This is a genomic window from Flavobacterium sp. LHD-85 (assembly GCF_030929595.1).
GTDB lineage: Bacteria > Bacteroidota > Bacteroidia > Flavobacteriales > Flavobacteriaceae > Flavobacterium.
In genome coordinates this window covers 115,344-172,694 of record NZ_JAVFVR010000009.1, presented here as the reverse complement: position 1 = coordinate 172,694, position 57,351 = coordinate 115,344, and the positions used below count along the sequence as shown (strand labels likewise).

The window sequence follows — 57,351 nt, the reverse complement described above, 5'->3', positions numbered from 1 at the left end:
CAATTCACAACCAATTGATCAAACTTGGTTTCTGGCCAGGGGGTGACCGTGACGGAAATCCTTTTGTTACTACAGACATTACACTTAAAGTTGCAGATCGCTTACGCACTTCAATTTTAAAGTGCTATTATGTTGAAATGAGAAATCTAAAGCGTAAGCTAACTTTCTCTGGTGTAGACGATTTAGTGGCTGAACTTGAACATAAACTTTATCGTTCTGTATTCTATTCTAAAGGAGATATTTTTATCACATTAGATGAATTATTAACGCAACTGAACAAAATTCGAACTATAATTATTGAGAAACATCAATCTTTATATTTGGATGAATTGGATGCGCTTTTAGTAAAAATTAATTTATTCGGATTCCATTTTGCGACTTTAGATATTCGTCAAAACAGCAAAATTCATAATGCGGTTTTCAAGGATGTTGTAAATTACTATTTGAATTCTGGTTCAGATGTTTTTCCTAAAAATTATTACGAATTGACGGAAGATCAAAAAATTGATGTTTTATCAAAAATTAAAGGAAATCTAAATCCAGCTGATTTTGAAAATGAAATAACTAGATATACTTTAGAATCTGTTCAAGCTATTAAAACGATTCAGCAAAACAATGGTGAAGAAGGAGCAAACCGTTATATTATTAGTAATAACGAAAGTGCACTAAATGTTATGGAAACTTTTGCTATGATTCGTTTGAATAATTGGGAAAAACCAACAGTAGATATTATTCCGCTATTTGAATCTGTAGACGATTTACAAAATGCACATACTATTATGGAGCAATTGTACACAAATCCAGAATATGCTAAACATTTGAAATCGAGAGGGAACAAGCAGACTATCATGCTTGGATTCTCTGATGGAACTAAAGATGGCGGTTATTTAATGGCAAACTGGAGTATTTATCAAGCTAAAATTTCGTTGACTAAGATTTCTAGAGAATACGGAATTAAAGCGATTTTCTTTGACGGACGTGGCGGACCTCCAGCTCGTGGCGGTGGAAAAACACATAAATTCTATGCGTCTCTTGGTCCAAAAATTGAAAACAACGAAATTCAGATTACGGTTCAAGGTCAAACGATCAGCTCTAATTTTGGAACTTTAGATTCTTGCCGTTATAATATTGAGAACTTATTAAGTGCAGGTGTTACTAATCAAGTTTTTAGTAAAGAGAAGAATGAACTGACTGCAGATGAAACTCAAATTTTGACTGATTTGGCTAATTTAGGTTATGACAAATATTTAAGCTTCAAAAATCATCCGAAGTTTATTCCGTACTTAGAAAAAATGAGTACGCTGAAATATTACTCAAAAACTAACATTGGAAGTCGTCCTTCAAAAAGAAGCAAATCTGAATCATTGGATTTTGCCGATTTAAGGGCTATTCCGTTTGTGGGTTCATGGAGCCAGTTAAAACAAAACGTTCCTGGATTCTTTGGAGTAGGTTCTGCTTTAAGACATTTTGAGGAATCAGGACAATGGGATAAAGTAAGCGATTTGTATCATAATTCACTATTTTTCAAAACATTGCTTGAAAATAGTATGATGTCATTAGCAAAATCTTTCTTGCCATTGACAGCTTACATGAAAAATGATCCTGAGTTTGGTGAATTCTGGCAGATTATCTACGATGAATTCTCAGAAACAAAACGTCTTTTATTGAAAATTGCTGGTCATAAAACATTAATGGAAAATTATCCTGATGGTATTGCCTCAATTCAGATTAGAGAGCGTATTGTTTTACCGTTGTTGACTATTCAGCAATATGCTTTATTGAGAATTAATGAGCTAAATAAAGCGGAAAAGCCAAATGAAGAATTAGTTAAAGTTTATGAGAAAATCGTAACGAGATCATTATTTGGAAATACTAACGCAAGTAGAAACTCAGCTTAAAATATAAAAATGAGAGCAGCAGAATTATTAGACAATGAATATTCAGGCCATTTTGGTACTTATATCAAAGCGGCTGGCGATGGAATTTTAATTGAAGAATTGGAAATTTCGCTTCACGAGTTTATCCGATTTGTACAAAATATTCCAATAGACAAATTTGATTATCGTTATGCCGAAGGAAAATGGACTATAAAAGACATTATTCAGCATGTTATCGATACAGAACGAATTTTTGCCTATCGTGCTTTACGTTTTTCAAGAAACGACAAAACGCCTTTGCCAAGTTTTGAAGAAAATGATTATGCAGATAATACCAATTCAAACAGCAGAAGCATTCAAGATTTATTAACTGAATTTTCGGCTGTGAGACATTCTAATTTGTTGTTTTATAAAAGCTTATCTGAGGAACAGCTTAAAAGAATTGGAACTGCATCAAATAATCCGATTTCTGTTCGCGCTTTAGGTTTTGTAATGATTGGACATCAAAAACATCACCAAAAAGTTTTTGAAGAAAGATATTTGTAAAAATTGAATACTTTAAAATTTAAAATCCCAAATTCCAATTTCGTTGGAGTTTGGGATTTTTTTTGATTTTACATTTAGTAAACCCGACAGGTTTTTAAAACCTGTCGGGTTTGGTGCTTAACTAATCTTAGTGGAGTTTCTAGTGTGATCTTTCTTTCGTCAAGATGACAAAACTCATTTAAGTTTTCTCTCCAAAAAGGCCAAACCAAACCGGATTTTATCATAAGACATTTTCTCTTCGAAAAAATCGTAATAAGGCCTTAATGCATTTGGATTCTCTAATTCTATCTGAGCTTTTTCTATTTGCAGAATTTCATCTTCAGAAACAAACTGGCTTAAATCTAAATCATGGCCATCAACATATAATTTCGCCAAATGTGAAATAATTGTAGTTGGACTCAAATCTCGCTGTTCTGCTATTTCTTCGACCGAAACTCCATTCTGAAATAACTGTAGCGTTTTTTTATAGGTGTTGTCTTTTTTCTCTTTTTTGACAACAGATTTATTTCTTTCAAACTCAATAATGGCCTTGATGAAATCTGCTCCATATTTTTCCAGTTTTGCTTTTCCAACACCTTCCACTGCAAGGAACTCTTCGTCGCTCATTGGCCTTAAGATTTCCATTTGACGCAAAGAAGCATCGCTAAAAATAACATAAGCTGGAACTTCTTCTTCCTGTGCAATTTCATAACGCAATTTGCGAAGTGTTTCAAACAAAGAGTTTTTAGCTGCTTTTGGTTTTGCTTCTTTAGCTTCACTTTTATCAATTATTTTCTTAACAACTGTCGTCAGCTTTACTTTTTCACCTTCAAACAAAACTTTCTTTGCAAAAGGAGTAAGCAAGATTTTATTATGCTGATGAAATGCAATTTCGCAATAACCTAAATTGATAAGCTGAATAAGGTATTGATTCCAATCGTACCAAGAAACATCAGCTCCAATTCCGTACGTTTTTAGCTCTTGATAATTTTTTTCGTAGATATACGCGTTTCTCGAGCCTCTCAAAAAATCGACAATTACAGCCAAAGGCTCAGATTCTTTCAAACGTACAATGGCAGACAAAGCTTTTTGTGCGAGAATCGTCCCATCGAAAAAAGTTGGCGGATTTTTGCAAATATCGCAGTTTCCGCAATTCTCAGTAACCAATTCGCCAAAATAAGATAGCAGAATTTTTCTTCGGCAGCTTACAGCATCAGCGTATTGTTTCATACGATCTAATTTTGCAAGCTGAATATCAGAGTTCAATCCTTCAGAAGCAAATTTCTGCAACTGAATCACATCTGCATAGCTTTCAAACAAAACCGTTTCGGCAGGAAGACCATCACGGCCAGCACGCCCAATTTCCTGATAGTATCCTTCTATATTTTTTGGAAGATTGTAATGAATTACCCAACGAACATTAGATTTGTCAATTCCCATCCCGAAAGCAATTGTTGCGCAAACCACCTGACAATCATCATTTATAAATTGATCCTGAGTTTTAGCACGAGTTTCATTGTCTAAACCAGCATGATAAGCTTTCGCTTCAATTCCGTTTTTCCCCAATTTTTCAGAAAGCTCTTCTGTTGCTTTACGGCTTAAACAATAAATAATTCCCGATTCATTTGGTTTGTTTTCAATAAAATCAATTATTTGTTTCACACGATCTAAAGCTGGTCGAACTTCAAGACTTAGGTTTTTACGATCAAAAGACGCAATAAATGTCTTTGGATTCTTGAGGTTTAATTGTTTGGATATGTCTGTTCGAGTCGCTTTATCAGCTGTAGCAGTTAATGCTAAGATTGGAGTAGAAGGGAAGCGGCTTTTTAGATATCCTAAATTAGTATATGCAGGTCTAAAATCATGTCCCCAAGACGAAATACAATGCGCTTCGTCAATTGCAATTAAACTAATATTCAATTCGCTGAAAGCCATATCCAGATAAGAAAGGCTTTCTGGTGCAACGTAGACTAACTTAAAATGATTTGATTTTAAATTGTCTATATAATATTGCTGTTCTTGTGATGATTGTGTGCTATTAATATAACAAGCAGAAATTCCGTTTGTTTTCAAACTATCAACCTGATCTTTCATTAAAGCAATCAGAGGTGATATTACAATGGTAATTCCTGGCAAGATTAAAGCAGGTAGCTGAAAACAGATCGATTTTCCTCCGCCTGTTGGCATAATTGCCAATGCGTCTTGTCCAGCTAATACAGTGTTGATTATGGTTTCTTGATTAGGTCTGAACTTTTCAAAACCAAAATTTTCTTTTAATGTAGCGTGTAGAATTTCTGAAGTCATAGGCATGTATTTTTTGCTTAAGATTTAAATGTAAAAATAATCCTATAAAAATAAAAATATAATTGGTTGAATTGTATTGTTTTGTTATAAAAAAAGGAACTCCAGATAGAGTTCCTTTTTTTTATTCAAAAGAAAATGAATTAATCTTCATCATCTTCGTCTTCTTCATCATAATCAGTGTCTGCTTTATCATCATCATCGTCATCATCGTCGCCACCATCAGTATCTGGCTTGTCGTGATTATCATCGTCATCATCGTCGTCACTAATATCATCATCAAGATCTATACCTTTAACTGGCGCAATTGCATCTACATCAACATCTAAATCGTCATCTTCATCGTAGTTTTCAATTCTGTCAGCAAGTTTAGTACTAATTTTTACTAAGTAAATAGTGTCTTCAGTACGAACTTCAACAGCTTCAACCAATTCGTTTTTAGCATTTCTAAAACGGATTACATCCGAATCATCATAACCATCAGGAAATTTTTCAACCAAAAGGTTTAAAATTTCGTTGGTAAGTTTGGCGTAGTCTACTATAACTCTTTTCATAAATTATCTTATAAATCTAATAAGTATGCAAAAATTAACGGAGCAACAATTGTAGCATCCGATTCAATAATAAATTTTGGTGTTTTGATGTCTAATTTGCCCCAAGTGATTTTTTCATTTGGAACTGCCCCAGAGTAAGAACCATAACTAGTTGTTGAATCTGAGATTTGGCAGAAATAACTCCAAAATGGAACATCGTGCATCTCCATATCTTGGTATAGCATAGGCACCACACAGATAGGGAAGTCACCCGCGATACCACCACCGATTTGGAAGAATCCAATTCCGTTTGAACTGTTTCTAGAATACCAATCCGCAAGGAAAGTCATGTATTCAATTCCAGATTTCATGGTAGACGCTTTTAATTCTCCTTTAATTACGTATGAAGCAAAGATGTTACCCATCGTACTATCTTCCCATCCTGGAACGATAATCGGTAAGTTTTTCTCTGCAGCTGCATACATCCAGCTATCTTTTAGATCAATTTCGTAATACTCTTCTAAAACGCCAGACAATAACATTTTATACATAAATTCGTGTGGGAAGTAACGTTCTCCTTTGTCGTCAGCATCTTTCCAAATTTTGTAAATATGTTTTTGTAAACGACGGAAAGCTTCATGCTCAGGAATACAAGTGTCTGTAACACGGTTTAATCCTCTTTCTAATAAAGCCCATTCGTCTTCTGGTGTCAAATCACGGTAGTTAGGAACTCTCTCGTAGTGAGAATGAGCTACTAAATTCATGATATCTTCTTCTAAGTTTGCTCCAGTACATGAAATAATATGCACTTTGTCTTGTCTGATTACTTCGGCAAAAATTTTACCAATTTCTGCTGTACTCATTGCGCCAGCCATACTTACCAGCATCTTTGCACCATCGGCTAATTGCTGTTCGTATGCCTTTGCAGCATCTACTAACGAAGCAGAGTTAAAATGCAAATAATGTTTTTCAATAAACTGACTGATTGGTCCTTTCATTTTTTTGTTTTTTTGAATTAAAAAGTTTAACCTTTTTGGATGTTAATGCAAATTAAGAATTTTTTAAGAAAAACTATAACTTAATCTGCCGTTTTTTTTACACCTTTTTTTTGTAGCCTAGAATCTTTAAAACATCGTCTGAAGTCTGTTGTTCTGAGAACACTTCGGTTGCCAGAATTCCATTTTCATCACGATCAATTAAGATATGTTTTGGCTGCGGAATCAAACAGTGGTGCAAACCGCCGTATCCTCCAATTGTTTCTTGATAAGCGCCAGTATTAAAGAAACCAATATACAAAGGCTTCTCTTTGTTGTACTTAGGCAGATAAATGGCGTTCATGTTTTGCTCAGAATTGTAATAGTCGTCACTATCACAAGTAAGACCTCCTAACAGAACCCGCTCGTATGTATCATTCCAGCGGTTGATAGCCAGCATGATAAAACGTTTATTTATAGCCCAAGTGTCTGGTAAAGTGGTAATGAAAGATGAGTCGATCATATTCCATTTTTCTCTATCATTTTGTTGTTTTTGATACAAAATCTGATAGATTGCACCACCGCTTTCACCTACAGTAAATGATCCAAATTCCGTAAAAATATTTGGAACATCAACTTCAGCTTCATCACAAGCAATTTTAATCTGATTGATAATTTCATCAATCATATATTGATAATCATATTCAAAGGCAAGTGAATTCTTAATTGGGAAACCACCACCGATGTTCAGACCGTCTAGAGTAGGGCACTCTTTCTTAAGAGCAATGTATACTTTAATACATTTTACAAGCTCATTCCAATAATATGATGTATCGTTAATTCCAGTATTGATAAAGAAGTGAAGCATTTTCAGCTCTAATTTATCATTCTCCTGAATTTGTTTTTTATAGAAAGAAACTATGTTCTTGTAACCAATACCTAATCTTGAAGTATAAAACTCAAATTTAGGTTCTTCTTCAGCAGCAATACGGATTCCGATTTTGAACTTTCCTTTAATTTCTGCTTGAAGCAAATCTAACTCTTCGTAGTTATCAATAATCGGAATAGTATTTTTATGTCCGTTGTTGATTAATCTACCAATGTTAGTAATGTATTCGTCTCTTTTAAAACCGTTACAGATTACATACGTACTTTTGTTGATTTTTCCATTTTCCAATAAATTCTCCACAATATTAACATCAAAAGCAGATGAAGTCTCAATGTGAATGTTATTCTTGAAAGCTTCGTTCATAATGTATTCAAAATGAGAGCTTTTTGTACAATAGCAATAGTAATATTTAGCGTCGTATTTATTCTTTTCCATTGATTTTCTGAACCATGCTTTTGCTTTATTGATGTTTTCAGAAATCTGAGGAAGGTAAGTAAACTTTAATGGCGTACCATATTGCTCAACCAATTTCATCAAATCGATATTATGAAACTGAAGGTTGTCTTTGTTTAGTTTAAATTCCTCTTGCGGAAAGTAGTATGTTTGGTTTATTAGATCAGAATATTTTGTATTCATTTATTTGTCAATGTTTAGAGATTGTAATTATAATTTAATTTAGGCTTTTGGGGACTTAATCTTAAATTCAAACTCTAATATTGGCAAATATAATAGGCAGTTTTTCATGCTCTGCTTTTGTACATTGGAAAACATCAAAACAGAAAGGGCTTTTACTATTATAGAAACGGTTCAACATTCTTAATAAAGAACTGTTGAGTCTGTTTCTGTAAGAGCTGAAGTGCCTTTGCTGATTCTTTGTTTTCATGGCGCAAATGTAAAAAATAATATATACCAAATGCAATGCTTTTGATTAAAAAAAGTTTAAGATTTATAATCCTCAAACGCTTCTAGAATCAATTTATTTTCAACGGATTGGTTAATTTTAATTTTTCCGATTCCTTCAATTAATGCAAATTGAATTAAACCGTATTCATTTTTTTTGTCGTGAATTAACAATTCTAAGATCGGATCAATGTCATTTTCTTCAAAAATCACATCATCATAAATATCTTTTATTACGGCTTTGATTTCTCTATATTCTTCTGCAGAAATTAATCCCTTTTGAAGCGAAATGTAGCTTTCTAAAATCATTCCAACCGCGATTGCTTCACCATGCAGCAAAGTGGTTTTTTCTTCGCTTTCCAAGAAATACCCTTCAATAGCATGTCCTAAAGTATGCCCAAAATTTAAGGCTTTACGAATGTTTTTCTCCGTTGGGTCCTGAATAACGATTTCATTCTTAATTTCAACAGAACGATAAATCAATTGATCTAATTCGTCAAAAACAATTGATTTTAAATCTGAAAATTGTCTCCAGTAAGGTGCGTCATATATTAAACCATGTTTTAGCATTTCTGCCAATCCAGAACGCATTTCGCTTTGAGGTAATGTTTCTAAGTATTGCGTATCAATTAATACCATTTGCGGTACATTAATAACACCAATCTGATTTTTAAGATTTCCTAAATCGACACCTGTTTTTCCTCCTACAGAAGCATCAACCATAGATAATAGAGTAGTAGGGATATTGATAAAATCTACACCTCTTTTAAACGTAGAAGCGACAAAACCTCCTAAGTCGGTTACAACGCCTCCTCCTAAATTAATGATAAGTGATTTTCTATCTGCCCCAAGTTCTGTCAAAATATTCCAGATCTCAATACAAGTTTCGATATTTTTATTTGCTTCTCCAGCTTCAAATTCAATGATTTCGATTGCTAAATCGGTTTCTAGAAGAGGAATAAATTTAGATAAACAATACTCATTGGTCTGATCATCAACAATTATAAATATATTAGAATATTTACTTTCTCTTAAATGTTTATTTAAAGCTTCGTAAGCATTCTCATTAAAATGTACGAGATAATTATTGGCTTGAATAGATTGCATAATTCTTTAGTTAATTGAAAGCACAAAATAAGGCATTTTAAACTAAAATATATTCAAACTTTATCGCTAATTTGTTTAAAATGTAGGTTTGCATCTTTAAATTTAAAATAAAACTCTTCAAGAAATAAATATTTACATCATAAATTAACAATTGCGATGTTCTTGTTAAGAATATTGAAAAATATGATACCGTTTAGTGAAAAATATTCAAAACACTCTCTATATTTGCATAAAAAATAAATTTTAATGGAAAAGATATTCGATAACACACAGGTTGCATTTTCACTAAAGAGTGACACGGAACTTGATAGAGCTTATTTTCTTTTCAAAATGATTGACAGCGAGCCTTTAGTAAGAATTGGGACTGCTGTAACTAATTTTGCAATTAAAGCTCATTTACCAGTAGAAGGATTAATTAGAGCAACTGTTTTTGACCATTTTTGCGGTGGTGTAAACGAGAATGACTGTCTTTCTGTAGTCGACAAAATGTTTACAAAAGGAGTTTCTTCTGTTTTAGACTATTCAGTTGAAGGAAAAGAAGAAGAGGAGCAATTTGACGCTGCTTTAGAAATGACTTTAAGAACAGTAGATTTTGCTAAGGAACGTTTAGCGATCCCGTTTGCTGTATTTAAACCAACAGGTTTAGGACGTTTTGAATTGTATGAAAAATTAGGAGAGAAACAAACTTTAAACCCAGCTGAACAAGCAGAATGGGATAGAGTAGTAGCCCGTTTTGATAAAATATGCAGTGAAGCGCATAAAAAAGATGTTGCTTTATTAATTGATGGTGAAGAAAGCTGGATGCAAGACGCTGCCGATGATCTGGTAACAGAAATGATGCGTAAATACAATAAAGAAAAAGCAATTGTATTTAACACTTTGCAAATGTACCGCTGGGATCGTTTAGATTATCTTAAAAAACTTCATGAAGTGGCTAAAACTGAAGGTTTTTATATCGGAATGAAATTAGTTCGCGGTGCTTATATGGAAAAAGAAAACAAAAGAGCCGAAGAAAAAGGGTATGTTTCTCCAATCTGTGTTTCTAAAGAAGCAACTGATGTAAATTATGATAATGCTGTACAATATATGTTAGAGCATATTGATAAAATGGCCATTTTTGCTGGAACTCACAACGAATTAAGTTCTTATAAATTAATGGAAATGATGGCTCAGAAAGGAATTGCTAAAAACGATTCTAGAATCTGGTTCGGCCAATTATATGGAATGAGTGATAATATTAGCTATAACTTAGCTCAAAACGGTTATAATGTTGCCAAATACTTGCCATTCGGACCTGTAAAAGATGTTATGCCATATTTGATTCGTCGTGCAGAAGAAAATACTTCTGTAGCAGGTCAAACAAGCCGTGAATTATCTATGATTAAAGCAGAACGTAAACGTAGAAAAGGGAAATAAATTAATTATAAATTCCAATTTTTTAAATTCCAAATTCCAAAACATTTATAAATCTGACTGGCTTTTAAAACCCGTCGGATTTACTTTAAATAATATAAAAAACTCCGTTTGCAATACAAACGGAGTTTTTTATTGGAATTTGGAATTTAAAATTAAGAGTTACTAAACTGCAAGTTGCTTAAATTCTTATAAATTCCGTTTTCTAAGTTTATCAATTCTTGATGCGTTCCTTCTTCAGAGATTTTTCCGTTATCTAAAACTAGGATTTTGTCTGCATTTCTAATTGTTGAAAGACGGTGCGCAATAATAATGCTTGTTCTTCCTTCCATTAAGACTTCTAGGGCTTCTTGAACTAATTTTTCGCTTTCGCTATCCAAAGACGATGTTGCTTCATCTAGAATTAAAATACTTGGATTTTTAAGCAACGCTCTCGCAATAGCAATACGCTGGCGCTGTCCTCCAGAAAGTTTAACACCTCGTTCTCCAACCAAAGTTTCAAATTTCTCAGGGAAACCATCAACAAAATTGAACGCATTGGCTTGTTTTGCAGCTGCTATAATTTCTTCTTCTGAAGCGTTTGGATTTCCATAGGCAATATTTTCTCTAATGGTTCCACCAAATAAAATTACGTCTTGAGGGACGATACTCATATTTCCGCGTAGATCTTCTAAATCGTAGTCGTGGATATTTTTCCCGTCAACTAAAATCTCTCCAGAAGTAATGTCGTAAAAACGTAATAGAAGAGAAGAAATAGTAGATTTTCCAGCGCCACTTGGTCCAACGATCGCTATTTTCTGACCGAATTCTGCATTGAAATTAACGTCTTTTAAAACTTGAACCTCTTTTCTCGAAGGATAGCTAAAAGCAACATTGTTGAAAACTACATTTCCTTTTATTTTCTCAACAGCAGTAAGCCTTGGTTTGGCATTGATTTCTTCAGGGGTTTCTTCTAATAATTCGAAAACACGTTCTGTTGCACCAACTGCTTTTTGAATCTGGGCATACATTTCGGCAATTCCACCAAAAGACGCGCCGATAAAAGTAGTGTATAAGACAAACGAAATTAAATCTCCAACACCTTCAACTTCTCCTTTAATTGTTAAGGTGATTCCGTACCAAACTACAGCAACAACACATCCGAAAAGACAAAGGATAATGAACGAAGCAAAATAACCTCTGTATTGACCACCTTTAATAGCAATCTTTACAATTTCTCTGATTTTATTTTTATAACGCTGAATTTCATACCATTCGTTAGCAAATGCCTTAACATTGCTAATTCCTTGTAAAGTTTCTTCAACGATAACTTGACTTTCGGCAACTTTATCTTGCGTTTTTTTTCCGTATTTCCGAATAAATCTTCCAAAGATTACAGCTGCAACCGCCACCACAGGCACAATTGCCAGCATCATTAAGGTTAATTTTGGACTAATGCTTCCTAAGATTACAAAACCTCCAATAATTAAAATAAACTGACGTAAAAACTCTGCAATTGTTGTACTGAAAGTATCTTGCAACTGCGAAATATCAGCACTGATTCTACTATTTAGTTCTCCAACACGTTTTTGAGAATAAAAAGACATTGGCAACTTTATCAGATTCTCGTATAAAGCAAAACGAATGTTCGATAGCGAGTTTTCTGTAAAATTCACAAATAATGAAATTCTGAAGAAAGAAAAAATTGCCTGAAGCCCAAGAATTGCTATTAAACCTAAAGCAATTTCATTTGCTCTAGAAAGGTTTTTATTGGTAACGCAATCTACAAGCATTCCCATTAGTTTAGGAAAAGCTAGGGCAGTGGCGCTTGTTAAAAAGAGAAAAATCAAACCTAGGAAGAATTTCCATTTGTGGTTTTTAGCGTATTTAAAAATTCGGAGAGCTTTTTGAAGGGAGTTAGAGTTTAATTTAGCTTTCGGTAAATCATTTTCTTGGAATCTTGCCATTTGAATATACAATTAAGGTATGCAAATGTATGACTAAGTCGAATTACTACAAAGGAATATTAAGAATTAGAGCTCTCAATTTGACTTTTTAACGAAATTATAAGAAAAGAGTAAAAGAGTCTTATTTTATCAGGTTCGAAAAGTATGCTTGTTTTTCTAAGGCTTACAGATGTAAAATCTAACCGCATGCTTTTGCCTGTGTTTATTAAAATCAAGTATATTTACGCATAGTTTTAGATTAAAAAAACGCTAGTTTTGAGTACTTTATAACTTTTCTTTTAAAACTTGTATTAGCCTAATCTCAAATATAATAGTTCGTAGACTATTTTGAACCGAATACAAAGCATTTCTATTTTACAAATTCTATAACTTTCATTCAGTCAACTGGAAAACTTTAAGCAGTAATCAGGATGGAAGCTTATTATTTAATCTATAAAACGAATCAAATTATGGGCAATTATCTGAAACCAAACTGGATTACATTTAAGGGAAGTATAAATAACTTTTATAATGATTATCGTCCAGCAATTGGTCCAGACGGAAATGCTATAGTGTTTGAACGAACCTCATACAATCCTGAAATGAGAACGTTGACCACTAAGCTATTTATTGTTGATGATTTAAATATGCCTTCTCCACATCTTTTTCTTAGCGATTGCGATTCTCTTCAACAAACTAGACCTGCTTGGACTGGTGATAATATAGCTTTAAATTTAGCATATGAAAACAAAATATCTGTTTGGACAGTTGATGCTAATGGAAATAACCTAAAACAGATTGAAAATACAAATGACTGTATTTATCCGCAATGGGACATTAATCTGCCATTTGAAGGTTTAGTTGTCATGAATCTAAAGCAGCCTACACAACCCATGAGTACATTATTTAGTCTTAACGGAACTATTATTATCGATAATATGAACGGTATAGATACCAATGGCAATAAAATGTTCGGTGGTATGCCTGCGGTTTCCCCAAACAATGTAACATCAATAGCATTTGCTGGACAGCCTCCATTTGTAGACGATCCCCATTATAATCAGAATAAAAACTATATTTTTATTAATATTGAAACAGAAGAAGGATTTGTATCTGTACCCATGGAAAGTTCAGCAAATTTAATTTCTTTCGATAAATCTTTTCAAGGACGAGCGCCTGCCGTTTCCCCAGACGGAAACTATATTGCTTTTGAGAGTAATCGAGATGGCTGTTACGCTCTCTATCTGTATAATTTTAATAAGCCTGAAAATGGTTCTATTTGTCTGACGGATCCAACAGGAAATCTCAATTCACAGCATCCTAAATTTTTTCCTGATGGCAGACGCCTCATTTTTAGTGCGGTACCTTCTGGATATACTCATAGCTGTATTGCTTGGATTGATATTTCTGAGTATCTATAATGTTTTTTCTTGAATTCATTAGATATGATGAGATAATAACCATCGGAAAAAAAATAAACTAGTGAAAACAAAGATCTGTTGAGGGTTCAAACTTTTTAACTAACTTTTAGAAGTTTGATAAACAACAAAGTAAAAAATATTTCATTTTTTTTTAATTGAAAAAGCTTGCAAATGCAAAATCTAGCCGTATATTTGCACTCGCAATCACAAACGATAGCAACCTAGTAAAATAGGGCGATTAGCTCAGCTGGTTCAGAGCACCTCGTTTACACCGAGGGGGTCGGGGGTTCGAACCCCTCATCGCCCACAAAGTTTTTTATAAAAAAAACACTTGCAAATATAAAATCTAGATGTATATTTGCACTCGCTATCAGAAACGATAGCAACCTAATAAAATAGGGCGATTAGCTCAGCTGGTTCAGAGCACCTCGTTTACACCGAGGGGGTCGGGGGTTCGAACCCCTCATCGCCCACAAAACTCCTTAAGCAATTAAGGATTTTTTTTTTTTTTAATTTCCTGAATGTAATAAATTATAATTTACACTCAGTTTTTGGGGAGATACTCAAGCGGCCAACGAGGGCAGACTGTAAATCTGCTGTGTGAACTTCGCAGGTTCGAATCCTGCTCTCCCCACGAAAGAAACAAAAAGCCTGTAAATCGAAAGACTTACAGGCTTTTTTCTTTTGTAAATTTTTATTCAAATTCAATTCAATTAAGCAACATTGTTGATTCTATAGTCGTAAATGCTATCGCAAATAGATTTCAATTTTAGCACTACTTGTTTTATTATTATGTAACAAATTGAACAAAATGATACATATACTAAATCAATTATAGATTTAGATTAAAGAAACAAAATAATAAAACTACAGAAGCATGAATTTATCGCAATGGCTCATTTTTATCCTGATTGTTCAAATTATCCATGGATTTTCTACTTGGAAACTTTATATAAAAGCGGGAAGAAAACCCATAGAGTCATTTATTCCAATTTATAATTTGGTTGTAATGATGAAAATTGTAAAACGTCCTCTTTGGTGGGTTTTATTGCTTTTTATCCCGATAATTAATCTATTAATGATTCCCGTAGTTTGGATTGAATTCATTAGAAGTTTTGGGAAAAACTCCACAAAAGACACTCTGTTGGTTTTAGTAACATTTGGCTTCTATATTGCTTTTTTAAACTACATTTCAAAAGATATATCTTATGTTGAAAACAGAGATTTAAGACCAAAATCTAAAACAGAAGACACCATAGGATCTCTTGTATTTGCAATTATCGTTGCCACATTGGTTCATACATACATTATTCAACCCTTTACAATTCCATCATCATCATTAGAAAAAACATTATATACTGGAGATTTTTTGTTTGTGAGCAAAATTAATTTTGGAGCACGAGCACCTATGACTTCAATTGCATTACCTATGGTACATGATTCTATTCCTAGTGTTGGTTTAAAATCTTATTTATTTAATGATGATTTTACTAAAAAGGAAACTTCATTACTAAACATGTTTCAATTGCCATATTTTAGATTTCCTGCACTCGAAGAAATCAAACGTAATGAAATTGTGGTTTTTAATCAACCCGCAGATACTTTGCGAAATATGGATAATTTTAATCCAGATCGAAACTATTACAAACCTATTGATAAAAAAACAAACTTAGTTAAGAGATGTGTTGGAATAGCTGGGGACTCTTTAGAAATTCGTGATGGAAATATTTATATTAACGGTAAATTATCGGTGCTACCAAAAAGTGCAAAAGCTCAATATAACTTTTTAATTGATACTAAAGGACAGGCTATAAGCCAAGACGAACTTAGGTCTATATATGGGGCCAGAGAAGGATTAAAATATGATAATGGCTATTTTGCACTAACTAATTCAGGAGAATATTTTTTAACATTAACAGATAAGGAAGCGAAATTATTAGCTAGCAATCCTGTTGTAAAAAGTGTTAAAAAACAATTGACACCAAAAGGAGAAGATGGAAATGTATTTCCTCACATTTCATCATTAGGCTGGAACATTGATAATTTTGGACCTATCTACATCCCTAAAAAGGGGGCAACTATTAAATTAGATTTCAAATCACTTCCTTTTTATAAACGAATTATCGAGGAATACGAACATAATACTTTAAAAATCAACGATAATAATATTCTAATAAATGGTAAAATAAGCGACACTTATACTTTTAAGCAAGACTATTATTGGATGATGGGAGACAACCGTCATAATTCTTTAGACGCAAGGTTTTGGGGATATGTTCCTTTTGATCATGTAGTTGGCAAGCCCGTTTTTATATGGTTGAGCTTGGAGAAGGATGGTAAAGGCTTTAATAAAATAAGATGGAATCGAGTTTTTTCTTTTGTTAATGGCGATGATAAACCTAAATCTTGTTTAATACATTTCTTGATATTAGCAATTATTGGTGTTGGTATAAACAAATTAATTAGGAACAGAAGAAAAGAATAGATCTTTTAAATACTAGAAAAAGTTATTAGATCTTAAAAAAATGTGTAGACAATCATTTACTACACTTCTTAATCTTATAAGGAGTGTAGTTTATACTTCCACACAAAATTTCTTTATCTCTTATTTTATAAAAAAGATTTTTCCCTTTTAAACTAAGTTCTGTTCGTAAGACATCATATTTATCTCCTCCAATCAAACGAAACGTAACAACATAAAATCCAGTCGATTCTTTTGGTTTAATAATTTTTTTTAATGAAGATGGTTTATCAATATTTTTATCATAAAAAGGCTCTAGGTTTTTCAATCCATAATTAAACAAAGGTATTTTTTGAATAGTCATCGTGTCGGGCGGAATTAATGTTTTGTAATATTTCCCTGGCAAACCTGGAATTTCATAAGAATCTAAGGGAAATTTAAGTTTCAATTCAACTGAATCATCTGTTTCATTGATTATTCGAGTCCAAAACACAGCATAAACGTATTCGTTCCCTTTAGGGTCAATATATTTTATTCCGCCTTTTGGGAGACTATTTTGCACTATTAAGCTTTTGCCGTTAGAATCAGTATATTCATATTTAGTATAAATGCTTTTGTCGTTACTGTTAGCTGATTTTTTGTTCTTTTCGATGGTTTTTTCCGTATTTGAAATACTTTTCGGCCCTGATTCACTGCCTTGCTTACAGGATAAGAAAATCATAGTTATTAATACTAATATTGTTGTTGTTTTATTCATCATTTTCTGTAAATAATAAATTAATATCTATAAGCAATTTAAAAAATATTTAAGCTCAATACATTAACCTTTTTAATATAAACGAAATCTTCTATAGCAAAAACAGTTAGAAATGTTAAGCTTATGATTTTGAAGAAAGCTAAAAGCATAAAAAAGACCCTATTTTGATACTTTAAAGTCTTAATAAGCAAAAAGATACATTCAATTCATTTTTAATTTTGTAACTCCAATAAATTAAAAAAATATTGTTATGACCGAATTGACTATATCTGATTCTCTATTAATAAAAAACTACATAGAAGGTAACGAAGAAGCACTCTCAAAATTAATCAACAGACATAAATCTCGCATATATGGTTTTATATACTCAAAGATTAAGGATACAGATATTGCAAACGATATTTTTCAAGATACGTTTGTTAAAGTAATTAAGACACTCAAAAACAACTCTTATAAGGAAGAAGACAAATTTGTTTCTTGGGTTATGAGAATTTCTCACAATTTGATTATGGATCATTTTCGTAAAATAAAACGAATGCCAATACAAAGAAACAATGATGAGTTTTCCATTTTTTCTATTCTATCTGATAATTCTCCAAATATTGAAAACAGAATAATCATAGATCAGCTTCAAATTGATCTTAAAGAACTTATAGAAGAGCTTGCTTATGACCAAAAAGAAATATTGATAATGCGAATATATTGCAATATGAGTTTTAAAGAAATAGCTGAGGAGAAAGAAATTAGTATAAATACCGCATTGGGAAGAATGCGCTATGCATTGAATAATTTGCGAAAAATTATCGAAAGAAATAATATTTCATTGACATAAAAAACATTTCGTATCAGAATATTAAATGCTATAAACAGAAAAGAGGCTTTTGAGGTCTCTTTTTGTTATAAATCAACTAAATATAGTGGATATCTTCGGAAAAACTAAATTGTTCATCTTTAAACATAGCCTAAAAAAAACAAAAAATAGGTAAAGGTTAAGTCTGAAATTTTAAGATCAAAACTTTAACGATAAAGCGAAATACTTTTACAATTTATAAACGTGGAAATACTTAAAATACAAGCTGATTCTTTAATTTATTTTGTTTAGGTGAGATATTCAAGCTGAAATAGGAAGTCTCAAAAAACTTGAGAAAATATGCTGTTTTTAAATTTCCTACTAACGGCTTTCTCGAATGGATGCTTTAGAATATTTGAAAGCTAAAATGTCACACAAAAATATATTCGCAAAAATTAGTTGTGGAATATAAATCCTTAGAGATTTACTTTTATAAATTCTATTATTTATAAAATTCACCATAATTTTCTTTTATAGCTTTCAAATATTCTTGGATATAAACATCTAAAAAGCCACTTTGTTTTAAAAACTCCATTGGGTCTTTAATATTCAATATTTCTTCTATTGCCTTTTGTTTGTCTTTTTGCTTATTAAAATAAGATTCAGTTATTTTATACCCTATCCAATATCCTAAATCATTTGGTCTGTCGTCTTTCTTAGAGGTTCCGTACAACCAGTCTTGATAATCTGTTTTTTTTAATCTAGTCACAAATTCTCGACATAATTTATCTTGGTTTTCTTCTCCATACTTATATTCAACCTTATTTATTAATTCCCCTGAAACAAGTTCACCAATAAAATCTGCACCACCTTCCATCAAACACCATTTTAAGAGCATGTCTTTACCAGTTATGTTTTGCTGATAATGTATAAGTTCGTGTGCAATTAAACCCGAAATTCCGTCTAGATTTTGAAGTTTTTCTGTTCCTATAACAATTCCCTCTGGTGCGGAAGTTCCACCTGAATTAAATCTTCCGTAAACAAAGTAAATAGGAGGAAATTTAGCCTTGGGGTACCAATACTTCAGTGCACTATAAATTGCCCTAATTCTTTTTTCTTTCGTAGAAATGCCGTTTAAAACATTTCTTGAAAGTTCATAATCTGCTTTTCTTTTCTTTACAACAATATAAAGTGAATCAGCATTTATTATTCTATTCTCAGTAAATGCTTTAACACCTGGCGAACCTTTCTCCATATATTCGGTGAAAGGATTTCCTTTGGATTTTTCCATTTTATCAAAAGCATCCCAAAAGTTTTTTGAATCTTTTGTTTCAAAAACTGCATCTAACGGATTCTCCGAGAAATTGCTTTGTGCAAAGACTATATTTTGAATAAAAATTAGGATAAGAATGACAAGCTTTTGCTTCATATTGTTTGTTTTAAATTACCAAGTTTTTCACAACTATTTCTAAAATTAAAAACATTAGAAAAATATTCTTCCTGTTTATCTTCTATAATTAATAAACTATTAAAGTAAGTTATTTCAAATCGCTCACTTTCTAAAAACAGATATTTTAGTTTATAATTATACTTTAGTTCATTTTGAATAGCAGTAATTATATCTAAAGAATTTTCTTCATCAATTTTAAACCATTCATCAATTTCAATTGGTTTGTGAGCACTAAAAAGTACTTCAATAGTATCATTTTTTCTTTTAAAGAGATTCAAGCAGAAATGATAAATCACTTCGTCTGATACTAAAACCGTTTTTTCAGCGAAATGCAAATTATAAGTTATTCTAAAACTCGATTCATTTTCATTCTGAATTCTAATTTTGTTTACTTCGTTTACAAAAATGACTGAGTGTGAAAAAGTATCAAAACTGAGTTTGAAATTTTCTGATAAAATTTTTAAATTTTCAATAATTGTCCCAGACATTACTCTACTTTTTTATATACTAGGCTAATATAATTAAAACTCAGTCACTTTATGTTTTTCAGATATTCTAATTTTATGACAATATCAATGAGAACTTTATTTCAGCAGAATTGTCTCAACGCCACTTTCTAGCCATAAGAATTTCTCTTTTACCTCAGACTTTTCAATTTCATTTTTTAATGATTTTACAGATTGCTTAAAGTGCCACCAACCTTCATAATGTATAGGAATTACAACGCTCGGTTTTAAAAGTTGAGTTGTTACAATTGCTTCTTCGCCATTCATGGTAACTCTTAAATTCTTCTTTAAGTATGGAAATGCTCCTGCTCCTAAATGCAAGATTGCAATGTCTACCTTTTTCTTTTGCGCCAATTCGTGCAACCCTTCAAAAAGTACGGTATCTCCCGAAATATACAAACAGCCGTTGTGCTGACCTTCCCATTCTAAAATAAAACCAATAACCTTGCCCATAACTTTATTCAATCTTTTGATATTGGTATGCTGAGCTGGTATCGCAGTAATTTTTAGATTATTTACTTTTTCAGTTTCAACATTATATTCTTGCCAGTTGTCAAGCCCTATTGTATTGGTGTTTTTCAAACGTTTTACAGCATCTTTTGTAGAGAGAACAGTTAGAACTGTTTGAATAAAAATGCGTCCATTTTTATCTAAATTATCACTGTGATGATCATGGCTTAACAACACCAAATCTATTTTCCCAATTTCTTCAATGGATAGGGAAGGACTGCAATACTTTTTTGAAAATGCCATTGGACTGCTGACATATTGAGGAAAAAATCTATCTTTTTTATCTAAAGTTGGATCAGTTAAAATTTTAAATCCATTTATATTTATCAGCACGCAAGCCGTGTCGATATGTGTAATTGTAACTTCCATTTGTACTTGATTTTAAATTGTTAAAATGTTCATACAAATCTGAGTTTAATAAATGGTCTTCAAATTGACTTTGGTCAAGAAATGCGTTTTCTTATTCGGCTTAAAGTTTCTGGCACGACTCCAATATATGAGGCAAGATATTTTAGCGGAATCTGTTGAATGTATTTAGGCTGTTCCAGTAATAGTCTTTCATATCTTTCTTGTGGCGTCTTGGTTAGAAGATCTAATTCTCTTTTTACTTTTTTATCCAAAAGATACTCTGTTGCGATTCGGCCAAGTTTTTTAGCTGTTTCACATTTTTCGTAAAGACGTTGTAAACTTTCGTATGATATAGAATGCAATCGACAATCTGTTAATGCCTGGATATACACATTGGTTGCGGTTCTATTGTAGAAAGAGTCGTATGCGCAATAAAATGAATTTTTGAAAGCAAAATCAAAAGTAATTTCTTTATCGTTTGCAACCACATAATATCTGACAGCTCCAGTATCAATAAATGATAAATAGTTTTCCAGCTGTCCTTCAGCTAGAATCAGCTCATTTGCCGAAAATGGCCTTGTTTTTATGCAACTTAAAAATTCCGTCAAAGTATCTTCTGGAAAGCCTAGGTCTTCAAAATATTTTATTAATGATGTCATTTTAAATGATTCAGTTTTTATTTTAAGCTAATATACAATCATTCCAACAATTGAAAATACAGAACAAGATGCTGAATTGTTGCAAATATTTAGAAAAAGTTCTAAATTACATTCAATCAAAACTAAAATTATGAAACAGCAAAATGACTGGTCAATAGACGAAATACAAAATGTTTGGCAATTGGTTTCTAAACTTCATGACGGACAAAAATATGGGGGAAGCAATGAAGGCGAAAGAGTGGAATATATCAATCATATAGGAAGTGTTGTTCTTGAAGTTTTAAATGCCAGTCGTTTGACAGATAATATGAATTCTGATCTTGCTATTAAATGTGCAATGTTACATGATTCTATTGAAGATACTCCTTTTGATTTTGAAAGAGTAAATGATTTATTTGGAATTGAAGTAGCTTCTGGAGTCTTGGCATTAACTAAGAATGATGAAATAGAGGATTCTTTAGAAAAAATGCGAGATAGTTTAAATAGAATTAAAAAACAGCCAATAGAAGTTTGGGCTGTAAAAATGGCCGATAGAATATGCAATTTATACGAACCGCCATATTATTGGAATGACAATAAAAAGTTAAAATATATTGAAGAAGCCGAAATTATACATAGCGAACTTAAAGATGGAAATGTCTATTTAGCAGAAAGGTTAAAGACTAAAATTCGAGAGTATAATCGTTTTCTTAGCACTGCTAACCAATTGTAACAACAAAACTCCTCAAATAGATTGAGGAGTTTTTGTTTTAATTTATTTTAAAACATTATCATAGATAGTGTTAAGTAAATTTTGTCTCATTTTTGAATTTCGCTGGTCTAATAAGATAATGATTCCCCAATTTTTGTCTCTGTTATAGCATATAATTGAAGACTGCCCCATAGAATCTCCCGATTTTGAGTAAATTGTATTTTTTTCATCTGTCATGATCCCTAAGCCTAATCCCATTTCTCTTTTTTGATCTTTATAATAGATTTTTTCTGTAAGTAACGCAGCTTTACCAACAGTACTCTTTTCGTTTAAAACAGCTTTTAAATAAAGAATCATATCAGAAGCGTTTGATTTTACTAATCCAGCTGGAGCTGTAATATTCCATTTAAAGAATTCCTGAATTCCGCCATCTGGATTATGGCTCGTCGTGATGTTTTTTACATCAAAATCTTTAGTAAGTGTTCTTTTCATTTTTAATGGCTGAATCATCTTTTCTCTAATAATTTCATCATAACTTTTATTATAAATTTTTTCCAATATTTGACCAAGCAAAGTATAGCCTATTGTTGAATAACGATATTTGCCATAATCTGCTAATTCTGTGCAGTTGTTAATTAACGAAGACAATGTTTCTTGTGTTACGCTGCTTACAGGCTGTTGCGGATTAAGTTCAATCAGTTTTCCGAAATCAATATCAGGCAAACCAGATTGGTGAGAGGCCAAATCTGAAATTTTTATTTTCTTTTGAAGATTTGGATGCAATACATATGCTGTAGGAAGATAAGCGTCTATAAAATCATCTGTTTTAATTTTATTCTCATTAACTGCCTGCGCAATTAAATTAGAAGTCAAAATCTTAGTGATCGAAGCGATTTCGAATATCGAGTTTTTATCTATTTTTGCATCGCTTCTCGAATTCAAGTTCCCGTATGAAGTATAGAATTCTTTTCCATCTTTAATGAAGCCAACACTAATGCCTACATTTGGATTTTTTTGATAATTGTCTTTTACTATAGAATCAATCTTTTTGGCAACATCTTGTCCAAAAGAGATATTACTTATTATTAAAAGTACTGCTAAGATTTTTACTGAAGTTTTCATGGTATCGTTTTTAAGGTTTAAAATTTATTTCGATACAAATCTCCAAAACGAACTATACTTACACGACCGAATAAAAAAAGTCGAACGCATTTTCTTAAAATAAATGGTTCGACTTTTTTTATTATAAGTACGAGTACTTACAATTCCTTGATAATAAGTACTTTGTGCTTAAGTATTTTCCTGTTTTTCTATTTCTAAATTTTCCTTTGTCAGCCTATCCAATTCTTTTAATAAAGTTGGCATTCTAAATTCTCCATGCATGCTTTCCACTTTTTTATAAGCTTCGTCCAGATCAATTCCGATAGAAGTAACATATAACGGTTTCTTGCTGTCTCCTCTAAACAGTGCTTTTTTATTCTTTTCTATAGAAGCAAAATTCGTTTTGGCAACACCAATAATCGGAATTTGTTTATTCAGCTTTTCGTACAAATAACCTCCTAAACCATACTTCTGTTCGTCATTTAAATACACGAAACCATCAACAACTATTGCTTCAATTACAGATAAATCAATTTGGTTTAACAAACTCAAAATACATGGCAATTCTCTTTTATAAAATTCGCCAGGAATATATTCCGCTACATTGTCTATTGTTTCAGAATGAATTTTAAAGTTTTTATCTTCATTCCAATCTGCAAATTCAAGACAAATTGTTTTTGCTTTTTGGTCAAAGTAATAAGTATCAAAAGCTAGGATCATATATTAGTCTATAAAGTATCAAAGTCTAAAAATAGAAAAATAGTGGAGAAACTCTCATCACTGAAGACAATTAATTTAGAAGTTTTCTTTAGCTCTAATTTATCATCATTCAAAAAATCACAAAACTTTAAAATCCAAGCTTTTGAAAAACTCATAAATAGATGTAGTTTAGCTAAAGTATTAAAAGACATTCCTTAAAAGTTATTTAAAAATGAAATGGATCACTAGAGAAAGACCAAAAATAGATAGAATTGCCTGTCCGTGGCTGATTCGAAAATTTGTTGATCCTAAATCTGAGTTCATTTATGTGCCTTTTGATGATGTTATCACGAAAGCCAAAGAGCTAAATGCTATTCCGTTTGATATTCCAAACGTTGAGTTTACGCATTATAATGAAGAATGTACTTTTGATTACATCGTAAAAAGATACGATATAAAAGACCCTGCAGTTAAAATTATCGCAGGAATTGTGCGGGGCGCAGATACCGACAGACACGAAATCGCGAAAGAATCAGCTGGACTTTGGGCTATTTCCGCAGGATTGGCGTATAACGTTAAAGATGATTACGAGCTTTTAGAAAAAGGAATGCTTCTTTACGACGCCTTGTACAGTTGGGCAACACATTTGTATCAGCAAAATCATTTGCAAAATAGTCCATTCGAAAAACTGTTGCATGAAGTTTATAATAAGTTTCTAAAAGACAAAAAAGCATCTGGAAAAACGCCTTTGTGGGTAAAAGATTTGAAAAATATAATTCAAGATCAGATAGATGCTCAGTTTACTTTTGATTTAAAGAAAATTTCAAGTGAACTAGATTTAAACCCGTCCTATTTATCGCGAGAATTTTCAAAACATTTTGAGGATTTAAATTTTGGCGAATATGTTAGAAAACTTCGCATTGAAAAAGCAATCAATCTCATCGAAAATTCCTCACATACATTAACTGAAATAGCTTATATGACTGGCTTTTCAGATCAAAGCCATTTTACCAGAATTTTTAAACTTCACACAGGAAAGAATCCATCTTCTTATAGAAAAAAGTCAAAAAAGTAAACGAGATACAAAAGGTAAATTGGGTTCTATTTTTTGCAAATGTAAGCTTCTAGCTTTGTTTAACTAATCAAAACTAGAAACAATGCCATTTAAACGCGCTTTAATTCTTACCGTATTACTTGCAGGTTTTACAGTTTTCTCACAATCTACTTATCCGAAAATAACCGGATATTTTGGCATAATGCATCCAATAGTCTCGATAAACAAAGATGAAACTACTGTAAATTTCAGAGATTATTATGCTGTAGGCTTTCCTACGGGAATCAATATTTGGAAAAATGAAAAAATCGGATTTTCATTTGAAATGGTTCCCAACATAAAAGACGATCAGGGAACAAGTAAAGTGACCAATTTGTTATTTCATCCTGGAGTTTTGGTGGCTTTAGGAAAAGGGTACACATTTGCAGGAAGAGCAGCTTTTGAAAGTGGCGGACGATATGGTTTTACACCAGTTTTTAATAAAACAATAATCAAAAACAACAGCTGCAGTTATTATGTTGCCATGCCTTTGCCTGTTCGTTTTGGTAACGATCATCCTGCTAGTTTTACGGTAGGTTTTCAGTTTGGAATTGCTTTTTAATCATTTTTAAACTAAAAAACACCTGCAAAGTTAACTGATTATCACTACCTTAGTTATAATCAATTAAAACTAAAGTTTATGAAAACTAAAATGATATGGGCGAACTTGGTTTCACACGATATACATAAAACAATTCAATTTTATGCTGCTCTTGGTTTTAAACAAAACGGACAAGAAACAAAGGAATTAGTAAGTTTTGTTTTTGGAGAGAATGATTTTGTGATTAATTTTTTTGCACCAAAAAGATTAGAAAATGCTATAAAAGGAAAACTATCCAACACGGAAGTAGATAACGAAATTGTGTTTTCTTTGTCTGCCAGTAGTGTAGAGGAGGTAGATCTTTGGTACAATAAAATAAAAGAAATCAACGGAACTATTTTCTCTGAACCTGAGAATTTTGAAATTGGTTATACTTTTGGTTTTTCAGATCCAGACGGGCATAAATTTAATTTTTTATATTGGCCGGGAATGTGATTAATTTCTCTAACAAATTGCCAGCAATCAGTTTTAAAAACCTATTTTTTGAATAGTAATTAATTTTAACTAATGCATTAAACATATTTTTCACTTACGTTTAGCAATAACTCATAATTCATAATTCAAAACTCAATTTAAGGTTCCCAAAGCTCAATTTTATTGCCTTCTGTATCCATAATGTGTACAAACTTGCCATATTCGTACGTTTCAATATCATCAAGAACAGTAACACCGTTTGCTTTCAATTTTTCTAGAAGACCTTCAATGTTCTGAACACGATAATTTACCATAAATTCTTTTTTTGATGGTGAAAAGTATTCGTCTCCTTTCTTAAAAGGACACCATTGTGTTGATTCTATCTGTTCTGGATTATCAATATTTCTAGATTCAAAACTTGAAGATCCCCATTCGTTGATTTCTAATCCTAAATTTTTGGCGTACCATTCTTTCGTTTCTTTCGGATTATCCATAAAAAAGAAAATACCGCCAAGTCCAGTCACTTTTGGTGTTGTTTCGTTTGAATTATTTTCCATAGGTTGGTTTTTAAGGTTATTTTCAAGAATCTAAGATATTAAATATTGCTTGTATTTTTATTCTATTTGCTTTTGAATTATATTTACATAAACGTATTTCAATCTAAATTAAAGCAAAATGAAAACGGAAAGAATCTACAAAATCCTATTTTCTAGCGTATATCCTTTATACATTCAAAAAGTGGAAAAAAAGGGAAGAACAAAAGAAGAATTAGATATTGTAATCAAATGGCTTACAGGATATAGTGATGATCAAATTAAAGAACAAATTGAAAAGAGAGTTGATTTTCAAACGTTCTTTGCCGAAGCTCCAGAACTCAATCCGAATGCTTCTAAAATTACAGGAGTGATTTGTGGCTATCGCGTTGAAGAGATTGAAGATCCATTAATTCAAAAAATGCGATATTTAGACAAACTAATTGATGAAATCGCCAAAGGAAGAAAGATGGAGAAGATTTTAAGAGAATAAAAAAGCTGACTAGACTATAGCTATACAAAAATATTCCGTAGGAATATTTCATTGGTCGAAAGAGAAAATTACGTCTATATTGTGTCCTGTAGGGACACCTGATTTTAATAGAATAAAATTTCAAAAAAATCAATCGTTCCTACGGAACGTATACCCTCTAATTCAATCTAGTTCTACCGATGAGACATTCCTACGGAATGAATTCTTTTAAACTCTCAACAAACCGCGAAATCCTCTCGCAGCATAATACGATTCTGCACCATTGTGATAAACAAAAACGGTATTATATCTAAAATCTGAGAAAATTGCACCGCCTAATTTCCTTATTTCTGGTGGAGTCAAAATCCAGCTTGACGTTTTGGCATCAAATTTCCCTAATTTTTGCAGTTCTTTATATTGCGCTTCGTTTAAGATTTCAACTCCCATTTCTTTCGACATATTTATAGCGCTATCTGCAGGTTTATGTTCTTTTCTTTTTTCTAGCGCTTCATGATCGTAACAAATGCTTCTACGACCTTTCGGACTTTCAGCAGAACAATCTACAAAAAGATATTCATCTGTTTTTTTATCATAACCTATAACGTCAGGCTCGCCTTCAGTTCTCTCCATTTCATCAAGAGACCATAGTTTTGACGGATTAGCTTTTAGTTTAGCTTCAATTTTTGACCAATCTAGATTTTCATGTCGATTTTTATTCTTCTCAAAACGTTTTTCAAGAATGCTTAATAATTCTTCCTGTTCGTTTATTGTCAGTTGTTTTTTCATTTTTTTAAGTTTTTAATTAGAACTGCATCTTCTAGTTTCAGGTCTGAAATACCAAGAAACTACTGTTAGAACAATCAATAATGTTGGCCCAAAAAGTGCTGAAGCGTCATCTTTAACAGCCAAATGTGAAACTACAGCTCCAGACATAGCAAAAAAGAAACCTGCATAAGCCCATTCTTTTAACAAACAGAATTTCGGAATTAAAATTGCGATTACTCCCAAAAGCTTCCAAACGCCTAAAAGAGTTAAAAAATAAAGCGGATATCCTAAATGCTGTATCATTTCTGCTTCTTCTTTTACAGGTATAAGCTGTACAATTCCTGTAGCTGTCATTCCCAAAGCCAGCCATAAAGTGGCGATCCAATAGATAATTTTATTCTTTTTGCTCATGATTTTTATTTTAGTTTAGTTACAATTTCTTCCAATCGGTTGTGTGCCATATTTAAACCTTGTGCAAATGGCAATTTTAATTGCGTCATTCTATGCTCAATCGATTTATAAATAATCTGCATAGTTAGCTTACTGGTATCATCAGTTAGTTTTTCGAATTCTAAAAATTCCAACTGAGGCGCAAAATTGATATTGTCCATTTCAAAAGTGCGCACTATTTTTTGGTTTGGAACAAAATCATGAAAAACCCCATTTGCTTTAAAAACTACATTTCCATTCGGATCGCTGGTTTCGTATTCCCATCCTCCATATTTTTTGCTTTCTAGCTTCAATACTTTTGTGCTCATCCATTGGGCTACAATTTCAGATTCAGTATGAGCTTTAAATAACAATTCTACAGGCAAATTAAATTCTCTCGTGATTACAAGATCTAATCTGTCATCTTCGGCGTGAATTTTTGTTTTCTTTTCCATGCTTTATTTTTTATAGTTTTTCATAATTGATTCTAACTTATTAAAACGATCGTCCCACATTTTTCTGAATGGCTCGATAAACTTGTCAATTTCTTTCATTTTTTCTGGGTTTAAATGATAATAAATTTCTCTTCCGTTTTGTGTTTGATGTAATAGCTCACATTCGTTTAAAATCTGAATATGCTTTGAAATCGTCTGCCTTGACGAATTAAAATTCTCTGCAATTGCCCCAGGCGTCATAGCCTGAATGGCAACTAAACTTAAAATAGCTCTTCGCGTAGGATCGGCTATTGCTTGAAAAACATCTCTTCTAATTTCCATTGTGCAGTTATTTGACTGCAAATATAATGAAGTCATTTGACTGCGCAATATTTTTTTTGATTTTTTTTCAAAAAGAAAACCTTCAAACTTTTCAATTTGAAGGTTTTATGATTTTTAATTTACTTAGAAAAAGCATTTTTAATCCAGTCCAGCAAACTGAAAAGGCTTTGTTTCTTTGAAATTCAAGAGTGAATCGCCTGCATAATTTTCATTGTTAGCAAGACTTAATTTCTTGATTTTTCCTTTTTCGCTAAAATCAATTTTACTGAATTCAACCCAAATCACATTTGGATTCAAAACATTATCAAAATAATAAACTAGATTTTTCTGGTCGGCAACCGTTCTCCAGCGGGTAGAGGAGATGTTTGGCTCTGTTTCTGAGGAAATACCTAACGGAACAGAACAATTTCTAATGACCCCAAAAACACTTGCCAAAGCCGTTCTGGTATTGTCTGTTTTCGGAATAGCATCAATATAATAGGAAGCTCTCACGAAGCGATCTGCAGCACGATTCGTTCCTGGAAGCATAATGGTGCCTGGGATTCCTTTCCAATACGCATTGATGGCCAATTGCTGATCGAAAATAGGTGAATTGGTCATGGTTACATATTTTCTATCATGATGAATAACTAACTTACCGTTTATATATTCGAAAATTGCGTTATCGCCACTCGAGTCAGAAATAGACAGATGCACTGTCGCAAAAATATTCGTTCCCGGAATATGCGAAGAGGTAATGGCAAAAGCGTTTTTTTCTAATGCAGAAACGGTTTCTGCAACGGTAGAAAAATTATCTAAAACATACTGAAGCCATAAGGAAACAGCCAAACCTTTTACTTTTCCGTTTTTTTCAAATGCAGGATATTGCGATTCTACAAGCCACAAAAGATTACCTACAAGACCTTTTTCGTTCATACCGTCAGAAGAAGCAATGTCCCAAGAACTAGTAATCACACTTCCGTATTTAGATTTCCACTTAATCGAACTGGTTCCAACTTCACCAGATCTTTCAATTCCGCGAGGAAAAATCCACAAATTTGCAGGAATTTCTCCGCGCCAATCCATTGAACGCGCAGTAATAATTGTTCCGTTTAAACCTTCATAAACAACTCTCGTACACGGTAAAACAGTTTCGGTTATTAGTAATGTAAAAGCAAGTAGGGCAGGAAGAATTCTGTTTTTTGGTTTCATAAAATTTTGGATTTTAATTAAACATGCAACTTGAATTTATCAGTTTTTACTGCAATTTACGGAATTTTTATTTCAATATTCTGAATACCAAATTAATACTAAAAGAAAAGCGCCAGGATAATTCTCAGCGCTAATAGTTTTTATTTTAAAGCGAGATGCTTTTCTCTATATCGATTTGATCCAAAAACAATTGATCATGTGAAATCACAATTAAAGTGCCCTGATATTCATTGATAGCCGCAGTCAGAATCTCAATATTCTGAATATCTAAATTGTTTGTTGGTTCATCGAGAATAATAATCTCAGGCGATTCATTACTAATTGTTAAGCAGCATAACATTAAACGCATTCTTTCACCGCCGCTTAGTGCACTGCAAGGTTTATCCCAGTCATTTCTAGAAAATAGAAAGCGATTCAGTCTCATTTTTATCTCATGCTCTTCTAAACCGCAATCATTAAAAGCCTGAGCTTGTTCGTAAATTTTAAGATTCTGATCCAATAATGAATAATCCTGATCAATATAAATTGCTTTTTTTGCCAATGAAGCCACTTGACCTTGCGTTGGAATTAATTCTCCAAGAATAATCTTGATTAAAGTTGTTTTTCCTGATCCATTAAGGCCCTTTATGGCAATACGTTCTCCAGAAAGAATTTCAAAATTGAGATTTTCATTCCAAAGAGACTTATCTCCATAAGCATAATTAAGATCGGAAGCTTTAAAAAGTGTTTTCCCTTTAATAAAAGAGGCATTATTAAAGCCAAATTTCATTTGATCTATAGCAGGAAGAGACGATCGCAACTGTCTTAAATCTTCAGAAATACCGCTGATTTTTTCAGTATGAACATCTTTCAGTTTAGAACTGCTGTTTTCGGCTTTATTTCGAAGCGTATTCATCATGATTCTGGCAACACCAGATTTCTCCTGTTTCTTTTTGCCTCTAGAATCCAGCTTGTTTTGGCGTTCGATAGTTTCCCGTTCTTTTTCTTTAGCTTTTTTCAATGCCTTTTCTTTGCTCTGAACGTCTTGTTCTAAAGCATTGTTTTCAATTCTCTTTTGGTCGTTATAAAAATCATAACCACCGCCATAGACTGAAATTTCATTTTTTGACATTTCTAAAGTCTTATTTAAAAGATTAAGAAGTGTTCTATCGTGACTAACCACTAAAAGTGTACTTGATGTAGATTTTATAAAATCATACAATAATGTTCTTCCAGCAAAATCTAAGTGATTGCTAGGTTCATCTAACAAAACTAAATCAGGTTCATGAATCATAATTCCGGCTAAAAAGACTTTTGTTTTCTGTCCGCCGCTGAGAGTTTCCATTTTTTGGCTTAAATCTAAATCAGAGAGTTGCCAATACGATAGGGCTTCATTACAGCGCTCTTCAATTGTCCAATCGTCATTTAGAAGCAGAAGATTTTCTTCGGTTACTGTACCTTCAAGTATTTCTTTAAGTGAAGCTATTTTTTCCTTTATCTGCAAAGCTTCAGCAATTGTAAAGCCATTAAACTGACCGAATAATTGCGGCACAAAATAAGGTTTCGAATTCTGAATAATCTGTCCTAAAAAAGGCTGTAATTCACCAGAGATGATTTTTAGTAATGTAGATTTTCCAATACCATTATTTCCGACCAAAGCGGTTTTATCATGGTTGTTGAGTGTAAAACTAATGTTTTGAAACAGCATGTCTTTATTCTCATGCTGATACGAGATATTTTGAAGAATAAGCATAATTCCTTTCTTTTATAGATAAATAATTTAACAGCCACAAATCTGTGGTTGTCGGCTAAATTTTCCTGAAAGAAATTATTTTTCACATAGAGCGCGCTTATTTTAAGAGTTGCAAAGGTATTTATTTTAGTCGTAAAAATCAAAAAACCATTCATTACAATTGTAAAGAATGGTTTTTTAGCATTGAATTATATTATAATTCTATATTTAAATTTTACTAAATGTCAGTTTAGCTTCTTTGGTGTCCAGAATTAATTGATCTTCTGTTATAGTACTTTCGCAAACATAAGGCGTTCCAACTTCGTCTTTAATTACCAGTTTTTTGCCTTTTTGAGTTAACGCATAAGTTCCGTCCGTGATTTCACGAAGCAAATATCCTGTTACATGCCCATCTTCAGTAAAAGTAAGCATACCATTGGTTAAAATCGCGTTTTTTGTAGAATCAGAAACAGCTTCTTTGGGTTCTACTGCAGTCACTTTCCATGAATTCACAAGCTTGTCTCTTTTCATATGGCATGAAGCAATTAATACAACGACAGCAATGGCAATTACGAGGGTAAATAATTTAGAGTTTTTCATGATTTTGTGATTAAAAGTTAAACAGGAAAAAGTTACAAAAAAAAATGACATTAAAATATTCGAAATCAAATATTTATAAAGATTTTTTTTACATCTAAAAATAAACTTCTTTTAATCCTGAAAGTCTTTGTTTTCGGGACTTTTACTGATAACCAGTTGTTTACAAATCACCTTTAAAGGAAGTCAAATTTAGTCTAATTGGCTTTATGAGGTGCGCTAATTTAAGGTTAAAGCTCCTAAAATTTCTTCGTACATGAATGGTCCTCCAGGATAAGTTGCCGTATAGTCTAAGTTCATCCAAACTTGACCGCGTTCATCTATATGATAATGCAGTTTTTTACCATAACTTTCTTTTACAAAAAGGACATTTTTAATTAGATAATTGACTTTTTCCAAATCAATCATCGAACCAATCAAAATTTCAGGGTAAATGTGTCCTTTTGTATGAATAAGTCTAGGAGTTCCGCCGATAGAGCGCACAGCGGCTGCCATCAAAATAGAATGATCATCGCAATCGCCAGAGAAATATTCTAAAGATTCGCTAGCGGTTGCAATATAATCACCTTCTTTTGGATCGTTTACATAGTTCCATCTGCCGTTTATTTCTTTAAAAACAGCAAAACACTGAATTATGGTTCTATAATCAGAATATCCTCTAATGCCTTTAAAATGCTTTGTTGTTGCCATAATAGCAAAGTTTCGCACCTTAGGATTCTGATATTCGATAGCATTGATAATTTTTGTTTTATTAGGGAAAGGAAGTAGTTTGGCTACAATAATATCTTGCGGATATGGATTGTCAGACATGGTATAAACCATCGAATTATAATCTTCTGAGATTTCGCTAAAACCATAATTTCCAATTACAGATCCGTAAAACAGGATTAATAAATAAACTGCCACACACAGAATAATTATTGTTCTGAGATACATCAGAAGAAAAAATATGGCTGCAAAAACAAAAATGAAGATAAATACACGATCTAGATTGAAAGCCCATTCCAAATCAATTAAATTTTGATGCAGTATGATGAAAATCGGAATCGTAATTAAAAGACTCAACAGCGAGATAATAATCCTGTCCCACGGTGATTTCACCTGTAGTTTAGATTTTAATTGCGGTAAGTCAATTTTAGGGAATTTCATCATACGAATCAAAAAGCAGTATTTACAATGCTTTTACTGTTTCTACAAAAATACTTTTTTTATCAATAATTCCCAGATCAAATAATTGATTTTGAATTTTATTAAAAGATTTTTCTGTCAAATTTTTCTGTGACCACTGGGTCAGTTTCAGCCATTCTTTAATATCTTCTGCTTTTTGATTAAACAGTTTAGATAATTTCTTGTCTATTTCTGGAATCTCTTTAAAATCAACAGTTGTCTTGTTGATTATTTTAAGAATCGTTTCTACTGTTTTAGGATTCTTTTTCAAGAATTCGTCACGTCCTACAATAATAAATGAAGGCCAAGGAGTAGGGCAGTCGTCAATTCTTCTAAAAATGCCTTTATCTACAAGCGGTTTGGTCATAAAACGTTCCCACATAAAATAATCAGCTTTTTTATTGGTCAAAGCATCGACAGCGCCATCAATTGTATTTACAATTTCAAACTCAAGATCATCCATTTCCCAGCCTTGCTCATTTGCATTTACATAAGCCATTAGTTGTGATCCTGAACCGATTCTCGAAATTGCGGCTTTTTTGTTTTTAAGGTCTTTTAGTGATTTAAAATCAGATTTTGCATCAACATGAATTCCCCATATTAAAGGAGATTGCACATAAACCTGCACGATTTTGCTCGGATTACCAGCTGCAATATCTTTAAGAATTCCTTCGGTTAGAATAACAGCCAAATCTGTTTCTCCGTCACGAAGCATTTGACACATCTTCCCGGTTCCTTCGGGAACATTTGTCCATTTTAAGTCGATGTTCTCTTCTTCAAATTCGCCGTTTTCTATGCATAGATGCCACGGCAAATTGAAGTGTTCCGGAACACCCGCAATTTTGACAGTTTTCATTTATTTTAAGTTTAAGTTAAGTTGCTTGGTATGCGTATGCGTAATCGTATTGTTAAGTTTGGTTAGTTATATCTATTAATCAAAGTTATTTTAACACATAGAAATATAGCTTCTTAAAATTTAAAAAAAGACGTTTCACTAATTTCAGTAAACATAGCTATGTGTTAAAGCTTGCTTTTTCTAAAATCTTAAATAGATTCAATAAAAATCTATGTTTCTATGTGTTTAAACTAAATTTTAATATTAGTTTTTTAATAAATCTGCCCTATGTTTTTCTGAAAGGCAAGGTTCTGCAAATTCTATAATTTCTTTAGATTCATATTCATTCAAAAGGCTTCTTACTAAAGTATAATCAACATCTTTGGTAATTTCTGCTGCAAAAAAAGTTTCATTTAGCCCTTCAGAGAGGCAATTAAGCACTTTTAGTTTGTCTCTAATGATTTCCTTGTCAAATCCTTTTTCTAGAACAGCCACCTGAATAATCGAATTTCCTGAATTCTGAATCGTTTTTCTATGCATAAAACGTTCTTCTGTTTCATCATACTCTGCATAAAAAATGTCATCTGTAGCAATTAAAGGGCCAAAAAACGGAATATTATCCAGTTTGAAAAGACCTTTTTCCAGATCAATAATTTCTGCCCACATAGTTTCTGACACAACTTCGTCTAGATAATCACTATAGTATTTAAACAATATTTTCTTGTGCGTTTCCTGTTCCATTATTGAATTTCGCTAATTACAGCTTTTAAAGGTGATATTACAATTCTGTAACCATCTGGATCTTGAATCATTTTTCCGTTTTCATTCCAAAAAGGATTCAGTGATGGAATAACTGTAATATTGTGCTGCGTTAATTTATGTACTAATTTATCGTAATCTGCAATAGTTTTTGGGTATAAGACCATAACATCGTCCTCATCAAAAGTGTGTTTTGCCGCAACTTGAGATTGAGTAAACTCAAAGTGCCAATCTAAACCAGGTTTTCCGACAAAAACACCATCATAATTGTTATGATGTTCAAATCCGCCCAACCGTTCAAATCCGAGCACATCAACATAAAAATTTTCAATTCTTTCTAAATCATTCGTATGTCTGGCCACTCTCAAAAACATAATTTATGCTCTTATTTGATTAATATGATGTTCTAAATGTTCAACATAATCGATCATTAAAAACCTTAAATCTATTTCAGATTCGTCGGACAAAATGATTTTATAATCTAAAGCTTTTTCATCGACAGACTTCATTAATCTCACCATCTGCTTGTTTATGGTAAACCATAGCTGAGTAAGTTCCTGAATGCCTATTTTCTGATATTGATTTATATTTACTAAATCCATTTGATTGTACGGCCTGTGTCGATAAGGTTTCTCTGCGTAATTAATCTCGGTAAAACGAACCAGATTGTGAATTGCAGAATCTACCAAATGCCCTAAAATCTCTTTCTTAGACCATTTACCAGGATTTTTTTCTTCTAAAACTTCATTCGGTATTGTCTGAATATAATTGACATTTTCGTTCAATAACTGTTCAAATTTAAGAATAGCGTTTTGCATAAAATCTCTAATTAATTACCTGCCAATTTATTCAACGTATAAGCAATCAATTCATCAACAGCTTTATAAGGATCAGCACTAAATGTACCAGAAGCACGATTGGCAATAATCGCGTTCAACGATAAAGCATTATGGCCTAAAAGAGCCGAAAGCCCATAAATTGCTGCTGTTTCCATTTCTAAATTAGTGATTTTAGTTTCATTAAAACTAAAATTATCCATTTTATTATTTAGTTCTTCGTCTTGAATATTCAGACGCAAAACTCTTCCTTGAGGCCCGTAAAATCCTCCAGCAGTTGCGGTAATTCCTTTAGAAATTCGATCTGATTCGATTAGTTTTTCTAGTTTTTCAGAGCATTGTGTCACATAAGGTTTTCCTTTTTTAGGATCCCAATTGGTATGTTTTACAAATGCATCTTCAATTTCTGCAATAGAAACATTGTCGATTAAGTAGGAGCGAAGCATATTGTCTAATCCTAAACCAAACTTAGACATTACAAAACTATCGACAGGAATATCTTCCTGCAATGAACCCGAAGTTCCAATTCTGATAATATTCAAAGAAGTCAATTTTTCTTTTGGCTGACGTGTTTTTAGATCGATATTTACCAAAGCATCTAATTCGTTCAGTACAATATCAATATTATCCGGGCCAATTCCTGTAGAAACCACAGAAATTCTTTTTCCTTTATAAATACCAGTTTGGGTTTTAAATTCTCTTTTTTGAGTAGAAAATTCAATTGAATCAAAAAACTGAGTAATTTTTTCTACTCTGTTTTGGTCACCAACAAAGATAATGTCGTGTGCTATATGTTCTGGACGAAGGTTTAAGTGGTAAACACTTCCGTCAGGATTTAATATCAATTCTGAAGATTGTATCATTTCTGTTTAAATTGCTAAGTTTCTAAGGTGCTAAGATTCTAAGTTTTTCAACTTGGAATTTGGAATTTAAAATTTGGAATTTTATAATTCTAGCCGCCTACACGTTTGGTTTTAAATCCTTTTTCTTTTAAGATTGCTATTATTTTATCTCGGTAATCGCCTTGAATTATAATCGAATCGTCTTTAAAAGTTCCTCCGACGCTTAATTTGGTTTTGATTTCTTTGGCTAAGATTTTAAAATCTTCATCCGAACCTTCATAACCTTCAATAATAGTGGTTGGTTTTCCTTTTCTTTTTTCAAATTTACAAATCATAGGTTCCTTCTGAACATAAAGAACGTGTTCTTGTTCTTCAACTTGTTCAGGCTCATTTGATTCAATATGATCTGGAAATAAGTTTTTTAATTGATCTTTAAAGTCCATATTTTTTTTATTCTAAAAATAAATTTTCATGCATAAAGATATCTAAAAATTAAATTCCAAACCCCAAGAAAAACTTGGAATTTGGAATTTTTATATCTTGAAATTATTTAAGCTTATTTTTTGATTAAGCCTAATTCTACTAAACGTTCGTATAAGAACTCTCCAGCTGAAATATCTTCGTATTTCTTTGGGTTTTCTTCATCAATACAATTTTCAAGGCAATCCAAACGCATATCGCTTACTGGGTGCATGAAAAACGGAATTGAATAGCGTGAAGTTCCCCACAACTCTCTTGGCGGATTTACCACTTGGTGAATTGTAGATTTCAATCTATTGTTGGTATGTCTAGATAACATATCACCAACATTGATTACCAATTCATCATCCTCAGCAATAGCATCAATCCAATCGCCATTATGATTTTGAACTTGCAATCCTCTTCCTTGAGCTCCCATTAACAATGTAATCAAGTTAATATCACCGTGAGCCGCTGCACGAATTGCATTTTCTGGCTCTGAAGTAATAGGAGGGTAGTGGATTGGTCTTAAAATTGAGTTTCCTTCTTTTGCATAGTTATCAAAATAAAACTCATCTAAACCTAAATGTAAAGCCAAAGCTCTTAATACATAAACACCCGTTTTTTCTAGTTTTTGATAAGCATCTTTACCAACTGCATTAAAACGAGGTAATTCAGTAACTTCAACATTGTCTGGGTATTCTGAAGCCCATCTTGAAGTTGCGTCTACGTACTGGCCAAAATGCCAAAACTCTTTTAAATCTCCTTCTTTGCGTCCTTTAGCATGCTCTTTTCCAAAAGAAACATAACCTCTTTGTCCGCCGATTCCAGGAATTTCATATTTATGCTTAGTTTCTATTGGCAAGGCGAAAAAGTTTCTAATTTCACCATAAAGTTCGTTTACCAATTGATCATCAAGAAAATGACCTTTTAAGGCTACGAAGCCAATGTTTTCAAATGCACTGCCGATTTCATTTACAAATTTTTGTTTACGTTTCGGGTCGTCCGAAAGGAAATCACGTAAGTCTACACTAGGAATGTTTTGCATACTTTACATTTTTTATTTTAAAAGAAGAAAGGTGTCATAAGCACCTTTCGCTAACAAAGGTAGATAATATTTTAGAAAATAATCTTAAGCTCAGGCATTAAAAGCAGATTTCTGATTAAAATTTTATTTCAGAATCTAATAAAACAGTAGTAATTTGTTATATTTGAAACACTAAAAAACAAAATATTACATGATCTTTTACCGCCAAAACCTGACTGACGCGCAATTATTAGATTTATACAAAAAAATATTAAAACCCCGATTGATCGAAGAAAAGATGCTCATCTTGATTCGGCAAGGAAAAGTCTCCAAATGGTTTTCTGGAATAGGACAAGAAGCGATTGCAGTTGGTGTCACCGCTGTTTTAGATTCGTCTGAATATGTGCTTCCAATGCATCGAAATCTTGGTGTTTTTACTACTAGAGAAATTCCGTTGCACCGCTTATTTTCACAATGGCAAGGAAAAGCAAATGGTTTTACAAAAGGTCGCGATAGAAGTTTTCACTTCGGAACGCAAGAATATAATATTATTGGAATGATTTCGCATTTGGGTCCGCAGTTAGGAATTGCTGACGGAATCGCTCTTGCGAATAAACTTCAAGACAATAAAAAAATCACCGCTGTCTTTACCGGTGAAGGCGCTACAAGTGAAGGCGATTTTCACGAAGCATTAAACATTGCCGCAGTCTGGAAGCTGCCTGTATTGTTTGTTATAGAAAATAACGGCTATGGACTTTCGACACCAACCAACGAACAATACGCTTGCGAAAACTTGGCTGATAAAGGAATTGGCTACGGAATTAAAAGCTGGATTATTGACGGAAATAATATTGTAGAAATCTACAATAAATTGTCTCAGTTGAAAAAAGAAATGCAGGAAGATCCACGTCCGATTTTGTTGGAATTTAAAACTTTCAGAATGCGTGGGCATGAAGAGGCAAGTGGTACAAAATATGTTCCGCAAGAATTAATGGATCAATGGGAACTGAGAGATCCCGTTACGAATTATAGAAAATATTTGACTGAAAACGGAATTCTAACAGCTGAATTAGATGAACAATTTCATGCCGAAATAAAACACGAAATCGATGAGAATTGGGCAATCGCAAATGCCGAGCCAGAAATAGAACCAACTTATAGTGGAGAATTAAATGATGTTTATGAAGAATTTAAATATGAGGAATATAGCCATAGTTCAGATTCGGAGAATATTCGTTTTATAGATGCTATCAGAAATAGTTTAGAACAATCTATGTGGCGCCATAAAAACCTTGTAATTATGGGGCAGGATATTGCTGAATACGGTGGAGCTTTTAAAATTACAGAGGGCTTTGTTGATGCTTTTGGAAAAGACAGAATACGCAATACGCCAATATGCGAAAGCGCCATAGTTTCAACAGCAATGGGACTTTCGATAAACGGTTATAAAGCGATTGTAGAAATGCAATTTGCTGATTTTGTTTCGTCTGGATTTAATCCGATTGTGAACCTTTTAGCCAAATCTCATTATCGATGGGGCGAAAAAGCCGATGTTGTCGTTCGTATGCCTTGTGGCGGAGGAACTCAAGCTGGGCCATTTCACTCTCAAACCAATGAGGCTTGGTTTACTAAAACTCCAGGTTTAAAAGTAGTTTATCCAGCATTTCCATACGATGCAAAAGGGCTTTTGAACACCGCAATTAACGACCCGAATCCAGTTTTATTCTTCGAGCATAAATTATTATACCGAAGTATTTATCAAGACGTTCCAAAAGATTATTATACTATTCCTTTAGGTAAAGCGGCTTTGATTAAAGAAGGGAAATCGGTTACGATTATTGCCTTTGGAGCTACTGTTCATTGGGCTTTAGACACTTTAGCACAACATCCAGAAATTGATGCTGATTTGATTGATTTAAGAACTTTACAGCCTTTAGATACAGAAACTATTTTTGCTTCGGTTAAGAAAACTGGAAAAGCTATAATTTATCAAGAAGACACCCTATTTGGCGGAATCGCAAGTGATATTTCGGCTTTAATTATGGAAAATTGCTTTGAATATTTAGACGCTCCTGTAAAACGTGTAGCAAGCTTAGATTCGCCGATTCCGTTTACTAAAGCACTTGAAGATCAGTTTTTACCAAAAAATAGATTTGAGGAAGCTTTGAAAGAGTTGTTAGAATATTAGAAAAAATAAAAATTAAACACATAGAAACATAACTTCTTGGAATCTATAAAAGGCGTTTCACTTGTTTAAACACACATAGCTATGTGTGAGAAACTAGTTTCTTTTATTTATCTTTTTAAGAAGCGATAAACTATGTTTCTATGTGTTTAAAAATTTTAGATCATCACAACTAAACGCTTTCCGTCAGGAACTTCTGCATTCCATTTTTTTTCTATATCGAATAGATTTACTGTTTCAATATTTACTTTTAGTATATTCTTTGAAGCTAAAAGAAACATTTCAGGAAGTATTTCAGAAAACAATAATTTGACTTCTTCTTTTGTCCAGCTTCCTAATCCTGAACCAGATAACTCAAGATCGACACTTCGTAAAATCTGAGCCGATAATCGAATGGTATCTCCAGACATTGAACCTACTGAAACATATCGAGTTTTATGTGTAAAATTTCCATTTCCTTTTAAAACTGAAAAGATAAGTTCTGCCGAATGTCCCCACAAATAGTCTATTACAATATCTATTGAAGTATTTTTATGGATTTCTTTTAACTGAGAAATAAAAGATTCATCATCTTGTTTTAGAGAAACAATTTCATCCGCACCTAATTCTAGAAGGCTTTCTAGCGCTTTTTCGTTTCTTCCTATAACAATAATGTTCTTAGCTCCATAATGTTTTGCAATTTGAACTGCCATTTGTCCTGTAAAACCAGTTGCTCCATTTATCAAAACCGTTTCGCCTGGCTTTATTCCTGCTCTAAAACGAAGTGCCATTGCCGAACCTGCAACCGCATTTGGCATAGCTGCGGCTGTTGCATCATCAATTCCGTCTGGTAATGCAACCATTCTGTTTTTTTCTACTAAAGCTTTCTCTGCGATTGTTCCTGAGATTCCTCGAGCGTAAACCCTTGTTCCGTTTTCAAGAACTGCAATTCCGTCGCTTCCTACAATAAATCCGTTTTGATTTTCTTTTTCTGAAGAATAATGATCTCCGCTTGCAATTCCTTTATCCAAATTCGTAATAGCTACGGCTTTTACCGAAACCAAAATTTCGTTTTCATTGGATGCAATTGGCTCTTCAAATTCTGCATATTTTGGAGATTCTCCTTTTTTATAAACTACTGCTGCTTTCATAATTATTAAATTTTATGAAGCAAAATTAGACAGCCGTTTATGGGCATACGATAACATTTGTTATCAAATTTTTCTTTAAACCATATAAGTTATATAAGTCAATTTAAGTTTGACTAAAAAGTCAATTATTCTTTACTTAATAGTTTACTTTTTAGTCTGCTTAGATGCACAGTTGTTATTCCTAAATAAGAAGCGATATAATGCTGTGGAACACGCAATACGATTTGAGGCCTTTCTTTAATTAAGTTAGAATAACGCTCTGCAGGGGAATCTTTTATAAACGAAACAAAATATTTCATATAATCAAAAGTGCGCTCAAAAAGCTTATTAATGAGACTATCCCTTAATTCAGGGATCTCTTTGATTTCTTCTAGAATTTTATCCAGATCATTCTTATGAATCCACCACAAAACTGAAGGCTCAATCGTTTCTATATTTGTCGGACTCGGAAGTTTTTTCATAAAACTTTCGATAGAAGCAACACTCTCATTTTCAAAAAAGAATTGTGTAGTAAGATCTTTTCCGTTATTGTTAAACCAAACCCGAATACAGCCCTTTTCTATGATATAAAGTTTTTTTGAAACTTCGCCTTCTTCTAAAAGGGTTGTTTTTGCAGGAACTTCAAGAAAATTAAAATAACCGATATATTCTTTCCATTTTTCATCGGTTAAAGGGAATTTGTTTCGGAATTGGTTGAACATGTTTTCAAATTATAAGTTCCAAAAATAGGTTACAGCTTTTATCAAAATTACTATTCCAATAAAATAATAAATCGCATAAAATCCAATATCAAGTGAGCTAAATAAAAGTATGAAAGAGAGATATGGATAGCCGTCAACAAGTATTCTATAAATCCTATTTATTTTTAAATCTTTAAATTCATAAAGAATAAATTTATGCTTAGCATCATCAAAATATTTTAAATTTAAAATTGATGCAACTATTCCAAAAGCGCTAAAACTGTAAAAAGTAATATCATTATATGAGTTAAAAAATAAAGAATATAAAGTCAATATGTTTATAAAAAAAAGAATAGACAAAAATCTTGCAGTTGAAGATTCAGCCGAAGTCTTATTTGTTTCTGAAATAATTTCATAAGTACGAAAGTACAGATAATGGTATGCTTTAATCATTATTGTTATTTAGAATCCGATTCCACTTCAAACAATTGCGCCTGATTTTTCAATCGGTCAATCAACAAGTTCATCATACGTTTATTCAAATCAGAAGAATTCTTAATATAGGTATTGTATTCATCAACTGTAAAAAGCGCCATTACAATTCCTTTTAAAGAATTTCTGAATTTAATGTCTTTTTGAATGGAATTTTCGATAGTTTGAAGTTTCTTTTCAACCGAGTACGAATAAAAATCTGGTTTGTTTTTGTTTACGTAATTGATAAAAACGGCAATGAATAAGTCGTTTTGCAATTTTAAAATAGGCCTGATGGTCTGGTTTTGAAAGATCTCATCTGCTGAAGATTGAGCACTTACAGTTCCTAAAGTTTCGCCTCTGAATTCTTTTAAAAAAGTGTCTCTATCTTCCATGGTATTTGTTTTAAGTTTTTCTTAAAGTTAAATAAATAATCCCACAGTAAAAACCTATTTTTGTTTTTCTAAAAATAAATTATGCGATTATTTCTGTTTCTCTGCTTGTTACTAGCTTCTTGCAATTCTAAAGAAGATAAAGAAAAATACAATCGTCAATTATATCGTGCTGTAAATAATAAAGATACAGCGGTTCTGGATATTCATATAAACAATAAACGTTTTTATGGTCGTTACGAAATTAATCATTATGGAACTGGAAAAGATTCTGGAGATGTACGAGGTGATTTAAGAGGCGATACGCTTCGAGGCGATTATCATTATATTTCCTTCGGCGGAGCTTGGAAAAGAGTTCCTTTAGCGCTTTTAAAGAAAGAGAATAAACTTTATTTAGGAAAAGGAGTAGTTGGAACTTACTTTAATCTTCCGTGTTACGTTCCTGAAGTTCCTATTGAGTATAATAATCCTGAGTTTCTTTTTGAGAAAATAGAGAAGGAGTGAGGGTTTGTTTCAAGTTTCAAGTTTCAAGTTTCAAGTTTCAAGTTTCAAGTTGAATGGCTTGTGTGTTTTACCGCAAAGCACGCAAAGTTTTTTTTATAAGTTAGATTTACTAAAAACGCAAAGTTCGCAAAGCTTTATGTAAAAACTTTGCGAACCTTGCGTAAACCTTTGCGAACTTTGCGGTTAAAAATCTAACCAATACTCGAAGGAAGCTCAAAAATTTCAAGATCAAAATATCTTACTGATGCCATTACGTGGTCAAAAATATCGGCCATGATGTATTCGTAATTGGCCCAACGTTTATCGCTAGAAAACACATAAATCTCCAACGGAACTCCGTGCGCTGTCGATTGCAGCTGTCGACACATAATATGCATATTTTTGTTCAATCCCGGATGGTCATTTAAATATTGCATAATGTATTTTCTAAACAATCCTAAATTGGTCATGTTTCGGCCATTTAGCGACAGCGTTTTATCAATTCCTCTAAGGTCGTTGTATCTGTCAATTTCCGCTTGACGGCTGTCTATATAAGAAGATATAAGCTGTACTTTTCGCAATTGATGCAAGTCTTCGTCGTTTAAAAAACGAATGGTGCTACTTTTTATTAAAACATGTCTTTTGATACGTCTTCCATCAGATTTCTGCATTCCGCGCCAGTTCTGAAACGAATCTGAACTTAATGCATAAGTCGGAATCGTGGTAATGGTGTTATCAAAATTTCGAACTTTTACCGTTGTCAAATTGATTTCGATAACATCTCCATCGGCACCGAACTTATCCATTGTAATCCAGTCGCCAATACGAACCATATCGTTTATCGCTACCTGAACACTCGAAACAAATCCAAGAATCGTATCTCTGAAAATTAAGATGATAATTGCCGAAAGTGTTCCAAGAATGGTTAATAGTTCACCTTTTTTAATTCCGAATAAAGTCGAAATAATCATGGCAACTCCAAAAATCCAGAGCACAATCATGATAACCTGAACAAAACTGTCAATTGGCTTGTCGCTATATTCTGGTTTTTGTTTTAAATAATCGCGTAACGAATTAAAAACAGTTCGAACGATCCATAATCCAAGTAAAACAATATAGATACCGACAATTTTTCCGAAAATCGATTCCCAATATTCGTATTTATCTAAAATAACAGGAACAGCTTTATAAATAAAGAAAAACGGAATTAAATAAGCTGTATATCGAGTAGTTTTGTTTTGAATTAAATAATCGTCAAACTTTGTTTTGGTGCGCTGTGCAAAAACAGCAGTTAAAGTGACCAAAAGAAATTTGGCTGCGTAATAAATCACGTAAGCCAGTGCTATTAAAATAGCGATATTAAAGATCAGGCTAGTATAAGACGCTACATTGCGACTCATTCCCCATTCTCTAAAAACAGGATATAAAAAGTTAAATATTTTCTCCAAAAACTTATGCATTTGCTTTAGTTTCTAAATATTTTTTCTCGATGTAAAAAGTTCCAAACGGAATAAGAGAAGCAACTAGAATGATTGCAAAAGTTTTTAAATCCCAATTCATTGATTTTTTCAATAAAAAAGCTAAAAGAATGTATCCGATAAATAAAATACCGTGTGTCATTCCTAACGGACGTAATAATGTATGGTAAAGTTCAGGATTGTTAGTTTTAATAATCAGCATATTAGCAAATAACACTAAATAAGAGATTCCCTCTAAAATGGCAGTAATTTTGAAAATCTTGAGCATGTATATATATTTTAAGTTTTATGCCAGCAAAATTAAGGATTCTGGATTGATTTTAGGATTTAAAAATTCAAAATTAACAGGGCTCAAATAGGCTGAAAATTGGAATTTGGAATTTATAATTTTGAAAATTATCTTTACTGTATGAGTAAAAGAGATTTAAAAAAATATTTAGGCGAATTAACAAAAGAGCAATTGGAGGAACAATTGATAGAATTGTACGAGAAATTTGCTCCTGTAAAAGTATATTATGACTTTGTTTTTAACCCAAAAGAAGATAAATTGCTTCAGGAGGCCAAGGTCAAAATCTCTCACGAATATTTCCCAATCAAAAAACCGGGAGCAAAATGGCGTCCGAAAGCCAAAATGCGAAGATCGGTCGCTCAAAAATTGATTAAACATTTTATGATGTTGGGTGTAGATTCCTATATTGTAGCCGATATTATGCTTTACAATATCGAAATTGCGCAAACGTTTTCTTCGCAAAATTTAATCAAGCAGGAATTGTTTTATAAAAGCTTCTTGAATTCTTTTGAGCAAGCGGTAAATTATATTGTTTCAAACGGAATTTTTAATGATTTTAAATTGCGAATTAACGCGATTCAGAACGAAACATCGGAGCAAAAATGGAGAAATAAGTACGATTTTGAGGCAATTTTGGAGAAAATCGACTACTAAAACCCTTTCTCATAAAAAATCTTTATTCAAAAAAAACATTTATTTTAAGTTAAAAGAAGATGAATAACTGTTTTTTCGATGTATTTTTGCAAAAATCCAAAAATAAACAATGTCTCAAACTTTAGAAATACAAAGAGAAGATAAAAAAGAACTGTATGCTTACCAAAAAGGCGATATTGACGCCATTTTTGACCGTTTAGATAATGCTCCTCCGAAACACCACTTACTGTATCAGCTTCCAACTGGAGGAGGAAAAACAGTAATATTTTCTGAAATCGTACGCCGCTATTTATCTCATAACGATAAAAAAGTGGTTGTTTTAACGCACCGTATTGAACTTTGTAAACAAACTTCAAAAATGTTAACAGGTTTTGGCGTTACAAACAAAATAATAAATAGTAAAGTAAAAGAATTGCCAGATCAGAATGATTTTTCATGTTTCGTGGCGATGGTTGAAACTTTAAAAAACCGTATTAACGATGAAAAACTTCATCTGGACAATATTGGTTTAGTTATTATTGATGAGGCACACTACAACTCATTTAGAAAATTATTAAACTCATTCAAAAATGCTTTTATCCTTGGAGTAACAGCAACGCCTTTGAGTTCAAATATAAAATTGCCAATGCACCAAAGCTATCACGAACTTATTGTGGGAGATACAATTGGTTCATTGATTGAAAAAGGCTTCTTGGCAAAAGCAACAACTTATAGCTACGATGTTGGTTTGACTTCGTTAAAAGTGGGTATCAATGGAGATTATACTGTAAAATCTTCAGACGATCTATATACCAATACTTTGATGCAAGAAAAACTGCTTCACGCGTATACAGAACGTTCTTTAGGAAAGAAAACTTTGATTTTCAATAACGGTATTCATACTTCATTATATGTATATGAAACGTTTAGAGAAGCAGGTTACGATATCAGACACTTAGACAACACAAGCAGTTCTGAAGAACGTAAAGACATTTTGCAATGGTTTAAGAAAACTCCAGATGCGATTTTGACTTCTGTGGGAATTTTGACAACTGGTTTTGACGAGCCAACTGTAGAAACGATTATTTTGAACAGAGCAACAAAATCGTTGACTTTGTATTTCCAAATGATTGGTCGTGGTTCTCGTAAATTGCCAGGAAAAGATGAATTTACGGTTATTGATTTAGGAAACAATGCCGCACGTTTTGGTTTATGGAGTGATCCTGTAAACTGGCAGCATATTTTTAAATCGCCAGAATTTTACTTGGAAAACCTTCGTGATGATCACGAAATCGAGATGTTCTTTAAATACAGCATGCCACCAGAATTGCGTGCAAAATTCAGTAAAACGGCGGACGTTAGTTTTGATGTTGATGAAGAACATAAATTAATCATCAAACAAAATCTTCGTTCTAAAGTCGTTTTAGATAAATCTCTAGATCAGCATGCTGGAATGTGCGTAGACAATACTGAAACGCTTCAGGAAGCAAAAATGTTAGCTAAAGAATTAGAAGATGATATCGAAGATCGTATTAAACGTTATTCTAAATGTTTGAGCCAATGCAGTAAAAACTACCGCGAATGGCTGGTTGACGATTACAAGCAAAGATTAACTTTATTAATTGGTAAAAAGTATCGTGAGAAAATCATGAACGAACCAGATTGATAAATTTAGTCGGAAAGTCTAAAGTTTAAAAGTCATAAAGTTCCTTTGCAGAACTTTAAATAAATAAACCATTAATATATTTAGAGTTGTTTCTAAATATATTAATGGTTCACTAATTTTAAGGAGAAATAAAATCTTTAAAAGATTTTGGGAAAACTAAAATCTAAAATCTCTCGATAGCTATCGGGACTAAAATCTAAAATAATCATGTCTAAACCATTCTCAACATTAGGAATTTCGGCTCCAATTTTAAAAGCTTTAAGCGAGTTAAACATTGTTGAACCAACAGAAATTCAGCAAAAAACAATTCCGTTATTTTTGAGCGAAACTCACGATATTGTTGGTTTAGCCAAAACAGGAACAGGAAAAACGGCCGCTTTTGGATTGCCATTATTGCAATTGGTAAATGCAGAATCGACAACAGTTCAAGCTGTTATTTTGGTTCCAACTAGAGAATTGGGACAGCAGATTTTTAGAAACCTAGAAAGTTTTTCAAAATACATTCCTAATATATCTATTGCTTCCATTTGTGGAGGAACTCCAATAAAACCACAAATTGAAAGACTAAAGGAAGGCGCTCAAATTGTTGTGGCAACTCCAGGACGTTTAATCGATTTAATTCAGAGAAAAGCGATTGATTTAAAACAAACTGAATATTTAGTTTTGGATGAAGCCGACGAAATGGTAGCTATCCTTAAAGAAAGCTTAGACGAAATTGTTGCAGAACTGCCTAAAAAACATCGCACTTTATTATTCTCAGCAACACTTCCGGGAACCATAAAACAGCTGATTCAGAATTATTTGAACAAAAATGTAGTTCAGATAAGCGCTAGCATGGAAACTGTTGGTAATGAAGGAATTGATCACGAATACATCGTAGTTGATCCGATTGAAAAACTGGAAGTTTTAATGCATTTCTTGAATTCTAGAGACGGCGAAAGAGGAATTATTTTCTGTAAAACCAAAGCTGCTGTAAATAAATTAGCCAAAAATCTGGCTATCAATAAATTTTCTTCGGGAGCGCTTCATGGAAGTTTGACACAAGGTATTCGTGACCGAATTATGGAACAATTTCGTGAAGGTCATATCAATATTTTGGTTGCAACCGATTTGGCCGCGAGAGGAATTGATGTAAAAGAAATCTCCTATGTGATTAATTACCACTTGCCTGACACTTACGAAAATTATGTGCACCGCAGCGGAAGAACGGCAAGGGCAGGAGCAAAAGGGCTTTCATTAACTGTTTTACAGCAGGAAGAAGTTTTTGAAATTGCTGATTTTGAAAGAGAATTAGGAATTAAGTTCTCTGAATTTAAAAAGCCTTCTGCGGCAAGTGTAGAAGAAAATAATATGCTTTTGTGGGCAAGACAGATCTTCAAAACAAAACCAAATCACGAACTTTCTGCTGATTTAAAAACAAAAGTAAAAACTGTTTTTCATCATTTAACGAAAGATGAACTAATCGAGAAATTAATGGCAAGTTATGTCTTACAGAACAAAATCGATGTAGTTGAAAAAACCGTTAAAAAATTCAAAAAGTAATAAATATGACAATTGTCATTGTGTATTAAAGTTGTATATTTATAAGGAATTATTTTATAATCCTACTTAATTACAACATATATGAAAATAGTCATTATTGGAGGTGGGTTTGCAGGAATTAATCTTGCAAAAGAACTTGTAAATCAGCCTCAAATACAAGTAACACTTGTCGACAAGAATAATTATAACTTTTTTCCACCACTTATATATCAGGTTGCAACAGCATTTTTAGAGCCTTCGAGCATTAGTTATCCCTTTAGAAAATTTTTTGCCGGCAAAAAGAATCTTAGTTTCCGTTTAGGCGAATTATTATCTGTTTCTCCAGCAGAAAAGAAAATTACTTTGAGCAACGGAGAACTTGAATACGATTACCTTGTTTTTGCCACTGGTGCAGAAACAAGTTATTTTGGCATGGAAAACGTAATGAAAAATGCTATTCCGATGAAAACCTTAAATGATGCCATCGTAATGCGAAACACATTGCTTAAAAACCTTGAAAAAGCTGCTATTTGCAAGGATATGCGAAAAAGACGTAAATTACTTACAATCGTTGTAGCAGGAGGGGGGCCAACAGGAGTGGAGGTTTCTGGAATGTTTGCCGAAATGAGAAAAAATATTCTCCTTAAAGAATATCCAGAATTAGATACCTCTGCCAGCAACGTCTATTTGGTCGATGGCGGCGATGCACTTCTGTCACCAATGAGCAAAGATTCTCAAAAAGATACTTTGGAAGCTTTGACAAAACTCGGAGTTGTGGTTAAACTAAATACTAAAGTTGTTGATTACGTTGATGACACGGTAGTTTTTGAAAATGGTGAAACCATCAAAACCAAAAACTTAATCTGGGCAGCTGGTGTTTCTGCCAAAATTTTTGATGGAATTCCAAAAGAAAGTTACGGACGCGGCCGACGTATGGCAACTGATGCGTTTAATAAAGTTAACGGTGTAGACAATATTTATGCAATTGGAGATACAGCAATTGCGGCAGGAGATAAAAATTTCCCTGACGGGCATCCACAGGTTGCGCAGGTAGCTATTCAGCAAGGTTTAAATCTGGCTAAAAACTTTAAAGCCATGGTTGTCAATAAACCTCTTAAACCCTTTGCCTACAAAGACAAAGGATCTATGGCGATTATCGGAAAAGCAAAAGCTGTTGTAGATTTGCCAAGTCCAAAATGGCATTTTAAAGGTTTCTTTGCTTGGATCATTTGGCTGTTTATTCATTTAATTTCTTTGATTACTTATAGAAACAGATTAAACACATTCTGGAACTGGATGGTAGCGTATTTCGCAAAAGACCAATCGCTTAGAATGATTATTAGACCAGATAAAAAGACACAGAACTAAATTATAGAAATTCCATTTTTTTTAAATTCCAAATTCCAAAATTGGAAAGCTCAAAATACCAAAAAGCCTAAATCAATAGATTTAGGCTTTTTTTATTGGAATTTGGAATTTCAAAAATTGGAAATTTAATTATTTATTCCGCTGTAGTCGGGTCAATTATTCCTGTGACCTGATTTACAGAATTGGCCGGAAAACCTCCTAATTTAGCGTGTTCATAAACCATTTCTTCATTTGGCGCTATATAAATGCAATACAATTTATCATTTGTAATATAGCTGTTTACCCATTGAATTTGAGTTCCGAGTTGACTAAGTACACCACAGGAAGCCTGCGAAATACTTTTTAATTGATCAGATGTAAGTTTACCAGCATTTGGGATTTCTCTTTCGATAACATATTTAGGCATAACTTTAGAAATTTATTCCTACTCATGTGGCTTTTCGGTTTCGCCCCGTTTTTAAAATGGTTTCTGGATTCCATTCCATTTTATGCCTTATAAAATTACTGAAATAAAACTGCAAAATCAATTATTACCAATTGATTTTTAAATACTTACAATAAAAATCAATGAATAGAAGCGGCGTTATCATCACCAGATAATTCTACTTTTTGTTTGATAAAACGCTTTCCTATATTTAAAATTATGAATGCTGTTATAGTTGTAGTTGTCATGATCGCTACCATTGGCGTTACAGAATTTTTCACAAAAACACCAACCGCAAACGAAGCCAAAGCTCCGATTCCAAGCTGAATTGCACCCATTAATGCCGAAGCGCTTCCAGTATTTTTAGCAAAAGGAGCTAGTGTTAATCCAGCAGTATTTGGATTTGAAATTCCTAAGCAAGCCAAAAATAAGAATAACATTCCGATAGTTTGATACAAGCCTAGAAGGTCATTTAAAGCCAAAATCAAGAATATAATGCTTATAACAGATTGAGAAATCAAAGCGCCAAAAATCATCTGTTCGCTCGAAAAACGCTTCAACAGCATAGAATTCAATTGGCTAGATCCAATAAAACTAACCGACATTAGCGCAAAAATCCATCCATAAGTTTTAGCATCAACTTTATAAATATCCATAAAAACTAGTGGAGAAGCCGCTACGTATGAAAACAATCCTGAAAAAGCTACAGCACCTGTAAACGCATACGTATAAAACTGAGGCTCTTTTAAAACTAAAAGAAAATTAGATAAAATCGGTTTTGGCTTTAACGATATTGAAGTATCTGGTTTATATGTATTTGGAAGTCCAAATTGTGAAGCTGTCAAAACCACGATTCCCATACACATAAGGATAAAAAAGACAGCATGCCAGCCTAAATCTTCGGTAACATAACCACCAATAGTTGGCGCGAGCATTGGAGAAAGTCCAACAACGAGCATTAAAAGCGAAAATACTTTTGGAATATCTTTTACAGGAAACAAATCACGAACCATTGCTACAGAAGCTACAGTTGCGGCACAACTTCCAATAGCTTGAACAAAACGAAGCATTATAAAAGAATCAATATCAGCGACATAAATACAGCCTAAAGAAGCAAGAATATAGACTAGAAGTCCAACAAACAGAGGTTTTTTACGTCCAAAACGGTCTAATAATGGACCGTAAAGCAATTGTCCAGCCGAAATTCCGATGAAATAACTGGATAAACTCATCGAAACTTTAGCAACAGTGGTATTTAAATCCTTTGCAATTCCCGAGAAACCAGGCAGATACATATCAATTGAAAAAGGACCAAGAGCAGTCAGGGAACCTAATATCAGGATAAGCTGAATATATTTTTTTGTTGTCATTATCTTAAAAAAGGGCTTATAATTTTTTGCAAAGGTAAAGATTTCATACCTTGTTATAGAACTTGAAGAAGTTTATAACAATAAATTAAAGTAATCGCAAAAATTATTTAGCGCAACTATCTATTAATCTTTAAATTAAGAAAGTATGAAGAAGTACCTTTTGTTATTAGCAGTCTTATTTACATCAATTTCATTTGCTCAGACCATTACGTCAAAACAGGAAGAAGCCAGCGTTGAGCAGTATGAGCTTCTTAAAAAAGTGAATCAATATTATCCAGACATTTCATTAAGCAAATCGGTTACAAATTTTTACGCTGACGGAAAAATTATCGATTCGCAGCAAGATTTTGATTTAAGAGGCACAAAATTTTCAAGTTATAAATTAGGCATCGAGCCAGGAAACAAAAAGGTAAAATTTGATTACACATCTAGTGAAGCTGGCCATGTGTATGGAGACGTTACCATTTTTAACGGAAATGCTTTACGAACAACATTTAACGAAAAAACAAATCAGATTGATGTATCATTAAATGGAAAATCGGTGTATTTGAAAAAATTATAGATTTTGAAAAATTTAGAAAAAGCATCGCAAATTTGTGATGCTTTTTTGATTTATATTTGGTTCAGATTTTAATAAAACAAACTAAAATGAAAAAATTTCTTTTCCTGGCATTTTTAATTTCAATGCAAGCGTTCTCACAGCAAAACAAATTCTCAGGAACTTGGGGAAACCAAAAATGCAAAGACTGCAAGAAAGAATATATTTTTAGAATTACAATTGCTCAGTCAAATTATAAGATTTTTGGAACAGCTGAAGTTACAAGCGACCATAAAGATTTAAACTCTGGAATTTTAGAAGTTTCCGGACATGTTTATCCGCATGGCGATAAAGCACAAATAAAACTGAAAGATAAAAATGGAGTTACATCTAGCGCAGTTTTATTTGTAAACGATGCAGTGATACAATTTAATAAAAATGGAGGAAGCGATATTGTGCCAAAGGAGATGATTTTGAGTAAATTATACGAATAAGCTCCTTCTCGGAGTTATTTCAATTTGACCTATAATTTATATTATGTAAAATAGAATATTTTAAAAACCACCCTATAGTTGTGCTGTATGCTTTTAATTTAAAAATCTATTTAAATATCAATAATTTGGCTTCTTTACTTCTGTCGAGTTATTCATAAATAGTTTTGCTCTTTTACTAAGTGATAATTTCAAACTCGTATAAATTCGCTGTACGGTTTTAATTTTCAAAAATTCTCAAATATCGAAAAATTGATTCGTTTGATTTATGGACTCATATCAAGTAGAATATTTTAGCTAAAAAGTAATCGACCATAAATACGCTGTATGATTTCAAAATAAAAAAAAACTCAAATATTGAAAATTTGAGCCATTTGATTTTTGACAACAATCAATCCGAATATTTCAATCTATAGATAATCGACCATAAATACGCTGTATGATTTTGAAATCAAAAATTTCTCAAATATTGAAAAATGAGATTTGCTTATTTACGAACACTTATTCATCAACTTCAAATATTTTTTATTAAATTGAAATCAATTATAATTACGCTATATAATTTTTAAAAGAAAATATTTTCAAATATCGCAAAATCATAAACCTTGTTTTTGAGCTGTTTCTTTTTCTTTTAATTGAAATGTCTTTTTTGAATTAGAAATTTTTAAAATTTTAAAACATTAAAACTTTTTCAAGTCTTATTGTCATTATCTTTTAACATTTCTTTAAAATAATTAGTTTCTATTAATTAACCTTTCATTGTAAGACTTTATTTTACTATTTTTACATTCGATACTTTAAAAATAAATTATCACATATATGAATACAGTTGCTGAGCATATTGCAGATTTTTTAAAAGAATACAAACCGTTTGATAATTTAACCTTCAAGGAATTATCAGATATTGCCACGAATATCCGTGTCATTAATTTAGAAAAGCATGCGGTATTATTTCAAAATAACGATCCGCTTCATGAAAGTTTTTATGTTGTAGCTTCTGGTGTCATTAATCTTACGACTATTGCAGACGCTGAAGAAACCATTATAAACAAATGTCATGAAGGCGATATTTTTGGTTTACGCCCGTTTTTTGCAAAAAACAATTATATGATGACGGCTAAAGCGCGTGAAGAAAGCATTATTTATGCTATTCCGATTGCTGTTTTCAGACCATTTGTAGCCAATAATTCGGATGTACTTAACTTCTTGTTAGAGAGTTTTGCTGTAAATTCACGTCATACCAAAGATAGTATGAGTTCTAATGGCAAGTTAGTCTCAGACTCTGATTATTTAGATCAGCAGACAGAAATGCAATACATTCAGTCACTTAACTATAATAATTCGCCATTAACAACGAAAGCAGATTCTATAATTAAAAATGTCGCAAATTTAATGACAGATTCAATGTTAGATAATATCATAATCTGTGGCGAGAAAAATCATCCGATTGGTATTGTTACCAACGCCGATTTATCATCTAAGATTGCAACTGGACGCTTTCCTATTACTGAAACTATTGACAAAATCATGTCGTCTCCAGTTGTTACAGTTTTAGAAAATGTGTCTTTGGCAGAAGCGCAATTGCTAATGCTAAAACATAATGTAACACACTTATGCGTTACTAAAGATGGCACAAGTAAATCTGTCGTAAAAGGAATTATTTCTGAGCACGATCTTATTGTAGCTCAAGCTAGTAACCCTGGTGTATTAATTAAAGAAATTAAGCGTTCTCAGCTTCCAAAAGACTTAAAACAAATACGTGACCGTCTATCTGATTTGATTCAGAATTCGATTCAGAAAAATATTCCAATCTCACACGTTAGCAATATTGCAAGCGAGATTAACCTAGCCATTATCAAGAGAGCAGTCGAATTATCAATTTTAGACTTAGGCTCCCCTCCTGCACGTTTTGCGTGGTTAAGCATTGGTAGTCAAGGACGTAAGGAGCAATTATTACTTACAGATCAAGATAGCATTTTAATTTTTGAAGATGTTACACCTGAGAAATACAGAGAAGTAAAAGATTATTTTTTAAGATTAGCAAAACGCACTACTTCTATCTTAGAAAAAGTAGGCTACGATTATTGTCCAAACGGGCATATGGGCAGCAATATGCTTTGGTGCAAATCATTGAGTGACTGGACAAAACAATACAATAGCTGGATGAATACTCCAGGTGAAAACAGTAATGATTTGAGCAGTATTTTCTTTGATTATGAAATTGTTTTTGGAGAACCTAAAATTGAAGAAGCAATTGAAAACGTGATTTTTAAGAATGCCGTTAACAACACTTTATTCTTTGACTTTTTAGGAAATGATGCTTTAAAGAGAAATTCTCCTTTGAGCTTCTTCAAGAAATTTATTGTTGAAGAAGATGGTCCAAACAAAGATAAATTTGATATTAAAACAAGAGCTTTAATGCCATTAATTGACGGTGCACGATTATTAATATTAAATGCCAATATTAAAGGAATTCAAAACACCTATTTAAGATTCAAACAATTAGCTATTACAGATTCTAAAAATGCAGAAATTTATCTAAGCTGTGCAGAAGCTTTTTTAACGCTTTCAAAATTTAGAACTGTTGAAGGATTAAAAAATGACGACTCTGGCCAATATATTAATTTAAGAGAAATGTCAAAAACTGACAAAGAGAAATTAAAAAATGCATTGTCCCCAATGAAAGACCTGGAGGAACTGATTAAGAGTAAATTTCAATTGACACAATTCTCATAAAACATGCTAGACTGGCTAAAAAATATCAATAAAGACTATCCAGATTTCTGGAAAGATTATTTAACTAAATTCGAAACCAAACCTAATAAGTTTGTTGTTTTATCAACAGAGACTTCTGGCTTAAATCCGGATAAAGATGTTATTTTATCTCTTGGAGCCTTTTCTATTATTGATGACAGCATAGTTATTAAGGAAAATTTTGAAACAGTTTTATTGCAATACAAATATCTTCAAGACAATGGGCTTTCAAATGAATTTATCATTGAAAGCAAAATGATGAAAATGCCTGAACCAGATGCACTTGAAGCTTTTGTGAAGTTTATTGGGAATTCTATTTTGGTTGGACATCACATCAATTTTGATATTGAAATGCTAAACGCTTCTCTAGAGCGTCTAGATTGTGGCCGACTAAAAAATGAAGCTTTGGATGTTGATGTCATGTACAGAAAATTGACTGATATAAACGACAAACAATTTTCACTAGACGATTTATGCGAAATTTATAAAATTCCAAAAAGCGATAGAAATTCTTCTTCAGAAGATGCATACAAAATTGGACTTCTTTTCTTGAAATTAAAATCTAGATTGGGAATCAAATAAAAGTTTTAAAGTTTTAAAATATTGGAAATTCCAAGTTCCAATTGAAGAAATACAAAAGCCTCTTAAATTTTAAGGGGCTTTATTTATTAACAGAAATTTACAAACTCGCCTATTTTTCAAATTAAGTAAAATTGTAATTTTAAGGTCAAATATTTACAAAATGCAAGCCATGAAAAACTTACTATTTCTATTGCTAATTCTGATTTCAACAACAGCAATTTTTGCACAAAATCAAGATCCTTCATCTAAGCGAATTTTAGGAAACTGGTATTCGAACACAAATCGAAATACAAAATGGAGTTTTACTCAAGATGGAAAAGTTTACAATTACAACAATAATCGAATGAAAGTGATGTATAAATATTCGATCTCACACAGCTGTCAAAACTTTTCAGATGATACTGCTGAATTTGTAACCTTAAGAGATAAAGACGGAAATGAGTTTTGTTTTAGAATAAATGGAATTAATGAAAATAAAAATGGAATTCTATCACTCACTAACTTAAGCAATATGCAACCGCTTATTTTTGTAAACGATGTAAATTCAAAAGT

General features: G+C 32.4%; 59 protein-coding genes and 3 tRNA genes (2 of these 62 running past the window's edge). 25 read left to right on the top strand and 37 right to left on the bottom strand.

What is annotated here, in order from left to right; translation table 11 throughout:
- A protein-coding gene (locus RB618_RS16025; protein WP_308069660.1) for a phosphoenolpyruvate carboxylase crosses the window boundary here: on the top strand, nt 1-1,898 show its 3' portion. It extends 688 nt beyond the left edge of the window; 1,898 of the gene's 2,586 nt are visible here — the last part of the coding sequence; its start codon lies beyond the left edge, outside the window; its stop codon occupies nt 1,896-1,898.
- 9 nt (nt 1,899-1,907) lie between these two features.
- Complete coding sequence (locus tag RB618_RS16020; protein WP_308069659.1) at nt 1,908-2,423, top strand: DinB family protein; 516 nt, start codon at nt 1,908-1,910, stop codon at nt 2,421-2,423.
- A gap of 174 nt (nt 2,424-2,597) precedes the next feature.
- On the opposite strand, the gene recQ is transcribed toward RB618_RS16020, so the two are convergent.
- The 5 genes from recQ to aroB all read right to left on the bottom strand — a co-directional run bounded on the left by recQ (nt 2,598) and on the right by aroB (nt 9,106).
- On the bottom strand, nt 2,598-4,706 hold the full coding sequence (gene recQ, locus RB618_RS16015; protein WP_308069658.1) for a DNA helicase RecQ: 2,109 nt from the start codon (nt 4,704-4,706) through the stop codon (nt 2,598-2,600).
- A 140-nt stretch (nt 4,707-4,846) separates the two neighbouring features.
- Entirely contained in the window at nt 4,847-5,257 is a 411-nt protein-coding gene (locus RB618_RS16010; protein ID WP_274256781.1) for a DNA primase, read from the bottom strand.
- A gap of 8 nt (nt 5,258-5,265) precedes the next feature.
- Nucleotides 5,266-6,234, bottom strand: coding sequence for a deoxyhypusine synthase family protein (locus RB618_RS16005; RefSeq protein ID WP_308069657.1), 969 nt, complete (start codon nt 6,232-6,234; stop codon nt 5,266-5,268).
- A gap of 97 nt (nt 6,235-6,331) precedes the next feature.
- Nucleotides 6,332-7,735 carry an arginine decarboxylase gene (locus RB618_RS16000; protein WP_308069656.1) on the bottom strand — a complete coding sequence of 468 codons (1,404 nt, stop codon included), beginning with the start codon at nt 7,733-7,735 and terminating at the stop codon, nt 6,332-6,334.
- Nucleotides 7,736-8,038: 303 nt separating this feature from the next.
- A complete protein-coding gene (gene aroB, locus RB618_RS15995; protein WP_308069655.1) occupies nt 8,039-9,106 on the bottom strand; it encodes a 3-dehydroquinate synthase in 1,068 nt (355 codons plus the stop codon).
- Between the two features lie 246 nt (nt 9,107-9,352).
- Between aroB and RB618_RS15990 the strand changes: the two genes are divergently transcribed.
- A complete protein-coding gene (locus RB618_RS15990; protein ID WP_308069654.1) occupies nt 9,353-10,522 on the top strand; it encodes a proline dehydrogenase family protein in 1,170 nt (389 codons plus the stop codon).
- Nucleotides 10,523-10,674: 152 nt separating this feature from the next.
- Here the strand turns inward: RB618_RS15990 and RB618_RS15985 are convergent, their stop codons facing one another.
- A complete protein-coding gene (locus RB618_RS15985) occupies nt 10,675-12,465 on the bottom strand; it encodes an ABC transporter transmembrane domain-containing protein (RefSeq protein ID WP_308069653.1) in 1,791 nt (596 codons plus the stop codon).
- A 449-nt stretch (nt 12,466-12,914) separates the two neighbouring features.
- On the opposite strand from RB618_RS15985, the gene RB618_RS15980 reads away from it, so the two are divergent.
- The 5 genes from RB618_RS15980 to lepB all read left to right on the top strand — a co-directional run bounded on the left by RB618_RS15980 (nt 12,915) and on the right by lepB (nt 16,350).
- On the top strand, nt 12,915-13,865 hold the full coding sequence (locus RB618_RS15980) for a hypothetical protein (RefSeq protein ID WP_308069652.1): 951 nt from the start codon (nt 12,915-12,917) through the stop codon (nt 13,863-13,865).
- Between the two features lie 232 nt (nt 13,866-14,097).
- Nucleotides 14,098-14,172: transfer RNA gene (locus RB618_RS15975), tRNA-Val, on the top strand.
- Between the two features lie 91 nt (nt 14,173-14,263).
- Nucleotides 14,264-14,338 (top strand) — tRNA-Val (locus RB618_RS15970).
- An 80-nt stretch (nt 14,339-14,418) separates the two neighbouring features.
- Nucleotides 14,419-14,499, top strand: a tRNA-Tyr gene (locus RB618_RS15965).
- A 243-nt stretch (nt 14,500-14,742) separates the two neighbouring features.
- Nucleotides 14,743-16,350 carry a signal peptidase I gene (gene lepB, locus RB618_RS15960; protein ID WP_308069651.1) on the top strand — a complete coding sequence of 536 codons (1,608 nt, stop codon included), beginning with the start codon at nt 14,743-14,745 and terminating at the stop codon, nt 16,348-16,350.
- A gap of 52 nt (nt 16,351-16,402) precedes the next feature.
- Here lepB and RB618_RS15955 read toward each other — a convergent pair whose 3' ends face one another.
- Nucleotides 16,403-17,086, bottom strand: coding sequence for a hypothetical protein (locus RB618_RS15955; protein ID WP_308069650.1), 684 nt, complete (start codon nt 17,084-17,086; stop codon nt 16,403-16,405).
- A gap of 247 nt (nt 17,087-17,333) precedes the next feature.
- Between RB618_RS15955 and RB618_RS15950 the strand changes: the two genes are divergently transcribed.
- On the top strand, nt 17,334-17,915 hold the full coding sequence (locus tag RB618_RS15950; RefSeq protein ID WP_308069649.1) for a sigma-70 family RNA polymerase sigma factor: 582 nt from the start codon (nt 17,334-17,336) through the stop codon (nt 17,913-17,915).
- 460 nt (nt 17,916-18,375) lie between these two features.
- Here RB618_RS15950 and RB618_RS15945 read toward each other — a convergent pair whose 3' ends face one another.
- From RB618_RS15945 to RB618_RS15930, 4 genes are all read right to left on the bottom strand, one after another.
- Entirely contained in the window at nt 18,376-19,302 is a 927-nt protein-coding gene (locus RB618_RS15945; protein WP_308069648.1) for a DUF2268 domain-containing putative Zn-dependent protease, read from the bottom strand.
- Entirely contained in the window at nt 19,299-19,811 is a 513-nt protein-coding gene (locus RB618_RS15940; protein ID WP_308069647.1) for a hypothetical protein, read from the bottom strand. The genes RB618_RS15945 and RB618_RS15940 overlap by 4 nt, the downstream gene beginning before the upstream one ends.
- 96 nt (nt 19,812-19,907) lie before the next feature.
- Nucleotides 19,908-20,708, bottom strand: coding sequence for an MBL fold metallo-hydrolase (locus RB618_RS15935; RefSeq protein WP_308069646.1), 801 nt, complete (start codon nt 20,706-20,708; stop codon nt 19,908-19,910).
- Nucleotides 20,709-20,782: 74 nt separating this feature from the next.
- Nucleotides 20,783-21,346, bottom strand: coding sequence for a Crp/Fnr family transcriptional regulator (locus RB618_RS15930; RefSeq protein WP_308069645.1), 564 nt, complete (start codon nt 21,344-21,346; stop codon nt 20,783-20,785).
- Between the two features lie 130 nt (nt 21,347-21,476).
- Between RB618_RS15930 and RB618_RS15925 the strand changes: the two genes are divergently transcribed.
- Complete coding sequence (locus RB618_RS15925) at nt 21,477-22,058, top strand: HD domain-containing protein (RefSeq protein WP_308069644.1); 582 nt, start codon at nt 21,477-21,479, stop codon at nt 22,056-22,058.
- A 42-nt stretch (nt 22,059-22,100) separates the two neighbouring features.
- On the opposite strand, the gene RB618_RS15920 is transcribed toward RB618_RS15925, so the two are convergent.
- Nucleotides 22,101-23,159 carry a serine hydrolase domain-containing protein gene (locus tag RB618_RS15920; RefSeq protein ID WP_308069643.1) on the bottom strand — a complete coding sequence of 353 codons (1,059 nt, stop codon included), beginning with the start codon at nt 23,157-23,159 and terminating at the stop codon, nt 22,101-22,103.
- 168 nt (nt 23,160-23,327) lie between these two features.
- Complete coding sequence (locus RB618_RS15915) at nt 23,328-23,858, bottom strand: endonuclease V (protein ID WP_308069642.1); 531 nt, start codon at nt 23,856-23,858, stop codon at nt 23,328-23,330.
- A 211-nt stretch (nt 23,859-24,069) separates the two neighbouring features.
- On the opposite strand from RB618_RS15915, the gene RB618_RS15910 reads away from it, so the two are divergent.
- The 3 genes from RB618_RS15910 (at nt 24,070) to RB618_RS15900 (ending at nt 25,966) form a co-directional block, all read left to right on the top strand.
- Complete coding sequence (locus tag RB618_RS15910; protein ID WP_308069641.1) at nt 24,070-24,912, top strand: chromate resistance protein ChrB domain-containing protein; 843 nt, start codon at nt 24,070-24,072, stop codon at nt 24,910-24,912.
- 82 nt (nt 24,913-24,994) lie between these two features.
- The gene (locus RB618_RS15905; RefSeq protein WP_308069640.1) at nt 24,995-25,492 is read left to right on the top strand and encodes a hypothetical protein; all 498 of its coding nucleotides are present in this window, start codon (nt 24,995-24,997) and stop codon (nt 25,490-25,492) included.
- 78 nt (nt 25,493-25,570) lie between these two features.
- On the top strand, nt 25,571-25,966 hold the full coding sequence (locus RB618_RS15900; RefSeq protein ID WP_308069639.1) for a VOC family protein: 396 nt from the start codon (nt 25,571-25,573) through the stop codon (nt 25,964-25,966).
- A 137-nt stretch (nt 25,967-26,103) separates the two neighbouring features.
- Here RB618_RS15900 and RB618_RS15895 read toward each other — a convergent pair whose 3' ends face one another.
- On the bottom strand, nt 26,104-26,502 hold the full coding sequence (locus RB618_RS15895) for a VOC family protein (protein ID WP_308069638.1): 399 nt from the start codon (nt 26,500-26,502) through the stop codon (nt 26,104-26,106).
- 118 nt (nt 26,503-26,620) lie between these two features.
- Between RB618_RS15895 and RB618_RS15890 the strand changes: the two genes are divergently transcribed.
- On the top strand, nt 26,621-26,971 hold the full coding sequence (locus tag RB618_RS15890; RefSeq protein WP_308069637.1) for a DUF2200 domain-containing protein: 351 nt from the start codon (nt 26,621-26,623) through the stop codon (nt 26,969-26,971).
- A gap of 207 nt (nt 26,972-27,178) precedes the next feature.
- Here the strand turns inward: RB618_RS15890 and RB618_RS15885 are convergent, their stop codons facing one another.
- The 15 genes from RB618_RS15885 to RB618_RS15815 form a co-directional block, all read right to left on the bottom strand.
- Complete coding sequence (locus RB618_RS15885; RefSeq protein WP_308069636.1) at nt 27,179-27,736, bottom strand: DUF4256 domain-containing protein; 558 nt, start codon at nt 27,734-27,736, stop codon at nt 27,179-27,181.
- A gap of 12 nt (nt 27,737-27,748) precedes the next feature.
- Nucleotides 27,749-28,126, bottom strand: coding sequence for a DoxX family protein (locus RB618_RS15880; protein WP_308069635.1), 378 nt, complete (start codon nt 28,124-28,126; stop codon nt 27,749-27,751).
- A 5-nt stretch (nt 28,127-28,131) separates the two neighbouring features.
- Nucleotides 28,132-28,599, bottom strand: a complete 468-nt coding sequence (locus tag RB618_RS15875; protein WP_308069634.1) for an SRPBCC domain-containing protein — start codon at nt 28,597-28,599, stop codon at nt 28,132-28,134.
- A 3-nt stretch (nt 28,600-28,602) separates the two neighbouring features.
- Nucleotides 28,603-28,920 (bottom strand): helix-turn-helix transcriptional regulator, encoded by a 318-nt coding sequence (locus RB618_RS15870; protein ID WP_008464153.1) that lies wholly within the window; start codon nt 28,918-28,920, stop codon nt 28,603-28,605.
- A 138-nt stretch (nt 28,921-29,058) separates the two neighbouring features.
- On the bottom strand, nt 29,059-30,111 hold the full coding sequence (locus RB618_RS15865) for a linear amide C-N hydrolase (protein WP_308069633.1): 1,053 nt from the start codon (nt 30,109-30,111) through the stop codon (nt 29,059-29,061).
- Between the two features lie 145 nt (nt 30,112-30,256).
- A complete protein-coding gene (abc-f, locus tag RB618_RS15860) occupies nt 30,257-31,843 on the bottom strand; it encodes a ribosomal protection-like ABC-F family protein (RefSeq protein ID WP_308069632.1) in 1,587 nt (528 codons plus the stop codon).
- 207 nt (nt 31,844-32,050) lie between these two features.
- A complete protein-coding gene (locus RB618_RS15855; protein WP_308069631.1) occupies nt 32,051-32,422 on the bottom strand; it encodes a hypothetical protein in 372 nt (123 codons plus the stop codon).
- 216 nt (nt 32,423-32,638) lie between these two features.
- Complete coding sequence (locus RB618_RS15850; protein WP_308069630.1) at nt 32,639-33,571, bottom strand: transglutaminase; 933 nt, start codon at nt 33,569-33,571, stop codon at nt 32,639-32,641.
- A gap of 19 nt (nt 33,572-33,590) precedes the next feature.
- Nucleotides 33,591-34,442, bottom strand: a complete 852-nt coding sequence (locus RB618_RS15845; protein ID WP_111378019.1) for a substrate-binding domain-containing protein — start codon at nt 34,440-34,442, stop codon at nt 33,591-33,593.
- Between the two features lie 243 nt (nt 34,443-34,685).
- Nucleotides 34,686-35,162 carry a DUF4265 domain-containing protein gene (locus RB618_RS15840; RefSeq protein WP_308069629.1) on the bottom strand — a complete coding sequence of 159 codons (477 nt, stop codon included), beginning with the start codon at nt 35,160-35,162 and terminating at the stop codon, nt 34,686-34,688.
- Nucleotides 35,162-35,554, bottom strand: coding sequence for a VOC family protein (locus RB618_RS15835; RefSeq protein WP_308069628.1), 393 nt, complete (start codon nt 35,552-35,554; stop codon nt 35,162-35,164). The genes RB618_RS15840 and RB618_RS15835 overlap by 1 nt, the downstream gene beginning before the upstream one ends.
- 3 nt (nt 35,555-35,557) lie before the next feature.
- Nucleotides 35,558-35,998: a DinB family protein gene (locus RB618_RS15830; RefSeq protein WP_308069627.1), complete on the bottom strand. Its 441-nt coding sequence runs from the start codon at nt 35,996-35,998 to the stop codon at nt 35,558-35,560.
- 11 nt (nt 35,999-36,009) lie between these two features.
- Entirely contained in the window at nt 36,010-36,879 is an 870-nt protein-coding gene (locus tag RB618_RS15825; RefSeq protein ID WP_308069626.1) for a nucleoside phosphorylase, read from the bottom strand.
- A gap of 89 nt (nt 36,880-36,968) precedes the next feature.
- Nucleotides 36,969-37,301: a translation initiation factor gene (locus RB618_RS15820; protein ID WP_308069625.1), complete on the bottom strand. Its 333-nt coding sequence runs from the start codon at nt 37,299-37,301 to the stop codon at nt 36,969-36,971.
- A gap of 113 nt (nt 37,302-37,414) precedes the next feature.
- Entirely contained in the window at nt 37,415-38,365 is a 951-nt protein-coding gene (locus tag RB618_RS15815) for a 2-oxoglutarate and iron-dependent oxygenase domain-containing protein (RefSeq protein ID WP_308069624.1), read from the bottom strand.
- A 190-nt stretch (nt 38,366-38,555) separates the two neighbouring features.
- On the opposite strand from RB618_RS15815, the gene RB618_RS15810 reads away from it, so the two are divergent.
- Complete coding sequence (locus RB618_RS15810) at nt 38,556-40,532, top strand: dehydrogenase E1 component subunit alpha/beta (protein ID WP_308069623.1); 1,977 nt, start codon at nt 38,556-38,558, stop codon at nt 40,530-40,532.
- A 155-nt stretch (nt 40,533-40,687) separates the two neighbouring features.
- Here the strand turns inward: RB618_RS15810 and RB618_RS15805 are convergent, their stop codons facing one another.
- From RB618_RS15805 to RB618_RS15790, 4 genes are all read right to left on the bottom strand, one after another.
- Complete coding sequence (locus tag RB618_RS15805) at nt 40,688-41,659, bottom strand: zinc-binding alcohol dehydrogenase family protein (protein ID WP_308069622.1); 972 nt, start codon at nt 41,657-41,659, stop codon at nt 40,688-40,690.
- 125 nt (nt 41,660-41,784) lie between these two features.
- Complete coding sequence (locus tag RB618_RS15800) at nt 41,785-42,360, bottom strand: Crp/Fnr family transcriptional regulator (RefSeq protein WP_308069621.1); 576 nt, start codon at nt 42,358-42,360, stop codon at nt 41,785-41,787.
- 9 nt (nt 42,361-42,369) lie between these two features.
- Entirely contained in the window at nt 42,370-42,792 is a 423-nt protein-coding gene (locus RB618_RS15795) for a hypothetical protein (RefSeq protein WP_308069620.1), read from the bottom strand.
- A gap of 5 nt (nt 42,793-42,797) precedes the next feature.
- Complete coding sequence (locus RB618_RS15790) at nt 42,798-43,205, bottom strand: glyoxalase (RefSeq protein WP_308069619.1); 408 nt, start codon at nt 43,203-43,205, stop codon at nt 42,798-42,800.
- Nucleotides 43,206-43,286: 81 nt separating this feature from the next.
- On the opposite strand from RB618_RS15790, the gene RB618_RS15785 reads away from it, so the two are divergent.
- Nucleotides 43,287-43,706 (top strand): hypothetical protein, encoded by a 420-nt coding sequence (locus RB618_RS15785; protein ID WP_308069618.1) that lies wholly within the window; start codon nt 43,287-43,289, stop codon nt 43,704-43,706.
- Between the two features lie 191 nt (nt 43,707-43,897).
- Here RB618_RS15785 and RB618_RS15780 read toward each other — a convergent pair whose 3' ends face one another.
- Complete coding sequence (locus tag RB618_RS15780; protein WP_308069617.1) at nt 43,898-45,145, bottom strand: mechanosensitive ion channel domain-containing protein; 1,248 nt, start codon at nt 45,143-45,145, stop codon at nt 43,898-43,900.
- The gene (locus RB618_RS15775) at nt 45,138-45,431 is read right to left on the bottom strand and encodes a DUF3817 domain-containing protein (RefSeq protein WP_308069616.1); all 294 of its coding nucleotides are present in this window, start codon (nt 45,429-45,431) and stop codon (nt 45,138-45,140) included. The genes RB618_RS15780 and RB618_RS15775 overlap by 8 nt, the downstream gene beginning before the upstream one ends.
- Before the next feature lie 141 nt (nt 45,432-45,572).
- Between RB618_RS15775 and RB618_RS15770 the strand changes: the two genes are divergently transcribed.
- From RB618_RS15770 to RB618_RS15755, 4 genes are all read left to right on the top strand, one after another.
- Complete coding sequence (locus RB618_RS15770) at nt 45,573-46,106, top strand: DUF6155 family protein (RefSeq protein ID WP_308069615.1); 534 nt, start codon at nt 45,573-45,575, stop codon at nt 46,104-46,106.
- 109 nt (nt 46,107-46,215) lie between these two features.
- Nucleotides 46,216-47,751 (top strand): DEAD/DEAH box helicase, encoded by a 1,536-nt coding sequence (locus RB618_RS15765; protein ID WP_111378032.1) that lies wholly within the window; start codon nt 46,216-46,218, stop codon nt 47,749-47,751.
- 207 nt (nt 47,752-47,958) lie between these two features.
- Nucleotides 47,959-49,293, top strand: a complete 1,335-nt coding sequence (locus RB618_RS15760) for a DEAD/DEAH box helicase (protein ID WP_308069614.1) — start codon at nt 47,959-47,961, stop codon at nt 49,291-49,293.
- A gap of 81 nt (nt 49,294-49,374) precedes the next feature.
- On the top strand, nt 49,375-50,640 hold the full coding sequence (locus tag RB618_RS15755; RefSeq protein WP_308069613.1) for an NAD(P)/FAD-dependent oxidoreductase: 1,266 nt from the start codon (nt 49,375-49,377) through the stop codon (nt 50,638-50,640).
- Nucleotides 50,641-50,773: 133 nt separating this feature from the next.
- On the opposite strand, the gene RB618_RS15750 is transcribed toward RB618_RS15755, so the two are convergent.
- Nucleotides 50,774-51,046, bottom strand: a complete 273-nt coding sequence (locus tag RB618_RS15750; RefSeq protein ID WP_129747121.1) for a DUF4242 domain-containing protein — start codon at nt 51,044-51,046, stop codon at nt 50,774-50,776.
- 158 nt (nt 51,047-51,204) lie between these two features.
- Entirely contained in the window at nt 51,205-52,434 is a 1,230-nt protein-coding gene (locus RB618_RS15745; RefSeq protein WP_308069612.1) for a multidrug effflux MFS transporter, read from the bottom strand.
- Between the two features lie 145 nt (nt 52,435-52,579).
- On the opposite strand from RB618_RS15745, the gene RB618_RS15740 reads away from it, so the two are divergent.
- The 5 genes from RB618_RS15740 to RB618_RS15720 form a co-directional block, all read left to right on the top strand.
- Nucleotides 52,580-52,996, top strand: coding sequence for a hypothetical protein (locus tag RB618_RS15740; protein ID WP_308069611.1), 417 nt, complete (start codon nt 52,580-52,582; stop codon nt 52,994-52,996).
- An 86-nt stretch (nt 52,997-53,082) separates the two neighbouring features.
- Nucleotides 53,083-53,466 carry a hypothetical protein gene (locus tag RB618_RS15735; RefSeq protein ID WP_308069610.1) on the top strand — a complete coding sequence of 128 codons (384 nt, stop codon included), beginning with the start codon at nt 53,083-53,085 and terminating at the stop codon, nt 53,464-53,466.
- 816 nt (nt 53,467-54,282) lie between these two features.
- Nucleotides 54,283-56,199, top strand: a complete 1,917-nt coding sequence (locus RB618_RS15730; protein ID WP_308069609.1) for a DUF294 nucleotidyltransferase-like domain-containing protein — start codon at nt 54,283-54,285, stop codon at nt 56,197-56,199.
- 3 nt (nt 56,200-56,202) lie between these two features.
- Nucleotides 56,203-56,799 carry a 3'-5' exonuclease gene (locus tag RB618_RS15725; RefSeq protein WP_308069608.1) on the top strand — a complete coding sequence of 199 codons (597 nt, stop codon included), beginning with the start codon at nt 56,203-56,205 and terminating at the stop codon, nt 56,797-56,799.
- A gap of 169 nt (nt 56,800-56,968) precedes the next feature.
- Nucleotides 56,969-57,351, top strand: partial view of a hypothetical protein gene (locus RB618_RS15720; RefSeq protein ID WP_308069607.1) — the 5' portion only. 10 nt of this gene lie beyond the right edge of the window; the window shows 383 of its 393 coding nt (coding positions 1-383); its start codon is at nt 56,969-56,971; its stop codon lies off the right edge, out of view.

Excerpts from the sequence above, each read along its gene's own strand:
- RB618_RS16020 (WP_308069659.1), top strand. The coding sequence starts at position 1,908 with ATGAGAGCAGCAGAATTATTAGACAATGAATATTCAGGCCATTTTGGT.
- recQ (WP_308069658.1), bottom strand. The coding sequence starts at position 4,706 with ATGACTTCAGAAATTCTACACGCTACATTAAAAGAAAATTTTGGTTTT.
- RB618_RS16010 (WP_274256781.1), bottom strand. The coding sequence starts at position 5,257 with ATGAAAAGAGTTATAGTAGACTACGCCAAACTTACCAACGAAATTTTA.
- RB618_RS16005 (WP_308069657.1), bottom strand. The coding sequence starts at position 6,234 with ATGAAAGGACCAATCAGTCAGTTTATTGAAAAACATTATTTGCATTTT.
- RB618_RS16000 (WP_308069656.1), bottom strand. The coding sequence starts at position 7,735 with ATGAATACAAAATATTCTGATCTAATAAACCAAACATACTACTTTCCG.
- aroB (WP_308069655.1), bottom strand. The coding sequence starts at position 9,106 with ATGCAATCTATTCAAGCCAATAATTATCTCGTACATTTTAATGAGAAT.
- RB618_RS15990 (WP_308069654.1), top strand. The coding sequence starts at position 9,353 with ATGGAAAAGATATTCGATAACACACAGGTTGCATTTTCACTAAAGAGT.
- RB618_RS15985 (WP_308069653.1), bottom strand. The coding sequence starts at position 12,465 with ATGGCAAGATTCCAAGAAAATGATTTACCGAAAGCTAAATTAAACTCT.
- RB618_RS15980 (WP_308069652.1), top strand. The coding sequence starts at position 12,915 with ATGGGCAATTATCTGAAACCAAACTGGATTACATTTAAGGGAAGTATA.
- lepB (WP_308069651.1), top strand. The coding sequence starts at position 14,743 with ATGAATTTATCGCAATGGCTCATTTTTATCCTGATTGTTCAAATTATC.
- RB618_RS15955 (WP_308069650.1), bottom strand. The coding sequence starts at position 17,086 with ATGATGAATAAAACAACAACAATATTAGTATTAATAACTATGATTTTC.
- RB618_RS15950 (WP_308069649.1), top strand. The coding sequence starts at position 17,334 with ATGACCGAATTGACTATATCTGATTCTCTATTAATAAAAAACTACATA.
- RB618_RS15945 (WP_308069648.1), bottom strand. The coding sequence starts at position 19,302 with ATGAAGCAAAAGCTTGTCATTCTTATCCTAATTTTTATTCAAAATATA.
- RB618_RS15940 (WP_308069647.1), bottom strand. The coding sequence starts at position 19,811 with ATGTCTGGGACAATTATTGAAAATTTAAAAATTTTATCAGAAAATTTC.
- RB618_RS15935 (WP_308069646.1), bottom strand. The coding sequence starts at position 20,708 with ATGGAAGTTACAATTACACATATCGACACGGCTTGCGTGCTGATAAAT.
- RB618_RS15930 (WP_308069645.1), bottom strand. The coding sequence starts at position 21,346 with ATGACATCATTAATAAAATATTTTGAAGACCTAGGCTTTCCAGAAGAT.
- RB618_RS15925 (WP_308069644.1), top strand. The coding sequence starts at position 21,477 with ATGAAACAGCAAAATGACTGGTCAATAGACGAAATACAAAATGTTTGG.
- RB618_RS15920 (WP_308069643.1), bottom strand. The coding sequence starts at position 23,159 with ATGAAAACTTCAGTAAAAATCTTAGCAGTACTTTTAATAATAAGTAAT.
- RB618_RS15915 (WP_308069642.1), bottom strand. The coding sequence starts at position 23,858 with ATGATCCTAGCTTTTGATACTTATTACTTTGACCAAAAAGCAAAAACA.
- RB618_RS15910 (WP_308069641.1), top strand. The coding sequence starts at position 24,070 with ATGAAATGGATCACTAGAGAAAGACCAAAAATAGATAGAATTGCCTGT.
- RB618_RS15905 (WP_308069640.1), top strand. The coding sequence starts at position 24,995 with ATGCCATTTAAACGCGCTTTAATTCTTACCGTATTACTTGCAGGTTTT.
- RB618_RS15900 (WP_308069639.1), top strand. The coding sequence starts at position 25,571 with ATGAAAACTAAAATGATATGGGCGAACTTGGTTTCACACGATATACAT.
- RB618_RS15895 (WP_308069638.1), bottom strand. The coding sequence starts at position 26,502 with ATGGAAAATAATTCAAACGAAACAACACCAAAAGTGACTGGACTTGGC.
- RB618_RS15890 (WP_308069637.1), top strand. The coding sequence starts at position 26,621 with ATGAAAACGGAAAGAATCTACAAAATCCTATTTTCTAGCGTATATCCT.
- RB618_RS15885 (WP_308069636.1), bottom strand. The coding sequence starts at position 27,736 with ATGAAAAAACAACTGACAATAAACGAACAGGAAGAATTATTAAGCATT.
- RB618_RS15880 (WP_308069635.1), bottom strand. The coding sequence starts at position 28,126 with ATGAGCAAAAAGAATAAAATTATCTATTGGATCGCCACTTTATGGCTG.
- RB618_RS15875 (WP_308069634.1), bottom strand. The coding sequence starts at position 28,599 with ATGGAAAAGAAAACAAAAATTCACGCCGAAGATGACAGATTAGATCTT.
- RB618_RS15870 (WP_008464153.1), bottom strand. The coding sequence starts at position 28,920 with ATGGAAATTAGAAGAGATGTTTTTCAAGCAATAGCCGATCCTACGCGA.
- RB618_RS15865 (WP_308069633.1), bottom strand. The coding sequence starts at position 30,111 with ATGAAACCAAAAAACAGAATTCTTCCTGCCCTACTTGCTTTTACATTA.
- abc-f (WP_308069632.1), bottom strand. The coding sequence starts at position 31,843 with ATGCTTATTCTTCAAAATATCTCGTATCAGCATGAGAATAAAGACATG.
- RB618_RS15855 (WP_308069631.1), bottom strand. The coding sequence starts at position 32,422 with ATGAAAAACTCTAAATTATTTACCCTCGTAATTGCCATTGCTGTCGTT.
- RB618_RS15850 (WP_308069630.1), bottom strand. The coding sequence starts at position 33,571 with ATGATGAAATTCCCTAAAATTGACTTACCGCAATTAAAATCTAAACTA.
- RB618_RS15845 (WP_111378019.1), bottom strand. The coding sequence starts at position 34,442 with ATGAAAACTGTCAAAATTGCGGGTGTTCCGGAACACTTCAATTTGCCG.
- RB618_RS15840 (WP_308069629.1), bottom strand. The coding sequence starts at position 35,162 with ATGGAACAGGAAACGCACAAGAAAATATTGTTTAAATACTATAGTGAT.
- RB618_RS15835 (WP_308069628.1), bottom strand. The coding sequence starts at position 35,554 with ATGTTTTTGAGAGTGGCCAGACATACGAATGATTTAGAAAGAATTGAA.
- RB618_RS15830 (WP_308069627.1), bottom strand. The coding sequence starts at position 35,998 with ATGCAAAACGCTATTCTTAAATTTGAACAGTTATTGAACGAAAATGTC.
- RB618_RS15825 (WP_308069626.1), bottom strand. The coding sequence starts at position 36,879 with ATGATACAATCTTCAGAATTGATATTAAATCCTGACGGAAGTGTTTAC.
- RB618_RS15820 (WP_308069625.1), bottom strand. The coding sequence starts at position 37,301 with ATGGACTTTAAAGATCAATTAAAAAACTTATTTCCAGATCATATTGAA.
- RB618_RS15815 (WP_308069624.1), bottom strand. The coding sequence starts at position 38,365 with ATGCAAAACATTCCTAGTGTAGACTTACGTGATTTCCTTTCGGACGAC.
- RB618_RS15810 (WP_308069623.1), top strand. The coding sequence starts at position 38,556 with ATGATCTTTTACCGCCAAAACCTGACTGACGCGCAATTATTAGATTTA.
- RB618_RS15805 (WP_308069622.1), bottom strand. The coding sequence starts at position 41,659 with ATGAAAGCAGCAGTAGTTTATAAAAAAGGAGAATCTCCAAAATATGCA.
- RB618_RS15800 (WP_308069621.1), bottom strand. The coding sequence starts at position 42,360 with ATGTTCAACCAATTCCGAAACAAATTCCCTTTAACCGATGAAAAATGG.
- RB618_RS15795 (WP_308069620.1), bottom strand. The coding sequence starts at position 42,792 with ATGATTAAAGCATACCATTATCTGTACTTTCGTACTTATGAAATTATT.
- RB618_RS15790 (WP_308069619.1), bottom strand. The coding sequence starts at position 43,205 with ATGGAAGATAGAGACACTTTTTTAAAAGAATTCAGAGGCGAAACTTTA.
- RB618_RS15785 (WP_308069618.1), top strand. The coding sequence starts at position 43,287 with ATGCGATTATTTCTGTTTCTCTGCTTGTTACTAGCTTCTTGCAATTCT.
- RB618_RS15780 (WP_308069617.1), bottom strand. The coding sequence starts at position 45,145 with ATGCATAAGTTTTTGGAGAAAATATTTAACTTTTTATATCCTGTTTTT.
- RB618_RS15775 (WP_308069616.1), bottom strand. The coding sequence starts at position 45,431 with ATGCTCAAGATTTTCAAAATTACTGCCATTTTAGAGGGAATCTCTTAT.
- RB618_RS15770 (WP_308069615.1), top strand. The coding sequence starts at position 45,573 with ATGAGTAAAAGAGATTTAAAAAAATATTTAGGCGAATTAACAAAAGAG.
- RB618_RS15765 (WP_111378032.1), top strand. The coding sequence starts at position 46,216 with ATGTCTCAAACTTTAGAAATACAAAGAGAAGATAAAAAAGAACTGTAT.
- RB618_RS15760 (WP_308069614.1), top strand. The coding sequence starts at position 47,959 with ATGTCTAAACCATTCTCAACATTAGGAATTTCGGCTCCAATTTTAAAA.
- RB618_RS15755 (WP_308069613.1), top strand. The coding sequence starts at position 49,375 with ATGAAAATAGTCATTATTGGAGGTGGGTTTGCAGGAATTAATCTTGCA.
- RB618_RS15750 (WP_129747121.1), bottom strand. The coding sequence starts at position 51,046 with ATGCCTAAATATGTTATCGAAAGAGAAATCCCAAATGCTGGTAAACTT.
- RB618_RS15745 (WP_308069612.1), bottom strand. The coding sequence starts at position 52,434 with ATGACAACAAAAAAATATATTCAGCTTATCCTGATATTAGGTTCCCTG.
- RB618_RS15740 (WP_308069611.1), top strand. The coding sequence starts at position 52,580 with ATGAAGAAGTACCTTTTGTTATTAGCAGTCTTATTTACATCAATTTCA.
- RB618_RS15735 (WP_308069610.1), top strand. The coding sequence starts at position 53,083 with ATGAAAAAATTTCTTTTCCTGGCATTTTTAATTTCAATGCAAGCGTTC.
- RB618_RS15730 (WP_308069609.1), top strand. The coding sequence starts at position 54,283 with ATGAATACAGTTGCTGAGCATATTGCAGATTTTTTAAAAGAATACAAA.
- RB618_RS15725 (WP_308069608.1), top strand. The coding sequence starts at position 56,203 with ATGCTAGACTGGCTAAAAAATATCAATAAAGACTATCCAGATTTCTGG.